Source organism: Xenorhabdus sp. SGI246, from assembly GCF_040838225.1.
In the GTDB taxonomy this organism is placed as follows: Bacteria; Pseudomonadota; Gammaproteobacteria; order Enterobacterales; family Enterobacteriaceae; genus Xenorhabdus; species Xenorhabdus indica.
On record NZ_JBFPEZ010000056.1, the window covers coordinates 1 to 57671 of the forward strand.

The 57671-nt window shown below is 41.1% G+C and carries 45 protein-coding genes, 3 pseudogenes and 1 other annotated feature (1 of these 49 running past the window's edge); of the genes and pseudogenes, 22 read left to right on the forward strand and 26 right to left on the reverse strand.

The features are described from left to right. Positions 1-296, forward strand: a pseudogene (locus ABLA85_RS13545) (sodium-independent anion transporter); the annotation flags it as partial. Positions 297-352: 56 nt separating this feature from the next. On the opposite strand, the gene ABLA85_RS13550 reads toward ABLA85_RS13545, so the two are convergent. Beyond that, entirely contained in the window at positions 353-1093 is a 741-nt protein-coding gene (locus ABLA85_RS13550) for a YciC family protein (protein ID WP_367964878.1), read from the reverse strand. 376 nt (positions 1094-1469) lie between these two features. Between ABLA85_RS13550 and ompW the strand changes: the two genes are divergently transcribed. Then, a complete protein-coding gene (gene ompW / locus ABLA85_RS13555) occupies positions 1470-2111 on the forward strand; it encodes an outer membrane protein OmpW (RefSeq protein WP_340620470.1) in 642 nt (213 codons plus the stop codon). 161 nt (positions 2112-2272) lie between these two features. On the opposite strand, the gene ABLA85_RS13560 is transcribed toward ompW, so the two are convergent. From ABLA85_RS13560 to ABLA85_RS13590, 7 genes are all read right to left on the reverse strand, one after another. Next, complete coding sequence (locus ABLA85_RS13560) at positions 2273-2587, reverse strand: BON domain-containing protein (RefSeq protein ID WP_367964880.1); 315 nt, start codon at positions 2585-2587, stop codon at positions 2273-2275. 227 nt (positions 2588-2814) lie between these two features. Next, positions 2815-3621 carry a tryptophan synthase subunit alpha gene (gene trpA / locus ABLA85_RS13565; RefSeq protein ID WP_367964882.1) on the reverse strand — a complete coding sequence of 269 codons (807 nt, stop codon included), beginning with the start codon at positions 3619-3621 and terminating at the stop codon, positions 2815-2817. Then, positions 3621-4814 (reverse strand): tryptophan synthase subunit beta, encoded by a 1194-nt coding sequence (gene trpB / locus ABLA85_RS13570; RefSeq protein ID WP_367964981.1) that lies wholly within the window; start codon positions 4812-4814, stop codon positions 3621-3623. The genes trpA and trpB overlap by 1 nt, the downstream gene beginning before the upstream one ends. 77 nt (positions 4815-4891) lie before the next feature. Continuing rightward, the gene (gene trpCF / locus ABLA85_RS13575) at positions 4892-6259 is read right to left on the reverse strand and encodes a bifunctional indole-3-glycerol-phosphate synthase TrpC/phosphoribosylanthranilate isomerase TrpF (RefSeq protein WP_367964884.1); all 1368 of its coding nucleotides are present in this window, start codon (positions 6257-6259) and stop codon (positions 4892-4894) included. 2 nt (positions 6260-6261) lie between these two features. Next, on the reverse strand, positions 6262-7260 hold the full coding sequence (gene trpD, locus ABLA85_RS13580) for an anthranilate phosphoribosyltransferase (protein ID WP_367964886.1): 999 nt from the start codon (positions 7258-7260) through the stop codon (positions 6262-6264). Positions 7261-7283: 23 nt separating this feature from the next. Continuing rightward, positions 7284-7880, reverse strand: coding sequence for a gamma-glutamyl-gamma-aminobutyrate hydrolase family protein (locus tag ABLA85_RS13585; protein ID WP_367964888.1), 597 nt, complete (start codon positions 7878-7880; stop codon positions 7284-7286). Next, positions 7880-9439 (reverse strand): anthranilate synthase component 1, encoded by a 1560-nt coding sequence (locus ABLA85_RS13590; protein WP_367964889.1) that lies wholly within the window; start codon positions 9437-9439, stop codon positions 7880-7882. Before ABLA85_RS13590 ends, ABLA85_RS13585 begins: the two co-directional genes overlap by 1 nt. A gap of 40 nt (positions 9440-9479) precedes the next feature. Further along, positions 9480-9580 (reverse strand) — a sequence feature (Trp leader region). A gap of 366 nt (positions 9581-9946) precedes the next feature. On the opposite strand from ABLA85_RS13590, the gene ABLA85_RS13595 reads away from it, so the two are divergent. From ABLA85_RS13595 to rluB, 5 genes are all read left to right on the forward strand, one after another. Then, positions 9947-12358, forward strand: a complete 2412-nt coding sequence (locus tag ABLA85_RS13595; protein WP_367964891.1) for a hypothetical protein — start codon at positions 9947-9949, stop codon at positions 12356-12358. Positions 12359-12386: 28 nt separating this feature from the next. Beyond that, positions 12387-17459 carry a trypsin-like serine protease gene (locus ABLA85_RS13600; RefSeq protein ID WP_367964892.1) on the forward strand — a complete coding sequence of 1691 codons (5073 nt, stop codon included), beginning with the start codon at positions 12387-12389 and terminating at the stop codon, positions 17457-17459. A gap of 295 nt (positions 17460-17754) precedes the next feature. Beyond that, positions 17755-18627 carry a PHP domain-containing protein gene (locus ABLA85_RS13605; RefSeq protein ID WP_367964894.1) on the forward strand — a complete coding sequence of 291 codons (873 nt, stop codon included), beginning with the start codon at positions 17755-17757 and terminating at the stop codon, positions 18625-18627. Positions 18628-18677: 50 nt separating this feature from the next. Beyond that, positions 18678-19298, forward strand: a complete 621-nt coding sequence (locus ABLA85_RS13610; protein WP_367964896.1) for an L-threonylcarbamoyladenylate synthase — start codon at positions 18678-18680, stop codon at positions 19296-19298. A 68-nt stretch (positions 19299-19366) separates the two neighbouring features. Then, positions 19367-20290, forward strand: a complete 924-nt coding sequence (rluB, locus tag ABLA85_RS13615; RefSeq protein ID WP_367964898.1) for a 23S rRNA pseudouridine(2605) synthase RluB — start codon at positions 19367-19369, stop codon at positions 20288-20290. A 182-nt stretch (positions 20291-20472) separates the two neighbouring features. On the opposite strand, the gene cobO is transcribed toward rluB, so the two are convergent. Beyond that, positions 20473-21069, reverse strand: a complete 597-nt coding sequence (gene cobO / locus ABLA85_RS13620; protein ID WP_367964899.1) for a cob(I)yrinic acid a,c-diamide adenosyltransferase — start codon at positions 21067-21069, stop codon at positions 20473-20475. Next, the gene (locus ABLA85_RS13625) at positions 21069-21833 is read right to left on the reverse strand and encodes a YciK family oxidoreductase (protein ID WP_367964983.1); all 765 of its coding nucleotides are present in this window, start codon (positions 21831-21833) and stop codon (positions 21069-21071) included. Before ABLA85_RS13625 ends, cobO begins: the two co-directional genes overlap by 1 nt. A gap of 296 nt (positions 21834-22129) precedes the next feature. On the opposite strand from ABLA85_RS13625, the gene sohB reads away from it, so the two are divergent. The 3 genes from sohB to cysB all read left to right on the forward strand — a co-directional run bounded on the left by sohB (position 22130) and on the right by cysB (position 27570). Continuing rightward, positions 22130-23176, forward strand: coding sequence for a protease SohB (gene sohB / locus ABLA85_RS13630; protein ID WP_367964901.1), 1047 nt, complete (start codon positions 22130-22132; stop codon positions 23174-23176). Positions 23177-23656: 480 nt separating this feature from the next. Continuing rightward, the gene (topA, locus tag ABLA85_RS13635) at positions 23657-26254 is read left to right on the forward strand and encodes a type I DNA topoisomerase (RefSeq protein WP_367964903.1); all 2598 of its coding nucleotides are present in this window, start codon (positions 23657-23659) and stop codon (positions 26252-26254) included. A 341-nt stretch (positions 26255-26595) separates the two neighbouring features. Further along, positions 26596-27570, forward strand: coding sequence for an HTH-type transcriptional regulator CysB (cysB, locus tag ABLA85_RS13640; RefSeq protein ID WP_367964905.1), 975 nt, complete (start codon positions 26596-26598; stop codon positions 27568-27570). 983 nt (positions 27571-28553) lie between these two features. Here cysB and ABLA85_RS13645 read toward each other — a convergent pair. Both ABLA85_RS13645 and ABLA85_RS13650 read right to left on the reverse strand, forming a co-directional pair. Beyond that, on the reverse strand, positions 28554-29171 hold the full coding sequence (locus ABLA85_RS13645) for an FMN-binding negative transcriptional regulator (RefSeq protein WP_367964907.1): 618 nt from the start codon (positions 29169-29171) through the stop codon (positions 28554-28556). A gap of 94 nt (positions 29172-29265) precedes the next feature. Next, the gene (locus ABLA85_RS13650; protein WP_367964909.1) at positions 29266-30081 is read right to left on the reverse strand and encodes a hypothetical protein; all 816 of its coding nucleotides are present in this window, start codon (positions 30079-30081) and stop codon (positions 29266-29268) included. A 236-nt stretch (positions 30082-30317) separates the two neighbouring features. Here ABLA85_RS13650 and acnA point away from each other — a divergent pair, with 236 nt between their 5' ends. Further along, on the forward strand, positions 30318-33023 hold the full coding sequence (gene acnA / locus ABLA85_RS13655) for an aconitate hydratase AcnA (protein ID WP_367964911.1): 2706 nt from the start codon (positions 30318-30320) through the stop codon (positions 33021-33023). Positions 33024-33163: 140 nt separating this feature from the next. On the opposite strand, the gene ribA is transcribed toward acnA, so the two are convergent. Continuing rightward, the gene (gene ribA / locus ABLA85_RS13660) at positions 33164-33760 is read right to left on the reverse strand and encodes a GTP cyclohydrolase II (protein WP_367964913.1); all 597 of its coding nucleotides are present in this window, start codon (positions 33758-33760) and stop codon (positions 33164-33166) included. 567 nt (positions 33761-34327) lie between these two features. Between ribA and ABLA85_RS13665 the strand changes: the two genes are divergently transcribed. The 8 genes and pseudogenes from ABLA85_RS13665 (at position 34328) to ABLA85_RS13700 (ending at position 41921) form a co-directional block, all read left to right on the forward strand. Next, entirely contained in the window at positions 34328-34657 is a 330-nt protein-coding gene (locus tag ABLA85_RS13665) for a LapA family protein (RefSeq protein WP_367964915.1), read from the forward strand. A gap of 6 nt (positions 34658-34663) precedes the next feature. After that, positions 34664-35833 carry a lipopolysaccharide assembly protein LapB gene (gene lapB, locus ABLA85_RS13670; RefSeq protein WP_367964916.1) on the forward strand — a complete coding sequence of 390 codons (1170 nt, stop codon included), beginning with the start codon at positions 34664-34666 and terminating at the stop codon, positions 35831-35833. A 98-nt stretch (positions 35834-35931) separates the two neighbouring features. Next, positions 35932-36672: an orotidine-5'-phosphate decarboxylase gene (gene pyrF / locus ABLA85_RS13675; protein WP_367964918.1), complete on the forward strand. Its 741-nt coding sequence runs from the start codon at positions 35932-35934 to the stop codon at positions 36670-36672. Further along, positions 36665-36988 carry a stress response translation initiation inhibitor YciH gene (yciH, locus tag ABLA85_RS13680; protein ID WP_367964920.1) on the forward strand — a complete coding sequence of 108 codons (324 nt, stop codon included), beginning with the start codon at positions 36665-36667 and terminating at the stop codon, positions 36986-36988. Before pyrF ends, yciH begins: the two co-directional genes overlap by 8 nt. 191 nt (positions 36989-37179) lie before the next feature. Further along, positions 37180-37308, forward strand: a pseudogene (locus tag ABLA85_RS13685) (IS1 family transposase); the annotation flags it as partial. Between the two features lie 17 nt (positions 37309-37325). Further along, the gene (locus tag ABLA85_RS13690; protein ID WP_367964985.1) at positions 37326-37703 is read left to right on the forward strand and encodes an aminotransferase class III-fold pyridoxal phosphate-dependent enzyme; all 378 of its coding nucleotides are present in this window, start codon (positions 37326-37328) and stop codon (positions 37701-37703) included. A 325-nt stretch (positions 37704-38028) separates the two neighbouring features. Next, positions 38029-40842: a pullulanase-type alpha-1,6-glucosidase gene (gene pulA, locus ABLA85_RS13695; protein ID WP_367964922.1), complete on the forward strand. Its 2814-nt coding sequence runs from the start codon at positions 38029-38031 to the stop codon at positions 40840-40842. A 314-nt stretch (positions 40843-41156) separates the two neighbouring features. Next, positions 41157-41921, forward strand: a complete 765-nt coding sequence (locus ABLA85_RS13700) for an aminoglycoside adenylyltransferase family protein (protein ID WP_367964924.1) — start codon at positions 41157-41159, stop codon at positions 41919-41921. 51 nt (positions 41922-41972) lie between these two features. Here the strand turns inward: ABLA85_RS13700 and bla are convergent, their stop codons facing one another. The 3 genes and pseudogenes from bla to ABLA85_RS13715 form a co-directional block, all read right to left on the reverse strand. After that, positions 41973-42881: a class A beta-lactamase gene (bla, locus tag ABLA85_RS13705; protein ID WP_367964926.1), complete on the reverse strand. Its 909-nt coding sequence runs from the start codon at positions 42879-42881 to the stop codon at positions 41973-41975. 124 nt (positions 42882-43005) lie between these two features. Next, a complete protein-coding gene (locus ABLA85_RS13710) occupies positions 43006-44946 on the reverse strand; it encodes an exoribonuclease II (RefSeq protein ID WP_367964928.1) in 1941 nt (646 codons plus the stop codon). Between the two features lie 220 nt (positions 44947-45166). Further along, positions 45167-45280, reverse strand: a pseudogene (locus ABLA85_RS13715) (arginase family protein); the annotation flags it as partial. Positions 45281-46237: 957 nt separating this feature from the next. Here ABLA85_RS13715 and ABLA85_RS13720 point away from each other — a divergent pair. Then, on the forward strand, positions 46238-46387 hold the full coding sequence (locus ABLA85_RS13720; RefSeq protein ID WP_367964930.1) for a hypothetical protein: 150 nt from the start codon (positions 46238-46240) through the stop codon (positions 46385-46387). Positions 46388-46556: 169 nt separating this feature from the next. On the opposite strand, the gene nth is transcribed toward ABLA85_RS13720, so the two are convergent. From nth to ABLA85_RS13760, 8 genes are all read right to left on the reverse strand, one after another. Then, positions 46557-47189, reverse strand: coding sequence for an endonuclease III (gene nth, locus ABLA85_RS13725; protein WP_187649250.1), 633 nt, complete (start codon positions 47187-47189; stop codon positions 46557-46559). 14 nt (positions 47190-47203) lie between these two features. After that, positions 47204-47911 carry an electron transport complex subunit E gene (locus ABLA85_RS13730; RefSeq protein WP_367964932.1) on the reverse strand — a complete coding sequence of 236 codons (708 nt, stop codon included), beginning with the start codon at positions 47909-47911 and terminating at the stop codon, positions 47204-47206. Next, the gene (rsxG, locus tag ABLA85_RS13735; protein WP_367964934.1) at positions 47912-48538 is read right to left on the reverse strand and encodes an electron transport complex subunit RsxG; all 627 of its coding nucleotides are present in this window, start codon (positions 48536-48538) and stop codon (positions 47912-47914) included. Positions 48539-48548: 10 nt separating this feature from the next. Then, positions 48549-49628: an electron transport complex subunit RsxD gene (rsxD, locus tag ABLA85_RS13740; protein WP_367964936.1), complete on the reverse strand. Its 1080-nt coding sequence runs from the start codon at positions 49626-49628 to the stop codon at positions 48549-48551. A 12-nt stretch (positions 49629-49640) separates the two neighbouring features. Continuing rightward, positions 49641-51653 carry an electron transport complex subunit RsxC gene (gene rsxC, locus ABLA85_RS13745; RefSeq protein WP_367964938.1) on the reverse strand — a complete coding sequence of 671 codons (2013 nt, stop codon included), beginning with the start codon at positions 51651-51653 and terminating at the stop codon, positions 49641-49643. Beyond that, entirely contained in the window at positions 51646-52269 is a 624-nt protein-coding gene (rsxB, locus tag ABLA85_RS13750) for an electron transport complex subunit RsxB (RefSeq protein WP_367964940.1), read from the reverse strand. Before rsxB ends, rsxC begins: the two co-directional genes overlap by 8 nt. After that, complete coding sequence (rsxA, locus tag ABLA85_RS13755) at positions 52269-52850, reverse strand: electron transport complex subunit RsxA (protein WP_047680103.1); 582 nt, start codon at positions 52848-52850, stop codon at positions 52269-52271. The genes rsxB and rsxA overlap by 1 nt, the downstream gene beginning before the upstream one ends. Before the next feature lie 128 nt (positions 52851-52978). Further along, positions 52979-53419: a DUF2569 domain-containing protein gene (locus tag ABLA85_RS13760; protein WP_367964942.1), complete on the reverse strand. Its 441-nt coding sequence runs from the start codon at positions 53417-53419 to the stop codon at positions 52979-52981. 141 nt (positions 53420-53560) lie between these two features. On the opposite strand from ABLA85_RS13760, the gene ABLA85_RS13765 reads away from it, so the two are divergent. Both ABLA85_RS13765 and ABLA85_RS13770 read left to right on the forward strand, forming a co-directional pair. Then, positions 53561-54601 carry an oxidoreductase gene (locus tag ABLA85_RS13765; protein ID WP_367964944.1) on the forward strand — a complete coding sequence of 347 codons (1041 nt, stop codon included), beginning with the start codon at positions 53561-53563 and terminating at the stop codon, positions 54599-54601. Between the two features lie 39 nt (positions 54602-54640). Then, complete coding sequence (locus ABLA85_RS13770) at positions 54641-55660, forward strand: bile acid:sodium symporter family protein (protein ID WP_367964946.1); 1020 nt, start codon at positions 54641-54643, stop codon at positions 55658-55660. Between the two features lie 26 nt (positions 55661-55686). Here the strand turns inward: ABLA85_RS13770 and add are convergent, their stop codons facing one another. Together add and ABLA85_RS13780 are read right to left on the reverse strand one after the other, a co-directional pair. Beyond that, positions 55687-56688 (reverse strand): adenosine deaminase, encoded by a 1002-nt coding sequence (add, locus tag ABLA85_RS13775; protein ID WP_367964948.1) that lies wholly within the window; start codon positions 56686-56688, stop codon positions 55687-55689. 175 nt (positions 56689-56863) lie between these two features. Then, positions 56864-57671: the 3' portion of a YdgA family protein gene (locus ABLA85_RS13780; protein WP_367964949.1), read on the reverse strand. The gene runs 716 nt beyond the window's last position; only the last 808 of its 1524 coding nucleotides appear in the window; its start codon lies beyond the right edge, outside the window; the stop codon is at positions 56864-56866.

Here is a 57671-nt window from a genome sequence, read left to right on the forward strand (position 1 = left end):
TCATGACGACACTATCTAGCACTCCAAAACGTCCTGCATGGTTGGTTGTGGATGCAACGGTCAGTTTTACCTATGATGATGTCAGTGTATTTGCTGCGTTGGATGAACTCATTACGGAGCTAAAACGAAAAAGGATAACGTTAATCCTTGCTGGCCGCAGAACTGAGTTGAAGAACTGGATCAAACAAAACAAACTCAAGCGTAGTGATGAGGATTTAATTGTGGTTCCTGATCTCTATTTTGCTATTCGTTTGATTCAGAGTAAGAAACAAGTTGAAGAGAGAGAGCCTCGCTGAGTAGGGCGAGGCAATGGGTTTCTTATATGTAACCTTATATGTAACTAATTTGTAATTCACTGATTTTGTGGTTTGGTCAGCATATACAAACGGAATAGATAAATCAGCAACATAGAAGACAGCAGATTATTCAGTGATGATAGTGCGATATCAGGCAGTTTAGACAAACCCAGTATTAAAATCAGTTTTATTGCAAGCCATAATAATATAGCAGGAATTAACAGGCGAAAATTATTGAACGCTAATCTCCAGCTTTCTTGCATAGAAGCAAAGACCCCTTTACCTTTATCAAGCAGAAAAATCGGGGCAAATGCAAATGTGATTGAAAACAGAATCCCTGGGATGAACATCAAGGTATAACCTATCTGAATCAATAGGGTACAGATAAACATCAGCAATAGCATCTTAGGTAATTGAATAAGCGATAGTTTACTGACCTGTAATGCATTGGTTTGATACCCATTTGAAATAGCACTGATAAGTATCAATACACTGACAGTGAGTAAAGTATCGCCAAATATGTTGGAAAATAAGATCCCGAATGCTGTATGCAAGAACATTAACTGCTCTTCCGGGGTTAATTGCTCTACGAAGTTTTTAATGCCCGCATTGCCTGAGTCTTTGAAAGCATCTTGTATCTCAACCAGTAATTTGAGTTGTTCACCATCAGGCATGAGAACATGCTCCAGCAATGTTGTCACCAACGCCGCCAAAACAGAGAGTATGACAATATTCAACAGTTGATGCTTAAAGAAATTGAGGCTGTCACGATACAGGGTATTTGCCGTGATGGGCATGAAAATGGCTCCTATCCGATGAAACAATGATGATACCCAATTGTACCTTGTTCGGCAGATTATTGGATACCTAAAAGTAAAGTTAGTCACTATTGCACAATATTTGTTCCCAAAAACGTCTTTTGGTTAATTTTTGTTCTCACGGTGATTGCGTTAATTCTGTGTTAACCGAACAGGATCTAATTGATATATATTAGTTGTCAATATAATACTAATATTCTTAATTATAGGTTGTAATCAAAAATTAATAGAGAAATATAAATTTTTCTTCATCATAAATATATATTCAGGTAACTTTGATTTGGATCAATTAAAAATATCCCATAGGTGAAATAATAAATTTGTAGATACTAAAACCACATAAATGGGATTGATAATGAAAAAGATTTCTGCGCTTGTCTTGGCTGCTGCAACGCTGGCTCCATCATTGACTTTTGCCCATGAAGCCGGTGATTTCCTATTCCGTGCAGGTACAGCAACGGTAAGGCCAAATGCTGGCTCTGATAATGTCTTAGGTTTAGGTTCGTTTGACGTAAATAATAACACGCAGTTAGGTTTAACCTTTGGTTATATGGTCACTGATAACATTGGTGTTGAATTATTGGCTGCTACGCCATTTCAGCATAATGTTAACCTGCCAAAAGTCGGTGAGATTGCGACGGTTAAACATTTACCACCAACATTAATGGCACAATACTATTTTGGTGATAAAGAAAATGATTTACGTCCTTATATTGGTATAGGTGTAAACTATACAACATTCTTTGATGAAAAATTTAATAATAATGCAACTGTTAAAGCAGCGAATTTAAATAGCCTGGATCTGAAAGATTCCTGGGGGGTTGCAGGTCAGGTAGGTTTAGATTATCAACTGGATAAAAACTGGATGTTGAATACTTCACTTTGGTGGATGAATATTGAAACTGATGTGAAATTTAAAGCAGGAGATAAGGATTATAAATATAAAACCCGTCTTGACCCTTGGGTGTTTATGTTTGGTGTTGGTTATAAATTCTGATGATTTGATGATGCGAGTGTAATTAACCTGTGTGTTTGATAACCCAATAGATTTTAAGGTGCAGCTTTGTTATCTGCAACTTGAAAAATAAAGGGTATAAGAGAGAACCAATGGGGCACAGCATATGCTTGCCCCATTTTTACGATATTTTTCAAATTTATTCACCGGAGTTTTATAGAGTTAATAACGGTTTTAACTCCCTTAATCCCTCTTGCAATTTGAATTGCTTGTTTGACTTCTTCGGGAGAACGTGCAAATCCACTTAATTGAACACGCCCTTTATAGGTTTCTACACCAATGTCATTGGCTCTCAAATTTTTAGCCTCAAACAGTGCCGTTTTTATTTTGGTAGTGATTACTGTATCATCAATGTAGTTCCCAGTGCTTTCTGTTGTTGCGGTTGGAGCACATGCAGATATCGTAACGGTTATGACGGCCGCAATAAAAAATGCAGAAATGCTCTTCAACTTTTTCATAGTAAGTCTCCTTTGATGTCAAAAAATAATGCTGTCAAACATAAACATTATTTTTCTATTACTTCGATTTTTCATTTCATTTGGTTACATGGTTTTATTACAGGGTAATAATGTGATGACAATAATTAAGAAGTATTGTTGAAGACAGAAGAACTTACAAATAACAGAGATTCTTTTTCAGACAGCAATTTTCCCCCATAAACTGAGCTATGGGAGAAAGAGAGAGATTATCTCTGGGTTGCTGATTTCATGGTGCGGACAAATATCGTGAGTTTTTCCAGCATAATTTGAGGTTGATGTAAATTTTTCTCAATGATATTTACCACAGCAGAACCTGAAATAGCACCGGCAGCCCCACTATTGATGACAGATATGACTTGCTCTGGTTCAGAAATTCCGAACCCTTGTAGGGCAGGTGCTGCATGGTATTCTTTTAGTTTATTAATCAAATGCGTCAATGGCTGTTCCATCCGATTTTGAGTTCCTGTAATACCAGCTCTTGATAGCAGATAAGTGTAACCGCGCCCGAATGAAGCAATTTCACGTAACAAATTATCATTTGCATTGGGTGGACAAATGAAAATCGGCGCAATGTCATATTTTATGGCCGCTGAATGAAAAGGGTGTGATTCAGATAATGGCACATCAGCAACCAGAACCGAATCAACCCCTGCTTTTTTACAGCGGTTATAAAATTCATCTATTCCATTATGAAATATTAGATTTGCGTACATCAGCAGACCGATTGGAATATCAGGGTGTTTTGTCCGAATTTGTGTCAATAACTCAAAACATAATGTCGGTGTGACTTTGGCAGATAATGCACGCAAATTAGCATCCTGAATCGTCGGGCCATCTGCAAGAGGGTCGGAAAATGGAATGCCGATTTCTAAGGCATCGGCTCCACCAGAAATGAGAGCATCGATAATGTCTAAAGATAATTCAGGATTAGGATCGCCCAGAGTGACAAAGGGAACGAAAGCGCCTTGATTTTGTTTTTCTAATTTTTTAAATAACAATTCGTAACGTTCCATCAGATTTCTCCTCTTGATTTCAAAATATTGTGAACGGTAAAGATATCTTTGTCGCCACGACCGGATAAGTTGACGATCAATAATTGTTCTTTATTCGGTTCCTGATGGATCATTTTCAAGGCGTAGGCAAGTGCATGTGAAGATTCTAAGGCCGGAATAATCCCTTCATTAAGTGATAGTGCTTTAAACGCATCCAGTGCTTCATTATCAGTGATGGAAACATAATCGGCCCGTCCAGTGCTGTTAAGATAGGCATGTTGAGGGCCAACGGAAGGAAAATCCAATCCGGCCGAGATGGAATATGACTCTTCTATTTGCCCATCTTCTGCCTGCATGATTGGCGATTTCATGCCAAAGTAAATTCCCAACTTACCGTGTATTAATGGTGCACCATGCTCCCCAGTTTCAATACCATGCCCGGCGGGTTCAACACCAATCAGGCGAACGTGGGTTTCTGGAATGAATTCCGCAAATAATCCAATAGCATTTGAACCACCACCAATACAGGCAATAACGGCATCAGGCAAGCGTCCTTCTTTTTCCAAAATCTGGGTCTTGGCTTCTTCACCAATCATGCGCTGAAATTCACGTACCATTGTGGGGTAAGGGTGTGGGCCAGCAGCGGTTCCGAGCAAATAATGTGCTTTATCATAGCTGCCAGACCAATCACGCATAGCTTCGTTACAGGCATCTTTTAGTGTTGCGGAGCCACTGTGGACAGGAATGACTTCAGCTCCCATAAGGCGCATACGGAATACATTGGGAGATTGGCGCTCAATATCTTTTGCTCCCATGTAGATGCGGCATTTCAAACCTAAAAGCGCGCATGCTAGGGCTGTCGCTACACCATGCTGACCCGCACCCGTTTCAGCAATAATTTCCTCTTTTCCCATCCGTTTTGCCAATAATGCTTGTCCTAAAACCTGATTGGTTTTGTGTGCTCCTCCGTGGAGTAAATCTTCTCGCTTCAGATATAAACGGGTTTTTGTGCCTTTGGTTAAATTTTGGCAGAGTGTTAAAGCAGTTGGACGGCCTGCATAGTTTTTCAATAAACCATGAAATGCTTGTTGAAATTCAGGATCATTCTTTGCTTCGATAAATGCCTCTTCTAATTGATCAAGGGCAGGGATTAGGATCTGAGGAACAAATTGCCCTCCAAAATCACCAAAATACGGATTTAACTTAGCCATTATTTTTATTTCTCACTTTCTGTTTAAAATTTAACTATCTGAATATTCGTCTTTTGAATGCTAGTTTTCTGAAAATATGATTAATAACAGCGTAATTGTTGGAATACTTGTTTTATTTTCTGGCTGCTTTTGATCCTTGGTCTGATTTCAACCCCGGAATTAAAATCCAGTCCATAACAACCCAGAGCTGCGGCTTGTCTACAGTTCTCCGCATTTAAACCACCTGCCAATACACTGTTATGCTGAAAATTTTTGGCGATTAATTGCCAATCAAAGGCTTTGCCTGTACCTCCAGGGCCATTATCCAATAATAGATGATCAATATTGGAATAAGGTATATCGAAAAGCGTTTTTGCCTGTGACATATCAATCGCTTTCCAGATCTCACAATGTTCTGGCAGGACAGAACGGAGCGCATCAATGTAGGTTTGATCCTCATGACCATGCAATTGAACGGCTGTGAGTGAAAGATTGCGGGCAGTATGATTGACGAATTCAATTGACTGATTCTGAAATACACCAACATATAACAAAGGGACTTCATTAATGATTTGTTGTGCTTGTTGCAGGCTGATTTTACGTGGTGATTTTTCAGCAAAAATCAAACCACCATAAACGGCACCAGCCTGTAATGCTGCTTTAGCATCTTGTGAGCGGGTTAAGCCGCAGACTTTATTGTCACCCAGAATCAGTCTCCGTAGTGCGAGGTGCAAATCAGATTGAGCCATCAAAGCACTACCAATCAGGAATCCACAGGCAAATTGGCTTAATTCTCGTACCTGCTGGTGGCAGTGAATGCCGGATTCACTAATAACAATGGTATTTTCTGGCAAATCGATGGCCAGCCTGCGGGTACGATCTAAATCTATAGACAAATCACGCAGATCCCGATTATTAATACCAATCACTTTTGCACCCAGTGCTATTGCCCGACGGCGTTCCTCTTCGTTGCTGATTTCTGTTAATACCCCCATATTAAGGCTATGTGCCAGATCGGACAGTTGACGGTAGGTATCATCATCAAGAACAGAAAGCATCAACAAAATGGCATCGGCCTGATAATAGCGGGCAAGGTAAACCTGATAAGGATCAATAATGAAATCTTTACACAGAATGGGTTGATGTACAGCCGCACTGACTACGCGAAGAAAATCATAACTGCCCTGAAAATATTTTTCATCAGTCAGTACAGAAATCGCTGCTGCGTAGGGTTGGTAATTTTTGGCAATATGTACTGGATCGAAATCTGTTCGTAACAAGCCTTTTGAAGGAGAGGCCTTTTTACATTCCAGAATAAAAACCGTCTGGTTATGAGTCAGTGCCTGATAAAACGAACGGTGGCTTGGTACAACGGAATCCATGAAACTTTCCAGTGGTTGTTTTTCCTTGCGAGTGATGAGATATAGCGCCTTATCTGCAACAATCTTCTGTAATATATTACTTTTCATGATTAAGTCCTTGCTGCTAATGCGATCACTTTTTCATAGGCTTGACCGCTATAAATCGTATCTAATGCCAGTTGAGTATTTTGCCGTAAGTCTTCGTTTCCATGTATTTTCATTAAGAGTGCGACATTGGCGGCCACCGTATCGGCATGCGCTTTTTTCCCCCGTCCTTGCAGTAATAAGCGCAACATATGGCAATTTTCTTGCGGTGTTCCGCCATTCAGCGATGATATCGGATGATTGGGTAGTCCAAAATCTTTCGCTGTTAACTGATATTGAGTAATCTCACCGTGATTAAGTTCAGCAACTTGTGTGGGCGCGTGCAAAGCAACTTCATCCATGCCTCCGCTATGTACCACCACAGCACGTTGATAACCCAATACTTGTAATGTACGCACGATAGGATCTACCAATTCTGGGCTGTAAACACCAATTAAGGTGAGAGGCGGTCGGGCAGGGTTGATCAGTGGACCAAGCACATTGAATAAAGTACGGGTTTTCAATTGCTGGCGAACTGCTACTGCATGATGAAATCCACTGTGGTATTGCGGCGCAAACAGAAAACAAATATTAATTTCATCCAAGGACTGGCGGGATTTTTCAGCGCTGGCATCCAGTGCTATACCGAATTCAGCCAGTAAGTCAGATGAACCTGAACGACTGGAAATGCTGCGGTTACCATGTTTTGCGACTTTAAGGCCGCAGGCTGCGGCAACAAAAGCACTGGCAGTTGAAATATTGATACTGTTTGTGCCATCTCCACCTGTACCGACAATATCACAAAAGGAATAGTCAGGGCGTGGAAACGGAGAAGCATGGGCTAATAGTGCCTGTGCCGCGCCTGCAATTTCTTGCGGCTGTTCGCCACGCAGTTTCATGCTGATTAAAACAGCAGCTAATTGAGGCTCACTTAATTCACCACAAATAATAGCAGTGAAGAGTTTTTCGCTTTCTTGTTGGGTCAGGGGTTGGGCGCTGAACAGTTTTTCGAAAATTAATTGCATTTTCTTCTATCCTCTTCTTTTTATTATCTGCCAAATTTCTTTGGATGCAGCACCCATACCAGAGTTTGTTCAAGCAACTTGGATCCTTGCGCTGTCAGGATTGATTCAGGGTGGAACTGGAATCCACAGACTCTGTCGTCATTATGACGTACAGCCATGACTGTCTCGCCACAAGAAGCCGAAACAGTCAGTGTTGCCGGAATGTTAACGCCGGCAAGAGAATGATAACGGGCAACGGGGAGAGGATTAGGCAGATTGGAAAACATGGCTTGTCCATCATGTGTCACCAATGTTGATCTACCATGCAGAATTTCTTTGGCTGCCGAAATATCGCCGCCGTATGTTTCGATAATCGCCTGATGCCCAAGACATATACCAATCACTGGGATTTGCCCAATGATCTGCTTGAGTAATTGTGGCATGCACCCGGCCTCTGACGGTTTTCCTGGGCCGGGGGATAACATCAGCAAGGGTGAGTCCATCTTTCTAAGTTGCGCTATTATTGTCTCTGTAGAAACGGTATTACGGTAGATAACAACTTGATGACCACTGGTACGGAGTTGATCCACGAGATTGTAGGTAAAGGAATCTACATTATCGAGCAGAAGAATATTTGCCATTAGAATGCTACCTCCGTATTGTGAGCCTGAGCTATAGCACGGATGACAGCTCTGGATTTATTGAGAGTTTCGGTGACTTCTGCTGCGGGAATGGAATCCAAAACCACGCCGCCACCTACCTGAACAGTGGCTTTACCGTCTTCTACATAGGCAGAGCGAATAACAATGCACGTATCAAAATCGCCTTTGCCAGTGAAGTACCCCACTGCGCCGCCATAACTGCCCCGGCGTTCACCTTCATATTGAGCAATAAGTTGCATCGCCCGAACTTTTGGTGCACCTGTCAGCGTTCCCATATTCATACAAGCTTGATAAGCATGAAAGACATCCAGGTCATGGCGAATTGTACCGACAACACGGGAAACAAGGTGCATAACAAACGAATAGCGATCGACTTTAGTTAAATCAGCGACATAGCGACTGCCCGGCTCGCAAATACGGGCTAAATCATTGCGGGCCAAATCAACCAGCATGACATGCTCAGACATCTCTTTTGTATCGGTACGCATTTCTAACTCAATTCGGCTATCGAAATCGGCATCTAACTCGCCATTAGCATTGCGCCCACGAGGACGAGTTCCTGCTATTGGATAAATTTCAACCTGCCGGCTATTGGCATTATATTTCAGAGCACTTTCAGGTGATGCACCAAACAGGCAAAAATCCTGATCTTGCATAAAGAACATATAAGGACTGGGATTTTGATTTTTTAAGGTACGGTAAGCACTTAATGGGGAAGGGCAGGGTAATGTAAAACGCCGGGAAGGCACTACCTGAAATACCTCACCCTGACGAATAAATTGTTGTAATTGCTGAACGATATTTGCGTACTGCTCATCACTCCGGTTACAGGAAATCGCCATATCAGGTAATGTTATGGGGACCAATGGCTGACGAGGTTGAGCAATGATATCAGCCAGTGCCGATAAGCGTTTTTCAAGGCGTTGTTTTTCTGTATCTGATGCACCGAATAGTGAAGTTTGTAACAAAGTATGCTGGCTTTGATGGTCGATCACCATTAAGGTTTCTGCCAGATAAAAACAAAAATCAGGGCAGTGTTGAGAAGTTTTGACTTTAGGGAGTGGTTCAAATCCAGCGACTAAATCATAGGCAAATAATCCACCTGCGAAAATGGCTTCAGGGGTTCCTGAAAGAGAAGATAAAGTGGTTAGAACGCGTAATGCGTCAAAAACAGAATCTGCTTTTAACCGGCTGTCTTCGTCTAAGTTTTTCTCAATGATAGGAAATTTTGCCTGAAAGGAATGTGTATCAATGCTGATTTGGGCTTTCTCTGACAGTAAGTCAGCGAGAACAGGCAGCAAATTCTGGCCATTTTCAGTAAGCGCTGTAAAATTGACCTGTTGCTCACTGGCGGTAATACGTATCGCGCTATCAATGATCAACATACTTTTAAGATCTTTTTTACTGTTTACTTCAGCAGATTCTAGCAATAACGTTGCTGATCGGTTGTTGCAAAGTTGATTGAAAAGCAGTGTCGGATCAGCCTGATAGACTGTTTCTATTTGATTTATCGAAATATTGAAGTCCTTACCTATCATACCCACCCCCTTTTGTGATCTTTATCTACAGAAAATTGGTATAAAAAAACCCGCTTTTCAGAGCGGGTTATTGGCACTTTGGTTCTCTACTTATGTGCGTCATTCAACCGCCCTGAACGGGAAATTGAGCCACCAACGCATCTCCTGAGTAGTTTTCATCAGTACATTCATTTTAAGTGCCTTGTTAAGTAGAGTATTAATAAAATGTATTCAAATCAATCTTTCGTACTAGTAAACTGATTCGTGATTCACTTGTCAATAGTTTTTTGTGTTTGTAGAAAATGTAAAAGTAATGGAGATTAGTCAAAAAATATAAAAACAAGATTATATTCTTTTTTTTAAAAGTTAATGATATTTTATTTCAATTTAATGCAACTATATTCATTACCATTGTTTCTTTTTTTATGGAAATAATTCAGTCATAAATTTGATTTAATAGATCGGTATGATTTAAAGAATTATTTTAATTTTCATAATAATACCACTTTTTAATTGAGGGTTATAATTATGAGTGTAATAAAAACAAGCCCATGTATCTTTTTGTTTTTTATTATATCTATTGTTTCTAACAACTCTTTTGCAATTGATCTGAAAAGTGACAATATCATTTTTAATGAAGCAGGTTATAAATTTGATAAAAATAGAAGTGCTTTATATGCTGATTATAATTTAACTTTTGAGAATAAAAGTAAATATGATGATTTACAAATCAAAGTTACAGATTATCAATGTATGTATAAGATTGGGTATGAAAGTATTAGTTTAAAATCAGGAGATAAATATTATGAAAGTCTCAGAGATAATAATGGATTTTTTAATGGATGCTCAGGAGTAGATAAATTTGTAACCTGGGAAGCCACTTCTTATAAGAACGGAGAGGAATATAAATCATGTTATTTTAGGATGAGAACTTTTTTCTCTCTTATTGGGTGGCAAACCACAGTTGAAACAAATGATACTGCCTTTATCAGCCTATTACCCCCTCTTGGAGGGAGTTGCAATCTTGAAATAACTGCAACATGTGATGGTTCAATCTGCTTAGATACAAGTGTTGATAGTAATACAAGTTATAATCCCAGTAATATTGTTATCACTATCAAAGATGATAACACTTGGGAACCTCCAAGAATTATTTCGCCCTTCTCTAATTCAACAGTTGAAAATAATTATATTACAATTTCAGGTAAAGGCCGTAATCAGGATGGAACTCTTCCTTATATTAACACAAGTTTCAATTTCTATTTTTATGAAGTTCAACCTACAGGAGTTGGTGATAATTGGAAAGGGCAACTCTGGATGCCGTGTGGTATTACCGGTACAGTTAGACTTGAGGGTATCGATAATTCGGGAGTCACATTTAATGGTCCGCCATGTGGAGAAACTATTACCTCAATGCAGGATGGGCAAACTATTTCTGCTGGAAAATACAGTTTATCGGGCCGGGTGAATAGCGATACGGCTGATGACGCAAAGCGTATACAGGTTCAAATCACGGGTTATAACAGTGATGGGACGATTTATACACCAGCAAAGAGTTATACTCCTGATGTTGATACCGGTACAGGTAAATGGAAACTGGACGGTTTAGAGGCATTTTGCTCTATTCAATATAAAGCATCTGTATTCAGTTATTCATCAGAATCGCAGTCCACTCATCAATCTTTCTTACCAGAAATACCAGGAAAAGAAGAAGTGAGCTATTCTGTACAAAATTGCCCTCCAGAAATAACCAGCCCTAAGCCTAATTCAACCGTAGAAAATAATTATATTACAATTTCAGGTAAAGGCCGTAATCAGGATGGAACTCTTCCTAATATTAACACAAGTTTCAATTTCTATTTTTATGAAGTTCAACCTACAGGAGTTGGTGATAATTGGGAAGGGCAACTCTGGATGCCGTGTGGTATTACCGGTACAGTTAGCCTTGAGGGTATCGATAATTCGGGCGTCACATTTAATGGTCCGCTATGTGGCGAAACCATTACCTCAATGCAGGATGGGCAAACTATATCTGCCGGAAAATACAGTTTATCGGGCCGGGTGAATAGCGATACGGCTGATGACGCAAAGCGTATACAGGTTCAAATCACGGGTTATAACAGTGATGGGACAATTTATACACCAGCAAAGAGTTATACTCCTGATGTTGATACCGGTACAGGTAAATGGAGACTGGACGGTTTAGAAGCTGTTTGTTTTATTTCTTATAAAGCATTTGTATTCGATCATTCATCAGAATTGCAATCCATTCATCAATCTTTTTTACCCGGTGTGCAGGGTAAAAAAGAGGTGAGCTATTCTGCGCAAAATTGCCCTGTAAAGATAACTAATCCTAAAAATGATGAGCTAATTTCTTCAACGACTCAAGATACACAAAATATCCTGATTGAAGGTCAAGCAGCTAATGGAAGCACGGTCAATATATCATATAAACATAATTATTTTGAATCTCCATCATATTCTGTAAGTCCTGATAATAATAATTGGCGCTATGAAGTTCAGGGAGTGCCCATAGGTTTTATAATGGTAAGAGCAGTTGGTAGAAATATCTCAGGCGAACCTATTCCAAATAACAAAGATGAAGTGATGATACTAAGTTCTAAAGTTTTTTCTGTAAAAATCAGAAATGATAGTGTTTTCACTGAGTTTTATGGGACCTCTATGCCAACTATTGACGATGATAAAGGAAATTTGATGTCCGGTGTCGATATCTATTTTAATATATTGGGGGATCCAGAAGAAATTTTATCCGATGAAAAGGGCAATTGGACATATGAGTATAAGCATTATGCTAAGCGAGGAGAGTATCTTTTTACTTTCCAAGAAAGTAGCGATAACTATTTTTATAAAAGTAGAGGCAATAAAACATTTAAATGCATAGGCAGTGATCGCGGAATGAATTGCATTAATAAAAATTAGTTGTGGAATGATATTTAAGGAGTTTGAAATGATTGTTATTAGAGCAGTGTTGATATTACTCATTTTATTCCATTGTAGTCATTCATTTTCTGATAGTTCAATTAAATCGTTACCTTTGAAGGCTATTGCAGGGGGAGAAGAAAGCTGTAAGGATATTAACAGTGACAAATGCAAATCGTGGGTTGTCAGTATTTATTATGTTGATCAAAAAAACGAAGAAAAGATGTTATGTACCGGTTCGTTGATTGCACCAAACTATGTTCTAACCGCTGCACATTGTGAAGAAGTAGAAGCTAAAAATTATTATGTGATTAGTTCATATGATAAAAATAAAAAAGTCACTGCATCTACCTATAATTTTATAAAGATGGAAATTCCAGGGGTATTTGGACAGGACCCGCATGATGTAGCGATTTTAAAGCTGGATAAACCGTTAGAGTTGGATGGAAAATATGGTCGTATTCGTCGTTTCTTCAATTATGATGAAGCTTATGAAAAATTAGATAGCAGTTATTACCAAGCCTCTATTTATGGGTATGGTTATAGAGGAATTGATGAAACAACAGGCGAGCCGAAAAAGAATAGCGACAATGCTCAGTATTATGCTGATGTTAAAATTATTTCTCCAGCTCGTGATTATTTTAATAACCAAGGGCTAGTTATAGAAAAAAATAAAAAGGCAGGTTTAAAACCAGGTGTTATACAGCATGGAGATTCTGGTGGTCCGATTATTTGGAACGATACAATTGTTGGGGTATCATCCTTTGGATTTGAGGTGCCTAGTGTAAAACAAAAAACTGATGATAAGCGTGATTATCCTTTTTTTGTCGTTTCAGATGTTACTGGCAAGTATAATAAAATCGGTTTTATCGATAAATTTTTTCCTGGCAAGTGGTTTTCTCAGACAATGAAGCAGATCTGGATTGATACCCCAGATTGGAATGCTCATTTAAGAAAGCGGGATGGAGATATTCTTGTTAAGGGATGGGGAAGACCAAAAAGTGCAATAGAATTAATTTATTCTATCAATGATGGAGAAAAAAAATCTTTTAAATGTAAAGATATTGTTGATAATAGTGGAGAGTGGAAATGTAACATCCCGAATAATGATTTTTTCACTGAGGAAATGAATAAAGAAGAAGAACATAATGTCATTATTACAGCTCAGGAATCATCAGATAATTTATCAAAAAGTGTATCGTGGAGAGAAGATAGCGTACAAGCAAAAATACCTTCTATTGCAAAAGAGTTTGGTATTGTTTACCCAGCAGATAAATCAACTGTATTTACGAAGGATTTTACCATACGTGGTTATGCTGATCCTGGGTCAACAGTTGAACTTGTATTGCAATCTACTGTAAGCGATGATGATTACTATACACAAGACGAACTATGTAAGGGAATAACTGGTAGCAAAATAATAGAAACAACAGATTATGGATTTTGGTCATGTACTATAAATCACTCAGTTATTGAAGAAATAGAAGATCCTAGTGATGAAACAGAATGGAATTATAAAATAACAGCGATTCAAAAAACTGATAATTTAAATATTTATGATCAAGTTAATATACTGTTTCAACCTGAAGAGAGTAACAGTCCAAATATTAAACCAATTAAAGATAACTTATACAGCAAATATAGTAAAATGTTACCTTTTGATCTGGGGCTAGATAATAAAGCCAGTTTTTTTTGTTTTTTTAATCAGTCATATTTATATTGTAATGATGTTAATGATAAGATGAGTAGAGTTTATATTCCTAATAAGAAAATAGATGGATTAAATGCCGGGTTACGGCAATTCAATATTTTTGCAATACAGAAAATTGAACATGTTGACCCGCTTGATCCAATCTTATGGAATAAATTTAATGAATTAGGAGGGTATTTAAGTCCGACGTTTAAGGATAAACATGATATTAATAATCCGAGAGAGATAAATTTCAAAGATCAACAAGATCAGAAATTTTTTGGCTATGGCGGTGATAGACAAAAATATATTTGGCCAAATGGTGATATAATTTTACCATCAGAATATTCCATAAAAATTAAAGATGAGGGTAAAAATACTTTTTCTCCGATAAAATTAGGTGAACATCGGTTCTTTTCTTCTATTCCAATCTATTCTGGGCAAAACAATCATCCTGTTTGGGAAATTTCTCTTCCTTATTATTCATTAAAAGATGGACTTTACTATGTTGAAGTAGCGGATAAATATCATCCATTGGGATTGGAAAAATTTAAAAAATATTGGGGTGGTTCACCTCCTGAAAGAAGTTATTTCCGAATAACAACTCCTGAAATTAAGATTACTAATCCCTCTACAGGTGAGACAAGCACAGTGGGTATTTCAAGTTTTCTATCAGGGAGTTCTAATGTTCCCGGAGATGAAGTTGATGTTAAAAGGCGCAGAATAGATCCTTTTACACCAAAATTGGAGGGAAGCAATCAAGGAATTATTAAAGAGACCTCTATCTGCACAGGTGCTGTGGTTAGTGACAATGGTAACTGGCAGTGTGATAAGCCAATTCTTTTTACTAAGGGGACTTATGAACTCACTGCTGAATTAATCAAAGAAGGCAAAGTGGTTGCCACAGATGTTACACGTCTTACCGTTAAAGATAAAAATGATGACGACGACAATCCTGAAGAGAAACTTGAAATCGATAATCCCAAGGATAATTCAACTGTTGATCCGGATAATCCTATCCGTATTTCTGGTAAGTACGGTGGTTCTGGAGGTAGTGGAGGCGGCGGATTTGGCGGTTTCTTAAGTAGTTTGACAGGCGCCGTTTTTGGTGGCGTTGAATCTTTGGTTGGTTCTGCCCTCAGCAGTGGTCTTGGCTTCTTTTGGGAGTTTACGATCATGCCTGAAGCTATTTCAGGCGGAGATACTTATACCTTGGGGATACAGGAAACTAAAAATGGGGCACACGTCGGAGATCCTGTCACTTTGCATTTTACTATCCCTATACGTATCACATCTCCTGCCAAGGGAGCGCAATATCGTCTGCACGACGGGATTACCATTGAAGGTCAGGGAACGCCTGGTCAGCTTGTTCTTGTCGCTGCGGTGAAAGAGTTTCTGCCACAAGGAAAGATGACATTACCGATGTCTAATGAGGGAATAATTTGTTTTGTCACGGTTGATTCAACCGGGAAATGGGCCTGTCCTCATCAACCTGCATTGACGGCGATTAATGAAGGAGTATTTTCTCTTTATGCAGCTCAGTATGAAAAAACAAGTTCGACGGAGTTTGGGGGGACTTATGAAAGAACTTCGCAAGTGACGCGCAAGTACGAAGTCACCAAAACAAAAATACAGATTACTCACCCTGCTCATGGAGCAAAGATAACGACGCTGCCTTTTACTATTGCAGGTACGGCCGAAAAAGGGGCCAAGGTATACATCAAGGGGTTTGGAGGTACTAAAGATTGTGATACCGAAGTTGACGCATCGGGTAAATGGTCTTGTGGACCTTATCAGCCGGAAGAAGGGAAATATTCTGTTGTAGCAGAGCAGTTTATTGATAATACATTGAACTCAAGTTCGTCTGTTTCTTTTGAAGTACAAACCAAAACCATTAAGCCGGTGGTTATCACACAACCACACAACGGCGGAGTGTATCAGCATCTCGAAAACATTCTGCCTAAAGGCACCGGAGAGCCGGGAACAGTCGTGTGTTTGGACAAGAAAGCGTTGTCACAGATCTGTCAGAATGGCGTTACAGTGGATGATAAAGGGCATTGGGAGTGGATTGATGGTTTGGATACCTCCGTCAGAGGGGAGCAAAAACTGGTTGCTACAGCCTTTTTGGACAAGGTAAGGCAATCCACAGCGAAAGTGACATTTGAGATAGTTCCTGCTCCCGGAGAAATCAAGCTGACAGTGAAATCCCCTAAGGAAGCTGAAATTATAAAAACACCTGCATATACCTTTAGTGGCACGATGCCGGGTAATGCAAAAACCGTTACGGTAAAAGCATTCGGCGGGCATGATGATTGCTCTGCGAAGCTCAATAGGGAAGATTACACCTGGACATGCGGGCCTTATAGTTCTGTGCCGGGGAATTACGATGTGACAATCGTGGATGATGCAGGCTCTCAGATTAACAGAAGTTTTAAAGTGCGTTATGGGGCTAATTTACAAATGCGCGTGCTTAAGCCTGCGGAAGGGGAACAAATTGCGACTCCAACGTATACCATCAATGGTAAGGGACAGGCGGGGGCCCGTATCACAGTTTCTCTTGCCGGTAAGCAAATCTGCGAAGTTGATGTAGATGAAAATCAGGATTGGGGTTGTCCTGACGAAATCGAATCCAAACCGGGAAATTATAGGATCTTGGCGCAGCAATGGGTAGATAATGAACCTTCAGGAAAGCCAGTAACCCGCAATTTTGAAGTGATTTACATATCGGATATTACTATTAATCCTATAGCTAAGCCGATCTGTACAGCTTCAAGTGCAAGTAAAATTGCAAAATCATCAGAGGAATTTACTCCCATGATGAAAAGTAATGAGAATATTTCTATTCCTATTACGGGAACAGCAACAAAAGGTGCTTATATTTCTTTGAAAGCTACTTCTGCAAATGGAGATTCTCAGAACTGTGGCCCTGTACAGGTTTCAAAAACGGATGGTAAATGGCGTTGTAGTCTACATAATGTACAGCCGGGAATATATCAGGTAGACGCCACACAATCCATTACGGTTAATGGCCAGCTTCATAAGAGAATGAAAGAAGATAATGTCGATGCGTCTGTTTTGAGTATTTCAGCGCCGCCAGAAGGGAGTATTAAAGTTTCATATCATCCTCCAATTGATGTGAAAATAGCGGGAGATGCGCTACCGAAAATGAGCGTTTCATATGATGTTCAGAATGATGGGGATTTTTTTTGCCATAGAATGCTTTTACCTAAAGACCCCTTTCCACCCAGAGATACTAAAAAAGGCAGTATAGTGGCTGATGATCAGGGATACTGGAGTTTTGACGCAAAACTTAGTCAATTTGGAAAACAAAATATAACGGTTTCTGCACAATTTTGTGGGCAATTCATTCAGGTTGAAAGAAAGTTTTGTTATCGTCCATATATGAGATGAATATTTCATCTTTTGATTTGGGTTTATAAGAAATAAAAACAACCAATAGTCATATAGTTCCAACCCTATCTTCTAGATTATGATTGTCATTTGGTACTTGAATCATAGATAGATAGGGTTTCAATTTTTTTTTCCAATCAATTTTTTCCAATCAATAATGAAATCTATTCAGGAATTAACCTCTTTAATTCCACCTACTGTGTTATCATTCTTGCTTCGTGCTTGATATCACGTGATAGATAGTTTTCTTGTAGATAGTTTTCTTGTTTCCCACCCAACAAAACAGGTAAAAACAATGGCTGAAGCCGCCAGTGAAATGATAAAACGCTATGATCTGCATAGCCATACGACTGCTTCAGATGGCGTTTTATCACCTGAACAGCTCGTGGACAGAGCGATTTCCATGGGCATTGATGTATTGGCAATCACTGATCATGATACGACGGAAGGTATTTCATCTGCCTTAAACTACATCCAGCAAAATAATTTGTCATTGATGTTAATATCCGGCGTTGAAATTTCGACGTTATGGCAAAATCTGGAAATTCATATCGTTGGCTTACACATTGATATCAATTCTGTTTCCTTAAGAAAATTTCTGGCTAATCAGGTTGATTTAAGGAAACAGCGTGGCATTGAAATCGGGCGTCGGTTAGCTAAAGCGGGTATTCCTGATGCGTGGGAAGGCGCATCCCGGTTAGCTAATGGCGGGCAGGTTACTCGCGGGCATTTTGCCCGTTATCTGATTGAGGCAGGCGTTGAGCCGACGATCCAGAAAGTTTTCAAAAAATATCTGGCAAAGGGAAAAATCGGTTATGTTCCGCCCCAATGGTGTTCAATCGAGCAGGCTATTGAAATCATTCACCAGGCAGGGGGGCAGGCTGTCATTGCTCATCCCGGCAGATATGGTTTGTCAATGAAATGGCTAAAACGTTTAATCGCCTGGTTTCAACAACATGGCGGTGATGCAATGGAAGTTGCGCAATGTCAGCAAGCCCCTAATGAAAGGCAACAACTTGGTCAACTGGCGAGAGAATATGGGCTGAAAGTATCACTAGGATCGGATTTTCACCAACCTTGTTCATGGATAGAACTCGGTCGTAATTTGTGGTTACCCGGTGATGTTGTACCGATATGGCACGACTGGTCACGGCTTGGGGCTGCATAGAACTTAAAGCTGCTAGAACTTAAGGCTGTATAGAAGTAGAGGTTATCATTATGAGCCAGTTTTTTTATATCCACCCTGATAATCCACAAGCCCGTCTTATTGAGCAAAGTGTAGAGGTGCTGAAAAAGGGGGGCGTTGTTATTTATCCTACTGATTCAGGCTATGCCATTGGTTGCTGCCTTGAAAATAAGGATGCCATGACCCGTATATGCCGTATCCGTCAATTGGATGGACGGCACAACTTTACACTGATGTGTCGTGATCTGTCAGAGATCTCAACGTATGCCCATGTGGACAATCAGGCGTTCCGGTTAATCAAGAATAATACTCCCGGTAATTACACCTTTATTTTACAGGCAACAAAAGAAGTCCCTCGTCGTTTAATGAACGAGAAACGTAAAACTATTGGTTTGCGCGTCCCGTCCAATCCTATTGCTCTGGCGTTACTGGAAGCAATGCGTGAGCCTTTGATGTCATGCAGCCTGATTTTGCCGGGCAATGATTTTGCCGAATCTGATCCGGAAGAGATAAAAGATACTTTGAGTAAACAAGTTGATTTAATCATTCACGGTGGCTATCTTGGGCAGCAACCGACAACGGTAGTGGATTTAACCGGGGATTCACCGGTGGTTCTTCGTGAAGGCGAAGGTGATGTGACGCCTTTTTTATAAGATGAAGTTCCCACTTTTTTATTTTTTTATCATACGACGCCTGTGAAGGCGACAGCAGAGGTTGCTCAATGAGCGATAAAACAGAGAAGTTACAAAAAATTCTTGCGCGTGCTGGTCACGGTTCACGCCGTGAAATTGAAGGATATATTCAACAGGGGCGCATTAGTGTTGATGGTAAGATCGCAACGTTGGGTGATCGAGTCGAAGTTAAACCTTCCACTAAAATCCGCTTTGACGGGCGGATCTTAAATATCAAAGAGCCGCAAAAAACAGTTTGTCGTGTCTTGGCTTATTATAAGCCAGAAGGTGAATTGTGCACCCGACATGATCCTGAAGGGCGTCCGACTGTGTTTGACCGCTTGCCGAAAATGCAGGATGCTCGCTGGATTGCTGTAGGACGTCTGGATATCAATACTTGTGGCCTGTTGTTGTTTACGACAGATGGTGAACTGGCAAACCGCCTGATGCATCCGAGCCGTGAAGTTGAACGTGAATATGCTGTTCGCGTTTTTGGTGAAGTGGACGACGCTAAATTGCGTCAGTTGAAACAAGGCGTACAACTGGAAGATGGCCCTGCTTCATTCAAAACTATCTCGTTTAAAGGTGGAGAAGGGATTAACCAATGGTACAACGTCACATTAACAGAAGGACGTAACCGTGAAGTCAGGCGTTTGTGGGAAGCCGTTGGCGTGCAGGTCAGCCGTCTGATCCGTGTCCGTTATGGTGATATTAACTTGCCGAAAGGTTTACCTCGTGGTGGTTGGGCTGAATTAGGGCTGGAGCAGACTAACTATTTACGTGAGTTAGTTGGCCTAAATGAAGAAACCGTGTCTAAGGTTGCGGTTGAACGTGAACAACGTCGTATCAAAGCCAATCAGATCCGTCGTGCAGTAAGGCGGCATGCTCAGGTGGCTTCCCGCCCAGCCGGAAAACGCCCAGCAAGCAGTTCTCGCCAAAATACGGGAAGAAAAACGACGCTTAAAGGCCGTTAATTTTCTCAGGCCGCTATTTCAGTAGAATAAAGCAGTGAGTTAACTCTACATTTGGTAAACATTTTTTCGCTGAACTTTATTTAATTTACTGGACAATATTTATTGAACATTGAGTAACTGATCTTTGAAATAGCGGCTTTCATTAGTTTGTTTTTTTAATCAATGCATTACTAATCAATACATTACCAATCAATGCCTTTTTGTGCTTTAATACCGTTCTCAAATGCATGTTTGATTGGTCGCATCTCTGTAACTGTATCCGCAAATTCACGCAGCTCACGATGACAACCTCGTCCGGTAATAATGACGGACTGATTGGCAGGGCGCTGTTTAAGGGCTGTGAGAACATCGGTAAGTTCCAGATAACCGTAGTTGACCATATATGTCAGTTCATCAAGCACAACAAGCTGGATTGCAGGATCGGATAACAGCGTCAAGGCATGTTGCCACACAGACTGGCAAGCCGCGATGTCAGCTTCACGATTTTGTGTTTCCCATGTAAACCCGGTTCCCATAACATGGAATTCAACATCGTGCTGTGTCAATAGATTCTTTTCTCCATTTTCCCATGTTCCTTTGATGAATTGGATCACACCAGCACGTTGCCCATGACCAATGGCACGGGTAACAGTGCCAAATGCAGCAGTTGTTTTCCCTTTGCCATTTCCGGTGAAGATCATGACAATGCCTCGTTCTTGCTGCGCTGCTTCAATGCGGGCATCAACTTTCTCTTTCAGACGTTGTTGTCTCTTTTGATACTGGCTGTTATCTCTTGTCATTATTCGGCTGGCCCTGCCTTACGGCCTGGTTGAGCATCAAAACTAATACCTGAATCATGCAAACTGTCCTCTCCCATCAGGTAAAGATATGCTGGCATAATATCGGCGGGTGTCTTTAACTTTGCCACATTCTCATCAGGAAATGCACTGGCACGCATAGCGGTTCGCGTTCCACCTGGATTAATGCAGTTGACTCGCAGAGGTGTATCCTGATATTCCTCTGCCAGAACCTGCATTAAACCTTCTGTAGCAAATTTGGAAACAGAATAAGCGCCCCAGCCACTTCTTCCTTCACGCCCCACACTGGAACTGGTAAATACCAAAGAACCATTGGGGGATTTCAGTAACAATGGGATCAAAACCTGAGTCAGCATGAAAGTGGCATTCACATTCACTTGCATAACATCATGCCAAAGTTGAACGGGTTGGTCTGTGATGGGAGCAACAACACCTAACAAACCAGCGTTATGTAACACGCCATCCAGACGAGGATAATGTAGTGCCAGTTCATCAGCAAAAGTCTGGTACTCTTCAGCAGTCACAGTTAAAAGATCCATTGTATAAACGGCAGCAGGTAAACCGCCCTCATATTCGATCTGCTGTTTAACTGCTTCTAGTTTTGCTGTGGTGCGCCCAAGCAAAATAACCTGTGCGCCATAGCGGGCATAAGTTAATGCCGCTTCACGACCGATACCATCACCAGCACCAGTAACTAAAATGATTTTTTGTTGCAGCAGGTCATTATTGGGTTGGTAATCTAACATCTGACTAATTTCCATAAACTGTTTTAAATCTGAAAGTGACATAAATAATTTATCATCAGAACAAAACTTAATGCTCTCGTCAAATTGACAAAAGAATGTATGCCTTTTATCTGTATGTGCTTTTATGAGCGATACTAATGAATGGTTTTGATGGAATAATTTTGATAGAACGGAATAGCTTTGATGAAAAATGGCTTTGATGACATCGAGAAAAGTAAACTGTTAGAGCGCTGTCTCAGGTTTTTAGTTAAAATGAAGTGTATTGTTCATCATAAATAATGAAGAAAGGTGGATCTGTGGAGTATTTTTCTCTATACGGACTGTTCTTGGCCAAAGTAGTGACTATAGTCTTGGCAGTCGTCATTTTGGCAGTATTTTGTATTGGAGTCAGTGTGCGTAAGACGATGCAAAAAGGAGAATTACGGCTGACTAATCTGGGTGAGTCATATAAGGAAAAGCAGCGTCAGATGCAGCAGGCTCGAATGAGTGAAGCAGAACAAAAAATCTGGCAGAAGGAGTTGAAAAAACAGCAGAAAGATGAGGCTAAACAGAAAAAGGCCGCTGCTAAAGCTGGTCAGAAAGGTTCACTGAAATCTAGCCTTTATGTTATTGATTTCAAAGGTAGTATGGATGCGCATGAGGTGGATTCTCTGCGTGAAGAGATTAGTGCTATCCTGGCTGTGGCTGACAGCAAAGATGAAGTTCTACTGCGTTTAGAAAGCCCTGGAGGAATGGTGCATGGTTATGGGCTTGCCGCATCTCAGTTAGCTCGTCTGAAACAAAAAGGTATACGTCTGACGATCGCTGTGGATAAGGTCGCAGCAAGTGGTGGTTATATGATGGCTTGTGTGGCTGATCGCATTATTGCCGCACCTTTTGCTATCATCGGTTCAATTGGCGTAGTGGCACAATTGCCAAATATCCATCGATTGCTCAAGAAAAATGATATTGACATCGAACTTCATACTGCCGGGGAGTACAAGCGTACTCTGACTCTATTAGGTGAAAATACAGAGCAAGGACGGCAGAAGTTTCAAGAAGATCTGAATGAAACTCATAAGTTATTTAAATCATTTATTCATCAACATCGTCCTGCTCTGGATGTAGAAAAAGTGGCAACAGGTGAATATTGGTATGGTACACAGGCAAAAGAGCATCATCTGATTGATGAAATCGGTGTCAGTGATGATTTTCTGATTGCACAAATTGAACACTATGAAGTTATTGGTGTCAATTACTCTCGCCGTAAACGTGTAGTGGAGCGTTTCATGGGGAGTGCAATGGAAAATGTTGATAAATTGTTTATGCGCTGGTGGCAAAAAGGCCAAAAACCGCTACTTTGACGGTGAATTGACAGTAAAAAACTAGAACGGTAAAAACGCGCAGTAAGCGCCAGCAGATATGGCGGATAATATGATGGCTTATGCTTCTATTATCCGCATTATTTTTTATAAAGTCAGTGCAAGACTTTTTTGTACCATACTTACTTAGCCGGGTTTGTTTCAGTTTGCATCTATTGTGCTTCTCAAAAAATAAGTTGTTGCGCATCGTTTTTTATCAGGTAGAGTGTGGGCTTTTCGTCGTGCAGATGGAAGATTTTGTTTACAACGGTGAAACCATACCATTGTATGATATGCGTTTGTGTATAAAATACCTCATATATTTCAAGGGGTTTGGCGGTAAAATTAAAGCCAAAGATAAAAATTAGTTGATATATTGCGAATCTATCGCAATATAAAAAGAGATCTATTTTATATACCGCAACGCAATATAACTCCGTGATTTTCGCCATCTGAAAAGAAGATAATTAGGTAAAGGTAACTATGGGTAAAGCTCTTGTTATAGTGGAGTCCCCGGCAAAAGCCAAAACAATCAATAAATATCTGGGGAATGACTACGTTGTGAAATCCAGTGTAGGCCATATCCGTGATTTGCCGACCAGTGGTGCGGCAACTCAAAAGAGTTCGAACTCATCTACCGATAAGAATAAAAAGAAAACCAAAAAAGATGAGAAAACAGCACTGATTAGCCGAATGGGAGTCGATCCCTATCATGGTTGGGTAGCGAATTATCAAATTTTGCCCGGCAAAGAGAAAGTGGTGGCAGAGCTGAAAACGCTGGCTGAAAAAGCAGCGCATATCTATCTTGCAACGGACCTTGACCGCGAAGGAGAAGCTATTGCATGGCACTTGCGGGAAGTGATCGGTGGGGATGATACGCGTTTCAGCCGCGTTGTATTTAATGAGATTACAAAGAATGCGATCACGCAGGCTTTTGATAAACCGGGTGAGTTGAACCTTGATCGTGTTAATGCCCAACAAGCCCGTCGTTTCATGGATCGTGTAGTTGGTTACATGGTTTCACCGCTACTATGGAAAAAAGTTGCCAGAGGATTGTCTGCCGGGCGGGTTCAATCCGTAGCGGTCCGGCTTGTTGTTGAACGGGAACGTGAAATCAAAGCCTTTGTTCCTGAGGAATACTGGCAGATATATGCGGATTTAATGGCTAAAGGAGACGTTGAGCTCCATATGGAAGTTACCCATAAAGAGGGGAAACCATTCAAGCCAGTTAATGCGGAGCAGGCACAAGCTGCGGTGTCTCTGCTTGAAAAAGCCAGATATAAAGTCATTGACCGCGAAGACCGTCCAACCTCAAGTAAGCCGAGTGCGCCATTTATTACTTCTACCTTGCAGCAGGCTGCCAGCACCAGACTTGGTTTTGGTGTTAAGAAAACCATGACAATGGCGCAAAAATTATATGAAGCAGGCCATATTACTTATATGCGTACTGACTCAACTAATCTAAGTCAGGATGCTTTGGGTATGGTTCGCGGTTACATTCGTGATAACTTCGGTGACAAATATCTGCCTAAAGAGGCTAACGTCTATAGTAGCAAAGAGAATTCGCAAGAAGCGCATGAAGCTATCCGGCCTTCCAATGTTGATGTCATCGCTGAAGAACTGAAAGACATGGAAGCTGATGCCCAGAAATTGTATCAGCTTATCTGGCGTCAGTTTATTGCCTGTCAGATGACACCTGCGAAATACGATTCGACTACGCTGACCGTTCAGGCCGATGATTTCGAATTGCGGGCTAAAGGCCGCACTTTGCGTTTTGATGGCTGGACAAAAGTTATGCCAGCTTTACGTAAAGGGGACGATGATCGTACTTTACCTGTTGTGGAAGCAGGCACTGATCTTGTTTTACAAAAGTTACTGCCAAGTCAGCACTTCACTAAACCACCTGCGCGTTTCAGTGAGGCTTCTCTGGTCAAAGAGTTAGAAAAACGTGGTATTGGCCGCCCATCAACTTATGCATCAATTATTTCCACTATCCAGGATCGTGGTTATGTGCGGGTTGAAAACCGCCGCTTCTATGCGGAAAAAATGGGTGAAATTGTCAATGATCGTTTGGAAGAGAATTTCAACGAATTGATGAGCTATGATTTTACAGCAAGAATGGAAGATCAGCTTGACCACGTTGCGAACGATCAAGCTGACTGGAAAGGGGTGCTGGATGAGTTTTTCATCAATTTCAGTCTGCAATTGGACGTTGCCAGCAAAGACCCAGAAGAAGGTGGGATGCGTCCGAATCCAATGGTTATCACCTCTATTGAGTGTCCGACCTGTAGTCGCCCAATGGGTATCCGCACGGCCACTACAGGCGTATTTCTTGGCTGTTCAGGTTATGCACTGTCTCCAAAAGAGCGTTGCAAACAAACCATTAACTTGATCCCGGAAAATGAGATACTGAACATTCTTGAAGGGGATGATGCGGAAACTAATGCGCTGCGTGCCCGTCGTCGTTGTAGCAAATGTGGGACGGCGATGGATAGCTATCTTATTGATATTCAGCGTAAATTACATGTTTGTGGTAATAACCCCGCGTGTGATGGTTATGAAGTAGAAAACGGAGAATTCCGTATTAAAGGTTATGATGGGCCTATTGTCGAATGTGATAAATGTGGCTCAGAAATGCACCTGAAAATGGGTCGTTTCGGTAAATATATGGGATGTACAAACGAAGAGTGTAAAAATACCCGTAAGATCCTTCGTAACGGGGAAGTTGCACCACCGAAAGAAGATCCCGTTTATTTACCTGAATTGCCATGTGAAAAATCTGATGCCTATTTTGTCCTGCGTGACGGTGCTGCTGGTGTATTTTTAGCTGCCAGTACATTCCCGAAATCACGTGAAACACGTGCACCTTTAGTTGAAGAGCTTGTGCGGTTTAAAGAGCGTCTACCGGAGAAACTGCGTTATCTGGCGGAAGCGCCTATGGCAGATCCTGAAGGCAATAAGACTATTGTACGTTTTAGCCGTAAGACGAAACAACAATATGTTTCCTCAGAGAAGAATGGTAAAGCGACCGGATGGTCAGCATTTTTTGTTGATGGCGCCTGGGTAGTTAAAGAGAAATAATGATTCTGATGCTGGATTTTTAGTCAGTGCATTGAAATATAATCAGAGAGATATTTCTTTTTTCATTTAAAGTATAAATTTTATTTCTGAAAAGCCAGTTTTTGCTACTGGCTTTTTTTGTTTTTATATAAAATAAAAGCATAATATTTCAGCAATGTGCGCTTAATAATCGTTATTGACCCTAATTATTTGTTATATATATATACAGCAAGTGTTATAGTAGTTATATGCCTATAAGAATATATTCTATATGGTTATAAGTGAATAACTATTAGCAATATAGAGCTGATTTAAACTACAAAAACATTCGTACATAATGACTACTTAGGGACAGTGCTGATATGAAATTACAGCAATTACGTTACATTGTAGAAGTGGTTAACCACAACCTGAATGTATCTTCTACGGCGGAAGGATTGTATACCTCTCAACCAGGGATCAGCAAACAGGTAAGGATGCTTGAAGATGAGCTAGGTATCCAAATATTTGCGCGTAGTGGAAAACATCTGACACACGTTACGCCGGCTGGTGAAGAGATTGTCCGTATTTCCCGTGAAGTCCTGTCAAAAATTGACTCGATTCGCTCCGTCGCCAGTGAGCATACCTATCCGGATCGTGGTTCTCTGTATATTGCCACCACACATACACAAGCAAGGTATGCTTTACCTCCCATTATTAAAGGTTTTATTAAACGTTATCCTAATGTGTCTCTTCATATGCATCAGGGTTCTCCAACCCAAATTGCAGAAGAAGTTTGTAAAGGCAATAGTGATTTTGCAATAGCAACGGAAGCGCTTCACCTTTATAGTGATCTCATCATGCTGCCTTGTTATCACTGGAATCGTTCTGTGGTAGTCACCAAAGATCATCCATTGGCAGAAAGGCAAAATGTAACCATTGAGGAGCTGGCAGAGTATCCGATTGTGACATACACCTTTGGTTTTACGGGGCGTTCCGAGTTGGATGTCGCTTTTGACCGTGCTGGCATTAAACCTAAAATCGTATTTACTGCGACAGATGCTGATGTTATTAAGACATATGTTCGTTTAGGATTGGGAGTCGGAGTTATTGCCAGTATGGCAGTAGAACCCATTCAGGACAGTGACTTGGTACGAATTGATATGCGTGATAAGTTTAGCTATAGCACAACTAAAATTGGTTTTCGTCGCAGCAGCTTCTTACGTAGTTACATGTATGACTTTATTTGGCGTTTTGCTCCACATTTAACCCGTGATGTTGTGGATAGGGCCATTGCATTGCGGTCTAATGAAGAAATTGAAGCAATGTTTAAGGATATTGAATTACCGATTGTATAAAAAAGAACCAATAAGAACCGAGGAAAATAGCAAGAGTTATTTTCCTCGGTTTTTGTCATTTGTGAATAGTGTTTTTATCTTCTGGGCCCTCTGCGGTGTTTAGCTCCTCTGGAACTTCTGTTTCCTGCTTGTGAAGGTGCTGATGGAGCTTGTCCAAAGCCTAGTGAATCATAGCTAGGAGGAGCATCATAGCCAGGGGGGGCTCCATAGGAAGGTGTTGAGGAATAGGTGGGTGGTGCTTCATAAGGAGGAGGATTATGTCCGGGTGCTGTACTAAATGGAGACTGTAAACCTCTTCTGTGGAGATTTCTGGTTCTTGGCTGTGTGAGTGGTTGTTGTAAGTTCGATGGCCCTGGAATATTCCCACTTGTATATTGTTCATAATATTCTTGTGATGGAGTAGGCGCGGATGAGGAAGAGGATTGTGAGAAAAGAAAAATGTCACATGAAGATTTAAACTTTTCTAATGCTTCATGTTTATCAGAGCAATATGATAGATGAGGTACAATAGAAAACATGTATGTACTTAGATTTATATTATAGGTATGACCACTCCACAATATATACCTTCCAGGAATATCTTGTGTGAACCCCATACTTGCCAATAGGCTATGTATAATGTCATCTGATATTTGTGGTTCATTTGGGATACGTAATCGACTGAAATCATTATATATTATGTGTAATGATCTTATTCCATCGGAGCTTCTTGTATATTCCTTAATAAGTCGGTTCTTATGTAACTGCTCGAAATACTTGGTCAAATAAATCATATATCTCTCCATAAAAACGCAAAACAATTACTATGATAAATAGTTATCCAACTATTATCACCAAAAAACAAGCAAATTATGCTAATGTATACTTGTTGTTTAGTTTCATCTGACCTGTTTTTCTCATTCTGAAATATTATTATGGAGAGATATTTTTTTAATAGGTAATAATAAGTTAATCAATTTATTCAAAATAATACAAAAAGTGGTTTATGACTCTCCTGTGCCGATACGACGTAATTTCATATAATTAGCGAGTTTTTTGTTATCTCCTGTTTTACTCGCCTGTAAGGCAGTAAAAACACCTTTTTGATCGCCTTGATTTTTATGCTGTCCTAATTTCTCTTTAGCGTGTATTTCATTAATGATAATTTTGAATCCGATAATAGCCTGTTGCTGTTTACTAAGGTACTCTTCTGGCATTAATTCGGTATTTTTCATCAACCCAGGCTCATATTTGTTGACTAATTCTTCTAAAGCCAATTGGGTTTCTTCATAGTTTAAAAATTTTGTGACACCGTAACAATGAACTGCCGTGTAGTTCCAGGTTGGAACGGCATGAATAGATTCATACCACGTGGGAGATATATAAGCGTGTGGGCCAGTAAAAACAACTAAAACATTCTGATTTTCCAGCTCTTTCCAATGCGGGTTAGCTTTGGCAATATGACCATATAAAACACCATTTTCTCCTTCATGAGGATTAAATACAAATGGAAGATGTGTTCCAGTTAAAGAGGGAGAAACTAATAACCCAAAACTATAAGTAGAAATAAATTTAGTAATATCTTCTTGGTTTTTCATTTTCATTTTGTGAGGTATATACATGCTTGTGACTCCGATATAGATTTGTTCAAGCGGCTTAAGAATAACTCTGACAAATTGGTATAGTAATCGTGTGGCTTATGTATTCAAACTACATTTAAAATTCCCCATTAAAAAAGTTATCTGATCTTTCTATTGATGATTGTTTATTTTTAAGGATAAATCGCTCAAAGGCTGTTTTGATTTCAGGATCTTCTAATGCTTGATAATCAAATAATGATACGCAGGAAGAATAGATAAATTCAACATTAATGGTTTCATTAGAAGCACAATTTGATGTGATTTCTGAATTATTTCTATCAAAATCCAGTTTATAGAGTTTCATTTTGGGAATATACATCACTTGATCTTCACTCCCAACAGCTTCAATAACACTTGCTAATGTGAGAGTGGAATAATGGTCGCTATTTTTTTTCAATCCAAGCCTGATGGCATCTCCTTGTTTTTGCAGGAATTGAGAAAAGCTTTTCATACTTGGGGACTGTGTATTCACAACAATATCCATAATGAGTTGTAGTAAATTTGTTGCAATAGAAAAACCTTTCATAACATGTTGGTATGTCTGTTCTTCAATATTTCGGATACTCACTAATGGTAGTTTACCCATAACATCACCCCAAAATTGCACATCTGTTCTGTATTGCCGTCCACGAGTATTGGAGTATTTGATGATATAATCAGTAGCAATGGAAGAAAGTGCTATCTGGATTTTCTTTATTTCATCCAGTTTCTTCATAACAGCAGATTTATCATTGAGTTGTGAAGTAATGACAAACTGAACAAGGCCATCAGTATCACTGAATCGGTGATCAGACAAGGTGAAATGGTCTTCAATATCATAAAAGAAAAATTGCTCGGCCTGTTTGATCTGATCTAAATATTCTTCACGTTTTGTGATAATTTCTTTATCCATAATTCACCTCTAATCATTAATAAACAGTAATTATTTGTAGAAAATATTCCGGGCACTAAATATCGGTTCCGCTCATCAATAAAACACATCCATTTTGTGGCTGTCATCACTAAAATTTATCAATAAATGAGGATTTACAGAGTGTTAGTAAAATGTGTAATAGCTAAATAACAATTATTCACGAATATGTTATGTTTAATGGTGTAACTGATCATAAATATAAGAATGGAGGAGTTATGTCGTTTAAGTTGAAAACGGACTGTGCCTCAACACTTTCCATTAATAGTAAATCCATTAACAGTAAATCCCTTGGCAGTAAAACCTACCATTATTACAGTCTGTCTTTGTTATCTGAGCAATTAGGTGAAATATCCCGTCTTCCGAAATCTCTGAAAGTCCTGCTTGAAAACCTCCTGCGTAACATTGATGGTGATTCTGTTGTTGAAGATGATCTGAAAGCGCTGGTGGCATGGCAACAAAGTGGTCATGCAGAGCGGGAGATTGCCTATCGTCCGGCTCGTGTATTGATGCAGGATTTTACCGGAGTACCTGCTGTAGTCGATCTTGCAGCTATGAGAGAAGCTGTTTTACGGCTTGGCGGAAATGTTGAACAAGTGAATCCATTATCTCCCGTTGATCTGGTGATTGACCATTCCGTTATGGTGGATAAATTTGGCACTGAACAGGCATTTACAGAGAATGTTAAAATCGAAATGGAACGTAACTATGAACGCTATTTATTTTTGCGTTGGGGGCAAAAAGCGTTCAATCGATTCCGCGTTGTGCCACCCGGTACGGGGATCTGTCATCAGGTTAATCTTGAGTATTTGGGTAAGGCAGTTTGGTATGAAAATCATAACGGAAAAGATTTTGTCTATCCCGATACATTGGTTGGCACAGATTCTCATACTACGATGATTAACGGGCTTGGTGTGCTCGGTTGGGGTGTTGGCGGAATTGAAGCCGAAGCGGCGATGTTAGGTCAGCCTATTTCCATGTTGATACCTGATGTGGTTGGTTTCAGACTAACAGGTAAGTTACGTGAAGGGATCACTGCAACAGATCTGGTTCTGACTGTAACACAAATGTTACGTAAGCATGGTGTGGTCGGTAAGTTTGTAGAATTTTATGGTGATGGTCTGGCTGATTTACCATTGGCAGACAGAGCAACTATCGCCAACATGTCGCCGGAATATGGTGCGACTTGTGGTTTCTTCCCTGTTGATGAAATTACATTAAATTACATGCGATTAACCGGACGCAGTGAAGATGAAATTGCACTGGTTGAAGCCTATTGCAAACAGCAGGGGTTATGGCGCAATGCAGGTGATGAACCTGTCTTCACCAGTAGTCTGGAGTTAGATATGTCTACGGTGGAAGCAAGCCTGGCCGGGCCAAAACGACCTCAGGATAGGGTTGCATTGAGCGAGGTTCCAAAGGCCTTCCAATCCGCTATGGATCTGGATCTCCAGAAAAAACAAGGGGAGCAAGCAACTGTACCTGTGACTTTTGATGACCATACTTTTTCATTACAAGAAGGTGCTGTTGTTATTGCGGCCATCACATCTTGTACAAACACCTCGAATCCCAGTGTCTTGATGACCGCAGGTTTACTTGCCAAGAAAGCGGTAGAAAAAGGTTTACAACGGCAACCGTGGGTTAAAACTTCATTGGCACCGGGATCAAAAGTTGTAACAGAGTATCTGAAACTGGCAGGGTTTATGCCTTATCTTGAAAGGCTCGGTTTTAATCTCGTGGGATATGGTTGTACCACCTGTATTGGTAACTCTGGGCCATTGCCAGATCCGATTGAGGCGGCGATTAAAAAGACTGATCTGACCGTTGGTGCGGTACTTTCCGGTAACCGGAACTTTGAAGGTCGCATTCATCCTTTGGTCAAAACCAACTGGCTGGCTTCTCCACCACTTGTCGTTGCTTATGCTCTTTCCGGTAGCATGAAGAAGGATCTGACCAGAGAACCAATAGGGCAAGACCGACAAGGCCATGATGTTTATCTGAAAGATATTTGGCCGAATAGCAGAGAAGTGGCTGAGGCAGTCGAAAAAGTTAGAACAGAGCTGTTCCATAAAGAATATAATGCTGTTTTTGACGGTGATGAAGATTGGCAGGCATTAGAGGTTGAAAGTTCAGCTACTTATTCCTGGCAGCAAGATTCAACTTATATTCGTCTTCCGCCTTTCTTCAATAATATGACACCAGAACCTGAGCCGATGACGGATATCCATCAGGCTAATATTCTGGCAATTCTGGGGGATTCGGTAACCACGGATCATATTTCTCCCGCAGGAAATATCAAAGCTGACAGTCCGGCAGGAAGATATTTACAGGAACATGGCGTTGCTCCGAAAGATTTCAATTCTTACGGTTCAAGGCGTGGAAATCATGAAGTTATGATGCGTGGAACTTTTGCTAATATTCGTATCCGCAATGAAATGGTGCCCGGTATTGAAGGGGGATATACACGTCATATTCCATCACAAACTCAGATGGCCATTTATGATGCCGCCATGCGCTATCAGGAAGAGAAGAAACCGCTGGCTGTTATTGCTGGTAAAGAGTATGGCTCTGGCTCCAGCCGTGACTGGGCGGCAAAAGGAACCAGGTTATTAGGAGTAAGGGTAGTTATTGCAGAATCTTTTGAACGCATCCACCGTTCTAACCTGATTGGTATGGGGGTATTGCCATTAGAGTTTCCGCAGGGTGTCAGTCGTAAAACCCTTAATCTGACGGGAGATGAGCATATTAATATCACTGGATTAAGTGACATCAAACCCGGTCAGGTTATTGTGGTAAAAATCACTTATACCCGTGGTGAGGAAATACGGATCAATACTCGTTGTCGTATTGATACCAACACTGAACTGGCATATTTCTATAATGATGGCATATTGCACTATGTGATCCGTAATATGTTGAAATAGAAAAACTAAATAGCGAAAGCAATATCCAGTAATATATCCAGCAATAAAAGCCACTGAGCTCAAATCTACAGAAATAAAAACTGCGCCCACACCGGCGCAGTTTTTATTTTCACAGTTTTTATTTCCTTACAGAAAGGATATTAACTGGATTTGGACAATAAATGTCCCATTAAACGAGCTTTTGTATCCAAGTAGTAAGCGTTATTGGGGTTACGCCCGACAATCAGTGGCACTCGTTCGACAATGTTAATGCCTGCTCCTAGCATAATCTCAATTTTTTGTGGATTGTTTGTCAGAAGACGAATAGCATGAACATCCAGTAACTTATACATGTCTGAACACAGAGTGAAATCCCGCTCATCAGCGGCAAAACCTAACTGATGGTTAGCTTCGACAGTATCAACGCCTTGATCTTGTAATGCATAGGCGCGAATTTTATTCAGCAGGCCAATATTACGACCTTCCTGACGGTGATACAGCAGAACACCCCGACCTTCCTTGCTGATTTGTGATAGAGCAGCCTCTAACTGAAAACCACAGTCGCATCTTAAGCTAAATAAAGCATCTCCTGTCAGGCATTCTGAATGGATGCGGGATAAAACGGGGGCATCGCCTGAAATGTCACCATACACGAGAGCAACATGGTCACGGCCTGTTTCTATCTCTTCAAATCCAATCATCATAAATTCGCCCCAGAGAGTGGGCAACTTAGCTTCAGCTACTCGTTTTAGCTGCATTTTTGTATTCATATGTTGATTTAGCTCGTTATATACCTGTTGTTTTTCAAGCCACAGCTTGTTGACGGCGTTTATTCACCTAGTCACACAGTCATCTATCATATAGCTATCTATGTTCCTGGAGATCTGTTCCTTTACCGTCATGCTGCATCTTGAATTCCATAGGGTATAAATATTGTGATACTTAGAACAATACCAGTTTGGAAATCAGCTAAAACTGCGCAAAATTTTCTCTGATTACAGCGCATGTACGCGCTCGGATTATAACAGAAATTATGTTTTTGTCCGTAAAGAAAGATGGTGGCAGAAAACACATGAGAGAAATTAATTACAGTAATTTAGCATGCTAAACTATAAACGTATTTTGGGAGAAAGGTTAGATATTGTCATTCCAATATAATGATGGAATTGCAAGGGCGCTAAGTAGAATATTGTCACAAAAAAGGAGAAATATTGCTTTGGTGCAATAAAGTGCTTCCTTTGCGTAGACGAGAAATGCTAATTTAGCAAGCCATTATGTCTGTTATTTGGCATATTAATCAGCAACAATCGATAACAGGAAACAATGTGAAATATTTTCTGATCTTATTACTGGCACTGGTTGTTTTTGTTATCTCAGTCACACTGGGAGCGAATAATAATCAAGTAGTAACATTTAATTATCTGATTGCCAAAGGCGATTATTCGATATCTACGCTGCTGGCGGTATTGTTTGCTATCGGTTTTGCTCTTGGATGGGGAGTTTGTGGGGGATTTTATCTGCGTACCAGTATGTCACTAAGACGCGCCAAACGTAAAATTAAGCGTCTGGAGACTCAGTTGGAACAACCAGTTGAGCTATCTGCCAAAGAACAAGCCGCTAAAACTGCCTCTCCAGTAGTTTTAAACAAGGAATAATTCTCTATGTTAGAGCTGTTGTTTCTGTTGCTTCCTATTGCTGCAGCTTATGGTTGGTATATGGGACGCAGAAGTGCTCAACAAGATAAGCAGCGATCTGCAAACCGCTTGTCGCGTGAATATGTTGATGGTGTTAATTTTTTACTTTCCAATCAGCAAGACAAGGCGGTTGATCTATTTCTTGATATGCTAAAAGAAGATAGTTCAGCGTTTGAAGCACATTTAACGCTAGGAAATCTGTTTCGTTCTCGTGGTGAAGTTGAAAGAGCCATCCGAATTCACCAATCCCTTATGGAAAGCGCCTCCCTGACATTTGAACAACGCTTGCTTGCGATTCAGCAGCTTGGAAGAGACTATACAGTGGCCGGGTTGTATGACCGTGCAGAAAATATGTTTGTTCAGTTAGTCAATGAAAAAGATTTTCGTGAAAATGCGTTTAACTCCTTACTAACTATTTATCAATCAACCAGCGACTGGAGCAAAGCTATTGATATCGCTGAAAAATTGGTCAAGTTGGGTAAGCAGCAGTTTCGGGAAGAGATTGCCCATTTTTATTGTGAATTGGCTCTGCAAGGTATGGGAGAAGAGGATTTCAGTAAGGCCATTGGGTACTTGAACAAAGCAGCTCAGGCAGATAAGCATTGTGCCCGTGTTTCTATTATGCTTGGCCGTATTTATATGGCACAAAAAGAGTATCTCAAAGCGATTGAGGTACTTAAACGTATTCTTGAACAGGATAAACAGTTAGTCAGCGAATCTCTGCCGATGTTGCAGGAGTGTTATCAAAATCTTGCTCAACCAGAAGAGTGGGAAACTTTTGTTCGGCGCTGTGTAGAAGAAGATTGCGGTGCAATTGCAGAACTTCATTTGGCTGATATTGTTGAGGAAAAAGAGGGGCGTGATATCGCCCAACATTACATTAACCGTCAATTGGAAAAGCACCCGACAATGCGTCTATTTTATCGCCTGATGGATTACCATTTGGCAGACGCAGAAGATGGCCGGGCTAAAGAAAGTTTGATCCTTCTGCGTAATATGGTGGGTGAGCAGATCCGCACTAAACCAGATTATCGATGCTCTAAATGTGGCTTTACTTCTCGCTCACTTTATTGGCATTGCCCTTCATGTCGTTCGTGGGACACCATCAAACCCATCCGTGGTTTAGATGGTCAATGACAGTGTCACGATTATTAGTGGCACTTTTCGACATGTTTTTTCATTTATGAAGTTTTCATTCACGAAATAAAGTTTATTAGTTAATTAAAGGCCGAAGAATGACATCTCATACAGCTCAATCTTTAGATAAACAGATTGAATCCCCTGTTGTTGTTGCATTGGATTATGATAAGCAGGATGCCGCACTGGCATTTGTCGATAAGATTGATCCACAGTATTGTCGTCTGAAAGTGGGTAAGGAGATGTTTACATTAAATGGCCCACAATTTATTCAGGTATTACATCAACGTGGTTTTGACGTGTTTTTGGATCTCAAGTTTCATGATATTCCTAACACAACAGCAAGAGCTGTGGCTGCGGCGGCAGAATTGGGGGTTTGGATGGTCAATGTTCACGCCAGTGGCGGGGAGAGAATGATGACCGCAGCCAAAGAAGCTTTATTGCCTTATGGTAAAGATGCCCCGTTGTTAATTGCCGTAACTGTTTTAACCAGCATGGAACAATCTGACCTGTTGGGAACAGGTATTGATGTCACACCAGCACAACATGCTGAACGTCTGGCAAAATTGACCAAACAATGTGGTTTAGATGGTGTTGTTTGTTCAGCCCATGAAGCTCAGCAATTGAAAGCGGTATGTGGTCAGGAATTCAAACTGATTACACCGGGTATTCGCCCTGAAGGTTCAGATGCTGGAGACCAACGCCGTATTATGACGCCACCACAAGCTGTTCAGGCAGGTGTGGATTACATGGTAATCGGTCGTCCGATTACTCGTGCTGAAAATCCTGCACTGGCATTACAGGAAATTAATCAGTCTATTGGGATTGTTCATGGATAATAATTCTCGCCTGGTGTATTCGACAGATTTTGGTCGTATTCAAGAAGAAAAAGTGATACCTGCTCGTCCTAAAGGTGATGGTATCGTGCGTATTCAACGTCAAACCAGTGGGCGTAAAGGGAAAGGGGTTTGTGTGATCACAGGTATTGATGCTGATGACCAAACGCTTACCAAGCTGGCAGCAGAATTGAAGAAAAAATGTGGTTGTGGTGGCTCCGTTAAGGATGGTGAAATTGAAATCCAGGGTGATAAGCGTGATTTGCTGAAACAATTGCTGGAAGCGAAAGGCATGAAAGTGAAATTGGCGGGTGGCTGATTTAGTTTTTTATCCTTATCTCATACGCATTTCGTAAATCCTCACAAGCTATGCAGTAAATTAATTGTATAGCTTGTAATAGTGGCCTATTGACTCAATCAAAATTCGGTCATGCTCCCAATGATTAGATATTGGGATAAACTCCCTGCTTTTTATTGTGGGTGAGATATGGCTAAAGTGGATGTGGTTTGTCGTTACTGTCTCGACGTATTCGCATCAAAAGGTTGAATCGAAAAACGATAGGCTATTCCAAATCCGAAGAAATACACGACAAAGTGATAGAAACATTTATTGAGCGTAAATACTATATTTTATCATAGATATAACTATTAAATTCATAACCGTAAAAGCTATTCAAATAATTAAGCAAGAAAACGTACTGGATAATGTAAAAGAGATGTCTTCAATAATTATTGAGAAATTGAATGCATTGAAAATTAAATTTCCATTCCTTGGTGAAATTCGTGGGAAAGGCCTTAAGTTAGGGGTGGAAATATTAGATCCTAAACTCGAAGACGCTGATGAAAAAGGTGCTAAGGAATTGCAGAAACTGGCATTGCAACGTGGACTTATTACTGAGCCTGGTGGCTGTAATGATACTGTTCTTCGCTTATTACCTCCATTAAATATTGATATTAAAACTGTAAACGAAGCATTTCAAATCCTTGAAGAGGTCTTTGTTTTTTACAATAACATGACTCACAAAAAAGGATAATGTTAATCCGGTGTCTGTTACGTGGTATGATAAAAAAGATATTTAGACACCGGGATAATATTACATGACTCACGCACCCCAATTATATCGTTATCTATGCTCTTGGGGATTATTCCCTGGCTGTCGCGCTGCATCTGGAAACCCAATAGGGTATATATGATTAAAGTTATCTTTTAAGTAAAAAGGTTTAACTGTGAAATCTAATTTCTGGAGGAAGATTTACCTTGTTGTATTGAATAGCCTATTAATTTTATTACTTACAAGCTGTGTACAAAGTAGTTTCATGCAAAATAAGTGTTATTTGTTCAAAAATCAGGAGAAACTGATGGCACATCGTGTGAAGCAAATATCAGGTAGTGAACAAATTTATCGTTGTCGTACTAACACCTCTCATTCTATGCCAGAAATTTCTCAGGCTTCTGCACATTGGATTGACAGGCAGACGTTATTATGGTCAGGAGGTGAAAGTAAATCTGTTGTTCGCCTATATCACAACCAAAGTAATAAGGTAGAGGCCAATGACCAGGGCTATTTTATTGATAATTATTTGACACTCACCCCAACAGTTTTAAGTCAGGAAACAGCAAAAAAATTCCCACATTTGGCAAAGTGGCCGGCTTTCCGCTTGCCTGAAAATGTGGATACTGATCGACTCCTGACCGGAGATTTGGTGGTTTTGTCGGCCGATGAGCAAGGTTTATTTATATCAGCAACTCAAGTACAAACGGCGGGGGTACTGGACGATCGTTTCGCCGATGCGGCTGATAAATTGGAATATGGGGCCAGGATCAATGATAAAGGTGTGATTTTTAGGTTGTGGGCACCTACAGCACAAAAGGTCAGTTTGATTATCTATGATCACAATAAACAGGTTATCGCTAATCACGTCATGCAACGTGATACAGCCAGTGGTTCCTGGTCATGGCAAGGTGACAAGAAATTGATTGGTGCTTATTATCGTTATGCCTTACAGGTCTATCACCCGCAATCTCGTAATGTAGAACGCTATGAAGTTACCGATCCCTATTCTTATAGTTTGTCTACTAATTCGGAATATAGTCAGGTCGTCAACTTGAGTGATGAAGCATTAAAGCCTCACAACTGGGATAACCTGTTGGCACCACATCCACAAAATACGCCAGCCGATATTGCGCGTATGACCATTTATGAAGCGCATATCCGTGATCTTTCCGCTTCAGACAGTACGGTGCCCGTGGACTGGCGTGGTAAGTATCTGGCACTGACTGACAATAACAGCGATATGTTCAAGCATCTTAAGGCATTGAGTCAGGCGGGAATGACTCATATAGAATTGTTACCTGTGTTTGATATTGCTTCCATCAATGAATTTAGCCATCAGGTGGCTGATCTTGATCAGCCTTTTAGCCGTCTGTGTCAAATTAACCCCATAGTGAAGAACAGTCGTTTTGCAGCATTTTGCCATAGTTCATTAACTGTGCGAGAGGTTTTGCAGCAGTTGCGGCGTGATGACAATATCAATAATCCGCAAGTGCAAGAATTGAATACGATGGTGGCAAAAACGGATTCTTATAACTGGGGTTACGATCCTTTTCACTATTCAGTACCAGAAGGCTCTTATGCTACTGAGCCGGAAGGTTCTGTTCGTATAAAAGAGTTTCGTGCCATGGTACAGGCCATCAAGCAGCAATTGGGAATGAACGTAATCATGGATGTTGCTTACAACCATACCAATGCAGCAGGCCCGACAGCCAGAACATCGGTGTTGGATAAGATTGTACCTTGGTATTATCACCGTTTGGATGAAATAACAGGCAAGGTTGAAAATAATACCTGTTGTTCTGATACTGCGCCGGAGCATCGCATGTTTGCCAAATTGATCGAAGATTCACTGGTGACATGGGTTAAAGATTATAAGATAGATGCATTTCGTTTCGATTTAATGGGTTATCATCCTAAAGCACAAATTATATCAGCGTTAGAAAAAGTACGGGCGATTAATCCATCGATCTACTTTTTCGGTGAAGGGTGGAATTCTGGGCAGGATGATCGATTCGAAACAGCTTCTCAAATCAATCTTAAAGGAACGGGCATTGGTACTTTCTCTGACAGGTTGCGTGATGCGGTGCGTGGCGGTGGGCCATTTGATGTTGCCGACAATATTCGCAGTAATCAGGGGGTCGGTAATGGTGCTGAAATATTGCCTAATGAAATTTCTAGGTTAGGTGCCGATAACGTTCGTCATTTATGGGATCTGGTTCGGCTTGGCATGGCTGGTAATCTGGCTGATTTTGTCATGATCGATAAAGACGGGGCAGTGAAAACAGGTAGCGAAATTGATTATAAGGGCGCTATTGCGAGTTATGCTTCAGCTCCGTTTGAAGTACTGAATTATGTATCTAAACACGATAATCAAACATTGTGGGACATTATTAGCTATAAAGCTGCCTATGAAGCGGGTTTGATGACACGGGTTCGCATGCAGGCGATCTCCCTTGCTACGGTATTCCTTGGGCAAGGTCTGGCTTTTGATCAACATGGGTCAGAATTGTTGCGTTCAAAATCCTTTACCCGTGATTCTTATAACGCTGGCGATTGGTTTAACCGTGTTAGTTATGATTATAAGGATAATAATTATGATGTGGGGCTGCCAGCACAGAGTGATGATGGTAAGAATTACCCACTGATTAATCGTGTGAAAAATCAGGTGAAAAAACCAGGCCAAAATGAATTATTAAAGATGATGGCGTTTTATCAGGAGTTATTGCGGTTACGTCAGTTTTCACCATTGATGGCTCTTGGTAATGGCGCTGCTGTCAGACAACGTGTCGATTTTATTAATGTTGGTCCTCATCAGCAAATGGGTTTAATGGTCATGACGATTGATGATGGCAATATAACTCCACGTGATCTTGACTGGCGGTTTGATGGCTTGGTTGTCGTTATTAACGCTGCATCTTGGTCTGTGACTGTTAAAGATCTTAATGTAAAGGGATTGAAATTAAATGATATTCAACGTGAATTGGGCAAGACATCTTTGGCCGCAGGGATACGGATCACTGAGGATGGCGAAGTAACAATGCCCGCATGGTCGGCGGCCATACTGGTTTTACCACAAGAAGGAATGCGTGGAACAGGTTTACCTGTCCGTAAGAAATAACAAAATCGGGCAAGCTGTTTGAGTCTCTTGAGCGAATATTTTACCTGATGCTGTAAGACCCCGTTATTCACTGTGGGAAGAATGTTAATAACTGGTCAGACATGAACCGATAACCGACTCCTGTTTCTGTCAGTCAATGTTTAGGGCAGGCAGGGTCGGTTTGCAGCTTCAATTAAGCTTTGTTTGATGTACTACATGCGAAAGACTGCCAATCTTTCCCTTCACGAACAACGTCAAATAGGGTTGACGAAGCCGCATGAGGAGATAAAATTCTTAAAACATCATCCTGGCTATGTTCAAAAATGAGCTGTTTAGTGCCTATTCCTTCCGAAGCAGATAAAGCGTTGTTGATCATTCAAAAGCAATTAGCGGAATCGCTGGTAGCTGTCTATCTTCATGGTTCGGCTGTGGCTAGCGGTCTTCGTCCTCGCAGCGATGTAGATTTGCTCGTAGTCATTGACCGGCCGATGACGTTTGTGGTTCGGGAATGTCTTGCTGCCGATTTAATGATGATATCGGGCCGATATCCTTCTGATCCTGATGGACGTCGCCCTGTTGAATTGATTGTTTTTTTGCGCTCCGATCTTGCTGTATCGCTTTATCCAGCCCGATGCGAATTCATTTACGGTGAATGGCTACGTCACGAATATGAGGTGGGCGAAATTCCCAAGTCTGTTTGTGATCCAGAATTGACCTTGGTGTTAGCTCAATCACGACAGGAAGCGATACCTTTGGTCGGCCCGGACGCGAGCAGTCTTTTGCCCGTTATTCCGGGTTTGGACATACGTCGAGCTATTAAAGATGTCCTGCCGGGTTTAATTGAAACGCTACAGGAAGATGAACGCAATGTTCTGCTAACGCTGGCACGTATGTGGCGAACATTAGTTACTGGCGAGTTTGTCTCTAAGGATGTTGCTGCCGATTGGGCGGCTGCTCGCCTCCCTGCCATACAGGCCGCAGTGTTAGCCGATGCGCGGGAGACCTATTTGAGAGGAGGTGAAGAAGATTGGCGAAATCGCCAGCAAGAATTGCAGCTTACGGTAAGCTCACTGCACGATTGTGTGCTAACGAATCTATGACACACCACAGGTAATTTAGCGAGTAAATTACCTGTGTAGGATTGTGGAGCTTTATTTAGTCTGAGTCAGTATATGGGTTGCTTTTGCCAGTACATCACGACGGGCTTTAGCGTTTTTATCGCCAGGTTGAGTGAAATAAGTGACCAATATTAATGGTGCCCTGTTTTCCGTCGGCCAGATCACGGCAATATCATTGGTTGAACCGTAGTCACAGAGACCTGTTTTATCTCCCACAACCCAATCTTTTGGTACTCCGGCACGAATACTGGCATCACCAGTCGTGTTTCCTTTCAGCCATTCTGCCAGTTGCACACGTTGATTGGTTGCTAACACATTACCTAAAGTCAACTTGTATAAACTTTCCGCCATAGCTTGAGGTGTGGATGTATCACGTTCATCACCCGGTTTGACTAAGTTCAATTCAGGTTCTTTGCGGTCTAACCGGAATTTATTGTCGCCGATAGTACGGGCAAATTTTGTCAAACCACGTGGGCCATCTAATTGTTCAAGTAGCAAGTTCATAGCTGTATTATCACTATATTGCAAAGTTGCTGCGCTCAACTCAGCTAATGTCATACCGTTTTCAATATGTTTTTCAGTAACCGGACTATATTCAACAACATCGGACTGTTTGTAATTGATACGCTGGTTCAGTAAGTTTTCATCTTCTTCGCTTTTTTTCAAAAGCGCAGAGGCTGCCATAAATTTACTGGTACTGCACAAGGGAAAACGTTCGTTTGCCCGGTAACCAATGGTTGAATTGTCTGCTGTGTTGATTAAGAACACACCAAGACGCCCATTAGCACTTTTTTCTAAGGCGATAAGTTGATGAATAATCTGTTCTTGTTGAGCCGTATGAGTCTGAGTAGTGGACGCCTGGGAAGGCGAAGTCATTAAGGCACTGAATAAAGGTAAAATCGCTGCGGTAATGCGCGTGAATTTTAGTGTAAGAATTTTCATATAAAAATCTGAATAATTGTTTAATATTTGTTGTAAAAATGCCGCTTATAATAGCGATAGTGTGTTTATTGTTCTGGAAGTCCCGTTTTATTGAGCATTTCTCTGCTAAGTTTTACTAGCAAGTTTAACTAACAGGACGTGCCACAATATTACGGGTTTCCATTCTGACTTCTTCAAGACGCACATTGATAATGTCATTCAGACGATAAACTGTTTCGCCTTTAATTAATACGGAACCTGTTTCTTGGCTGCATTGAAGTTCATCACGAACAGCATGCAGGAATGGGCCTGGGACAAAAGCAATTGCACCATTGTCAACCAGGCGAACACGCAATCCACCACGAGTGATATCAATAATTTCAGCGGAAAAAGTTTGATCCGTACCAGCGTGAGGGGCAAGAAAACGGGCATAGAGCCAATCGCCTACATCACGTTCAGCCATACGGTTTGCCCGTCGGCGCTCGGATAATTGCAGGCAAATTTCTTCGGCTGGCTTTTCTGCTTCTGTTTGTTGAATAATCGCTTTCAGCAAACGATGGTTGATAATATCGCTGTACTTACGGATAGGAGATGTCCAGGTTGCGTAAGCATCAAAACCGAGTCCAAAATGGGGGCCGGGTTCTGTTTTGATTTCTGCAAAAGTCTGGAAACGGCGAATACGGCTATCAAGGAATTGCGTTGGCTGTTTATCCAGTTCGCGACGCAATTCGCAAAACCCTTCTAATCCCAACAGAGTTTCATGGCAGGTTTCAATATTGTATTCCTTGAGTACTTCAACAACGTGCTCAATTTGTGCTGGTTCAAATCCAGTATGAACGTTATAAATACCGAAACCTAATTTATCGCGCAGGATTTTTGCCGCACACAAGTTAGCCGCGATCATTGCTTCTTCAACAATGCGATTGGCGGAGCGACGCTGCTCGATAACAATATCAGCCACATTCCCCCCTTCATCAAGAATAAACCGATAATCTGGTCTTTCCTTGAACACAAGGGCGTGCTGTTGGCGCCAGTTGTTACGGCGCTCGCACATCTCTTTCAACAGTGTGATTTGCTCAGCAACAGCATCAGAACTCGGTTTCCAACCTTCCTGACCTTCCAACCAGTCAGAAACTTCGTCATAAACTAATTTGAACTTCGATTCGACCCAGGCTGTGAAAAATTGAAGCTCATCACCTAGTTGCCCATCTTCCAGAATGGAAACCTGACAAACCAGAGCAGGGCGTCGGGCATTTGGACGCAGCGAACACAAATCATCAGAAAGTTCGCGGGGCAGCATAGGAATATTAAAACCCGGCAGATAGTTGGTGAAACTACGCTGGTAAGCAATCTTATCCAGTTCACTGTCAGCTTTAATATAAGCAGTTGGATCAGCAATGGCGATGGAGAGTTTCAAACTTCCGTCATTATTTCTGACGATGTGCAATGCATCGTCCATATCTTGAGTTGTTGCACTGTCAATGGTCACAAAATCAAGAGAGGTCAGATCAATACGTTCAAAAGAATCATCATCCAATTGGCAATCCGTCATAGCGGGTGCTTCACGTTCCAGATTATGACGTGTCAGGGTAACCCACCAGGGAGCGAAGTGGTCATCACCTCGGGTGATATAGCCTGTTACCTCTGCATGGAATCCACGATCGCCTTTCAATGGATGACGCTTCATTTCAGCGACAGCCCAATCACCATTTTCGAAATTATGGGTCACTGTATTGGCCGGCCGGCAAGGGATAGCGTCTTTTAACAATGGGTGATCAGGAACAATCCACAGGCGGTTATCGTTTTCTTTTTTCTGGACCCTTCCTACAAAACGGGTCAGGAAGGGTTCAATTAGCGTTTCTGGTTCAGCGATCTCTTTTTCTTTGTCGGTGTGAATAGCGGCTGTGATGCGGTCACCGTGCATCACTTTTTTCATATGAGGTGGTGGAATAAAGTAACTTTTTTGACCATCGACTTCCAGAAAGCCGAAGCCTTTTTCAGTTCCTTTGACTAAACCTTCTACACGCAAGGTTTGAGCGTGAAGTTGCTGTTTTAGCTGAGCAAGCAGCGGATTGTTTTGAAACATAATAATCAGGAGAGTTATGGAGTTATTATTGGTAATTTTGGGTAACAGTTTTACGCGAATCAAGGTTATGGAGCAAGTAACATCTTATCAAAACACGAAAAACTGTCAGTAAAGACTAATAATTGTACTGTTTATGTTTGGCTGGCCGCAGAGGTTTTTCTGATTGCGGCATGCCACATTTTCCGCACTGATTTATTGCAATCAGAGATCAATAAGTAAAATCAGTATCACCACTCCCCATCAGGGCACCGAGAACATGGGGATGATCGTTTTTATACTGAACCGGAGTTTGTACATCAGGGTGTGAATCAATCCACAATATCCCCAGTTTATCTGGCATTAGCTCAGAACTTAAATCTGATAATTCAGTAACCTGATAATATTCTGATGAAATGACGACAAGTGGTAATTAAAGTGAAATTTTATCAAGATTATTTTTCTCCATTTATACTATATAAATCCATTTAACTTGGAAAAGCTGATTTTAAATAAATTACACCCATAAAATTCGACTGTTTTTGTTACCCTTATCATCAAAAATAATATCTTATATCTGCACAAAAATGCCCGTTTATTTTAAATATTCAATTATATTTTGGTGGGGAGTTTCTTGAAAATTTCCCCTGATTTTTTTGTCACAGGAAGCTATTATTATTGCTGCTGTGTTCATCATTTTTTTACATCTCGCTTCGAGAAAAAGCGAATAAATTTTTTCCGGTAACGAAATTTGCATCTTTACGTTAAGTGGGTATATATTATTGCACGATTGAGTGTAATAATATTTTTAGTGATTGTATATATTTTAATGCCCAAGATTGTAAGCTAATTAAATAATTCGATTTATTATAAGTGAAATAATTTTAAATGCGTATCTTGAATTAGGAAAATAAAATGGCTTTAACGGTTATAAAATAAATTAGGGCTTAAGTATTTTTAATCTGCGATTCTATTGCTATTTACGAGGATAGTAAATGGAGTTAATAAAAATAGAATGTCCTATTCCAATTTATCCGGCTAATTATTTTTTATTGTTAACAAAATTATTATTTCATAAAGTTAACATTATCACTATTCATCGGGCTATTGTATTTAAAGCCTGACAAAAAGTACTGCCTAAATATTTTGATCCATGTTTTATGCATGAGTTGTATTTCTCTCCAGTCAAATGAAAAAAGTAAGAAAAATATATTTTTGATGATCCTACAGACTGAATATTTTCAAACAACTAACAAATTCGTTGAGATGAGGTAATAAATGAAAGATAATATTGCTACAATGGGAAATAGTCTTAATGGTGAACAAAATCATTGGACCACATCAGTTTGATCAACCGACTATAGAACGACACATTGACTGTTTGCTCACTGTACTGCAAGCCATGGTGAATAACACTCAACAACGGATTGGGGAAATGGATATTCTGACATCAGAAAAGAAATAGTATCAGAAGTAATGGTATTGAAAGTGATAGTATTAATTTAACCTGACGATAAAAATCCGGTATTGATTATTTATACCGGATTTTTTAGATGCTTCTTTAATGTTGTTGTTTTTCTATAAATTAGGGTTAACTCCCGCCAGATTAGGCGGGAGTTGATAGGAGAGATGTATTACTCTGTTTTATCCGCATATTCGCACAGATCTTCAATAATACAAGATCCACAGCGTGGTTTACGGGCAATACAGGTATAACGACCGTGTAAAATTAACCAATGGTGGCAATCTACTTTGAATTCATCAGGTACAACTTGCAATAGCTTCTTTTCGACTTCATCAACATTTTTTCCCGGAGCAAATTGAGTCCGATTGCTGACACGGAAAATATGGGTATCAACAGCTATCGTCGGCCAGCCAAAGGCAGTGTTCAAAACAACATTGGCTGTTTTACGACCGACGCCCGGTAATGCTTCAAGCGCTGCGCGATCTTCCGGTACTTCGCCTTGATGCTTTTCCAGCAAGAGCCGGCAGGTTTTAATCACGTTCTCGGCTTTAGTGTTATATAACCCGATAGTCTTTATATACTCTTTTAAGCCATCGACGCCCAAATTAAGGATGGCTTGTGGCGTATTGGCAACCGGATAAAGTCTTGCCGTTGCCTTATTGACGCTGACGTCTGTTGCTTGTGCTGACAGTAATACCGAAATCAGCAGTTCAAATGGTGAATTGAAAACCAATTCAGTCGTTGGATTAGGGTTGTTATCCCGTAAGCGGGTTAAAATTTCGACCCGTTTTTGTTTATTCATACCTGATTACGCCTTTATCCTCTTGTGATATGGCTGCCGCAGCCTTTTTCTATGTTGTCATAGCGACGTGTTTTAGCATCTGTACGGCTTTTAATTCGCTCATCAATGATATACTTCCCGGCCAGCATCAAACCTAATCCAATAAATGCACCTGGTGGTAAGATGGCTAGCAGGAATGGGGAATCCATATGCACAATTTCAATACGTAATGATTTAGCCCAACTCCCTAATAATAGATCGGCACCGTCGAAAAGTGTGCCATTACCCAAAATTTCACGCATGGCGCCAAGCACGAAGAGGGCAAATGTTGCACCAAGACCCATTGCAATACCATCAAGCGCTGAGTGATAGATTGAGTTTTTTGACGCGTAGGCTTCCGCACGTCCGATAACAATACAGTTAGTCACTATTAGCGGGATAAAAATCCCCAATGATTCATATAATCCGAATGCAAAGGCATTGATTAACATCTGAACGGCACTGACAACAGATGCAATGATCATCACATAAATAGGAATACGGATTTCGTGAGGAACCCAACGGCGTAAAGCTGATACGGCGATGTTGGTGCTCAACAGAACCAGTGTTGTTGCCAATCCCAGTCCCAGTGCATTAGTGGCAGTAGAAGAGACTGCTAAAAGGGGACAAAGCCCCAAAAGCTGTACTAATGCGGAGTTGTTTTTCCATAACCCCTGAAGAAATAGGTTTTTGGTTTCACTCATTTATTTTGTTCCACATGTGGATAATGAAGAAAGTTGTGTCGGCATGGTTTCCATATAGAGAGCTGTCCGTTTCACTGCATTGACAACAGCACGAGGAGTGATGGTTGCTCCCGTAAACTGGTCAAATTCCCCGCCATCTTTTTTAACTGCCCAATGAGGATCATTATTGGAAGTGATTTTCTTGCCAGAAAAAGCAGAGATCCAATCGGATATGCGGGTATCAATTTTATCCCCTAACCCTGGAGTTTCATGATGCTCGGTAACACGCACACCGAGCACCTTACCAGAAAAATCTGCGCCGACCAGTAGTTGGATAGCTCCTGAATAGCCATCGGGTGCGGTGCTTTCTATTGCAGCAGCAACCGGAGTTCCATTTTTACGTGCCAGATAGAGGCGATGGGGTTGTTGATTACCTAAAGCATCTGTTGTTACCAAATAACATTCATTTAGCATGTTGTTATCATACAGAGCAGGAGGAACAACCTGATCTAATAATACCTTATGCTGTGACGCTGCTTGTTCTGCAATCCGGTCTTTTGTCAATGAATAAACAATTGCCGTTAACCCGGTGGTACAAGCAGCAAAAATTGCTAAGGTAATACCATGACGTCGCATAGTTTCTAACATGATAACTCCCTTATTTATGGCCGTAAGCACGAGGTTGTGTGTAATTATCGATAAGTGGTACGCAGATATTTGCCAATAAAACAGCGAAAGCCACGGCATCCGGATAGCCACCATAGACACGAATAATCCAAATCAGCAAACCAATTATGGCTCCGTAAATCAGGCGACCTTTCGGTGTCGTTGATGCGCTGACAGGATCTGTCGCAATAAAAAATGCACCTAACATGGTTGCGCCGGAAAAGATTTGCAATAAAGGAGGTGAATAACGGCTCGGATCGATAAGCCAACTGAGCACAGCACAACTTCCCAGTACAAGGATAAATGCGGTCGGGATTTGCCAGCCAATCACTTTGCGATTCAGCATGATTAATCCACCAATCAAGTAAGCTATATTGACCCACTGCCAGCCAATTCCTGCCAGAGTACCTTGCAGTATCGGTTGCTGTAACACTTCATTAATGTCGTGGGTCAGTCTGCCGGTTTTGAAGCTATCCAGTGGCGTAGCCTGGCTTAATCCATCAATTCCTTGTTGAAGTTGTATCAGAGTCGAACCATCAGGTGTGTGTCCTGTAAAGATCACCATCAGGCAATCCCAAGGAGTTAAAGTCACGGCTTGTAAGGAGGCTGGTGGCATCCAGCTTGTCATTTGTACAGGAAATGAGATAAGTAAGACAACATAACCGACCATAGCCGGATTAAATGGATTTTGTCCAAGTCCGCCATAAAGATGTTTAGCAATAATGATGGCAAAGAAAGTACCGAGTATGATAAGCCACCATGGCGCCAATGGTGGCAGACTAATACCGAGTAGTAATCCGGTCACTAATGCCGAATTATCTTTAAGGTAGGGAATGACCAGTTGTTTTTTTAGTGCAATAGCTACAGATTCAGCCATCAATGCGGTAATGATGGCTAACAGGATTTGGATCAGAGTTCCATAGCCAAAGAAACAGGTTTGCACTGCGATACCCGGTATTGCAGCTAAAGCCACCCATAACATAATCTGGCTGGTATTTTTCTTACTGTGTGTAAAAGGCGAACTGGCGACTTTTAACAGGTTATTGTCAGTTTTGACTGGCCTAAATTTCATCGATAAATGTCACTATTCTGTTAGAGTTTCTTGTTTTTCCTGGGCGGCTTTCTTTGCTTTTGCACGGGCAATGGCGGCTGCGACAGCGGCTTTGCGGGGATCGACCTCTTCGGTAACCACGGTTTGAGCTTCTTGCTGTGGAGCAGGTTCAGGCTGAGTTTGAGCGGCTTTCTTCGCTTTTGCACGGGCAATAGCGGCTGCGACAGCGGCTTTGCGAGGATCTTGTTTTTCATCCACACTATTTTGTTGTGAAATTTCTTGTGACGTTGTCACTTCCTGGTTTTGTTGTGTGGCCTTTTTCGCTTTTGCTCTGGCGATAGCTGCGGCAAGAGCAGCTTTACGAGGATCATCACTTTCAGCGGATGTTATTGTTGCTGTAGTTTGAGTATTCGATACCTGTTTTTCTGCCTGACGAGCACGTAATTGCTCTTTTCTGGCTTTGCGTGCTGCAATGGCTGCTGCATTATCAGGTAATTGTCCGGCCTGTACGGTGATTGTCTCTCCAGCGTTGGACTGTTTCTCTTTCACGCGGGCGAGAGCCGCCTGTACAGCACTTTTATCCTGATTATCTATTTGAACCGCAACTTTTTTATGGCGCTCTTCGCGAGCCAGTTTTTCACGTTCCATACGTGCTTGTTTAGCTTCAAACCGGAGCTTAGCTTCAGATGATCGACGAACTTCAGCATCGATAGTGCGTATTTCGGCTTTTTCCTGCCGATAGTACTGAACAAGAGGAATATTGCTAGGGCATACATAAGCACAAGCACCACACTCAATGCAGTCAAATAAGTTGTGGCTCTTGGCTTTTTCATGTTCTTGACCACGGCTGAACCAGTAAAGTTGCTGAGGTAATAACCCGGCCGGACAGGCTTCAACACATAACCCACAACGGATACAGGCTTCTTCAACTGCTTTCGGCTCCATTTCATGGGTAGAAGGAGCAAGTATGCAGTTGCTGATCTTGACGATAGGCACATTCAGATCAGGTAAGGTAAAGCCCATTAATGGCCCACCCATAATGACCATTTGCTCTGGCTGAGGTTTAAATTTGGCTTGTTGTAACAGAAATTGAACAGGTGTACCTAAACGCGCCCAGAAATTGCCGGGTGAGTTGATGGCTTCTCCTGTCAGAGTGACAACGCGTTCGATTAAAGGTTCTCCGTCAATAATGGCGCGTTTGATAGCCATCACTGTACCGACATTTTGCATAAGAATACCAATACCGGAAGAACGTCCGCCAGAAGGAACTTCCTTGCCCGTTAGGATCTTGGTGAGCTGCTTTGCACCGCCAGATGGGTATTTTGTTGGAATAACACGCACAACAATTGATTTATCGTTTTTCAGAACACTTTTCAGGGCATCAATTGCTTCAGGTTTGTTATCCTCAATCCCGATCAAAACCTGTTTCGGATTGAGCAAATGTATCAAAATGCGTATGCCTTCTATAATTTCACTGGCATGTTCCTGCATCAAGCGATCATCAGCTGTGATATAAGGCTCACATTCCGCTGCGTTGATGATCAAGGTATTGATATGACTTCCACCTCCTTTTAATTTTGCGGCTGTTGGAAATCCTGCACCACCAAGACCAGCAATCCCGGCTTCATGAATGCGTTGCAGCAAAATACCAGCATCAAGGGATGTGTAATCCGCGGTTTGGATGCGTTCACACCATTGATCTTCTCCATCTGGACGCAGGCGGACACAGAGCTCTTTCAACCCAGAAGGATGGGCTGTAACACAGGTTTCAATCGCGGTGACAGTACCAGAAGTGGATGCATGAACGGGTACAGTTCTACCAACCCCTATTGTCAGCGGTTGGCCTTTAAGTACTTTGTCCCCGGCTTTAACCAGCAATTCTCCCTCCGGGCCGATGTGTTGTTGTAAGGGAATAATCAATTCTTCTGGTAACGGAGCATAGCGTAATGGTGTACGGCTAGATTGCAGCTTCATCTCTGGTGGATGAATACCGCCATCAAAATCCCATATTTTGTTTTTGTTAAGCAAATTGAATAGATTAAACATTGGCTTTAACCTCAACAGGCTTAGCAGAAGATATAAACATGGGTTCTGGCTCAACTGGAATATTTTTAACCGGAATGGAGTTTAAATCCCATTTCCAGTTTGATGTTGTGGTTGCAACGGGGATCATCGTAATGCAGTCGGTCGGGCAAGGTGCAACACATAAGTCACAGCCCGTGCAGAGATCTTCAACTACAGTGTGCATTGCGCGATTTGCGCCGATAATGGCATCAACAGGACATGCCTGAATGCACTTTGTACAACCTATACAGTTTTCTTCATCAATAAAGGCAACTTTCCTGACCGGGTTTTGTATGCTTTCATCGCCATCCAATGGTTGTGGGTTAATCCCCAGTAATTCTGACATCTTGAGCATCACTTGCTCGCCGCCTGGGGCACATTTGTTAATCATCTCTCCATTGTTGGCAACAGCTTCTGCATATGGGCGACAACCCGGATAGCCACATTGCCCGCATTGGCTCTGTGGCAGCAGATTATCGACTTTTTCAACAATCGGATCTTCTTCCACTTTAAAACGGCGAGCGGCAAAACCCAGAATTAACCCAAAGATTAATCCGAGTACGCTTAATACGCTGATAGCAATCCATAAAGATATCATTAGAATTTCACCAAACCACTAAAGCCCATAAATGCAAGGGACATTAACCCGGCAGTAATAAGCCCTATCGATGAACCGCGAAAAGGGGCAGGAATATTGGCAACCGCCAAACGTTCACGAATTGCGGCAAATAACACCATGACAAGGGAAAATCCAGCGGCGGCCCCGAAACCGTATATGGCAGATTGTAAAAAATTATGTGACTGGTTGACGTTCAGTAAAGCCACACCGAGCACAGCACAGTTTGTTGTTATCAATGGCAGAAAAATGCCTAATAAGCGATAGAGTGCAGGGCTGGTTTTGCGAACTGCCAATTCGGTGAATTGGACGACAACGGCAATCACAAGAATAAAACTTAAGGTACGTAAATAAACCAGATCCAGCGGAACAAGAATGAAAGTATTTACCAGCCATGAACTGATAGAAGCGAGAGTCAGGACAAAAGTAGTTGCCATCCCCATGCCAATGGCTGTTTCGAGTTTCTTGGATACTCCCATAAATGGACATAAGCCTAAAAACTTCACCAGAACGAAGTTATTGACCAAGACCGTGCCAATAAATAAAAGAAGGTATTCAGTCATTGCTATACCTGAAAATAAGAGATTTGATGAAAACAATATACTGTTTATAGTCGTGAAAATGACAGAAACTCCCCCCGCCTTGCGGTGAGGCAAGTGGGGGCAATGATAACAATCAATTTTAGGGGATGTTATCGATCTTGTGTGAAAGTCATTTTAACCCGATAAGAGCGCTTGATATAAGGAACAAAAACAGCAGCGGCTAATAGGGGCCAAAGTAGGGAACGAATAGCTATTTCGTCAGGAATAGGAGACAAAGCAAATGTTTTAATGGCAATAAGAACAGAAAATGTCAACCAGATAATAAAAATACGCGGGAACCGTTTTGAACGAATAAAAAGCAATTTTAGTACCCAAAACGTAAAACACCACATAATAGCCGTGGTTAATACGGAGATATACCACAGAACGGTGAAATTACCTCCTGCCTGGTGAATTACAGTGCCTTGCTGGAAAAAAGTTATGGCATATAACACTAACATTGAGCTGGCGGCAATAAGTGTCATGATTAAATAAGCGGCAGGAGCCAATAACCAACCGTTTATACGGTAATAATCATTGGATTGATACATAAAAAATATTCTCTCCATTGATAGGTATTCAGATACCAAAAGATAGTAACACAGGAATTAAGATTATTTGCTAATGAATAAGAGCTGGTGGTATTTTCTGATGCCTTGTTATAACAGTTTTACAAATGTTGAGAGGCAGTTATGAATAATTCTCTGAAAGTTGGCTTAGTTGGATATGGTTATGCCAGTAAGACATTTCATGCACCATTGATTGCAGAGACGCCAAATGTTGAATTAGTTGCTGTTTCCAGTAGTGATATAGAAAAAGTTAAAAAAGATTGGCCAACCATTAATGTTGTCTCTTCACCAGAAACGTTATTCACTGATCCAGATATTGACCTCATTGTTATCCCGACTCCTAACGATACTCACTACCCATTAGCACAAAAAGCATTGTCTGCTGGTAAACATGTTGTGGTTGATAAACCTTTTACGGTTACAGTGGGAGAGGCAGAAGCACTTAAGAAGCAGGCAGAAGAGGCTAACTTATTGTTATCTGTTTTCCATAATCGACGTTGGGATGCAGGTTTTTTGACCGTTCAATCGCTGATTAAAAAAAATGTATTGGGAGAATTAAAGTATTATGAATCCCGTTTTGATCGCTATCGTCCGGCTGTTCGTCAACGCTGGAGAGAAGCCGCAGGAGCGGGGAGTGGGATCTGGTATGACTTGGGCCCTCATTTATTGGATCAGGCCGTCCAGCTTTTTGGTAAACCTCAAGCTATTACAACAGACCTCGGTATGATGCGCCCAAATGCTGAAACACCAGATTATTTTCATGCACAACTCAAGTACCCAGAGTTAAAAGTGATATTACATGCATCAATGCTTGTCGCCGCGGAATCTCCCATTTATACCCTGCATGGAATGGCGGGCAGTTACGTGAAATATGGTTTAGATACGCAGGAAGAGTATTTAAAAGCAGGCGAAAAACCATCACAAGAAGATTGGGGACATGATGCGCGCGATGGTTACGTGACGTTGTCACAAAATAATGACTTGATTACGCAAGCCATTCCTAATTTGTCGGGTAACTATAGTGCTTATTATGTCGCTATCCGTGATGCTATCTTGACGGGAAAACCTAACCCTGTGACCGCAGATGAAGCTATCTTGATTATGAAATTGATTGAGGCCGGTGAAAAATCAGCGAAAGAGCAACGTACTGTGGTTATTGATTAACTTTAATTGATTAACCTTAAAGTAAGAGGAATAGCATTGATGAGCTGGTGGCAAAAGTTAAAAATCGATCCTTTTCTGTTAACACTGATTACCGTAGTAATCATTGCCTCATTCTTTCCCTGTGAAGGAGAGGTAAAAACGTGGTTTCAACATTTGACTACAGCAGCCATTGCACTGTTGTTTTTTATGCATGGAGCCAAACTTTCACGTGATGCGATTGTGGCAGGAATAGGGCATTGGCGTCTACATTTAGTTATTTTTCTTAGTACTTTTGTTTTATTCCCTATATTAGGTATGGGATTATATTTCATTGTACCAGAGTGGATATCGCCAACGGTCTATATGGGATTTCTGTATCTTTGTGCTTTACCAGCCACTGTGCAATCAGCGATTGCTTTTACTTCTGTTGCCAGAGGGAATGTAGCCGCCGCGATATGCAGTGCTTCAGCGTCCAGTCTGTTGGGAGTCTTTCTTTCTCCATTGCTTGTTGGTTTTCTAATCCAGCTTCATGGCGGTGCCGGTGACAGTAGTGGTAGCAGTACTGGTAATAGTGCGGTTCATCCTGACACATGGAAAGCGATAAAAGATATTATCCTGCAATTAATGGTGCCTTTTATTGTTGGTCATTTGTCACGCCCATTGATTGCTAATTGGGTAGAACGGCATAAAAAGTTGGTCAATATGACGGATCGTTCATCTATTTTGCTGGTGGTATACGTTGCATTCAGCGAAGCAGTTGTAGAAGGCATTTGGCATAAAATTGATGCTTACTCACTGGTTATGATTGGTATTGCCTGTTGTGTTTTGCTGGCAGTGGTATTAACCATTAATGTATATAGTGCACGCTTATTCGGATTTAGCAAAGAAGATGAAATTACCATCGTTTTTTGTGGTTCTAAGAAAAGCCTCGCCAATGGCGTGCCGATGGCGAATGTTTTATTTCCGGCTGCAATGGTTGGTATTATGCTGTTGCCGTTAATGATTTTTCATCAAATTCAATTGATGGTTTGTGCGGTACTTGCAAATCGATATGCTGCCCGCTCAAAAAAGGCAGAGTAATTTTCTGCCTTTAAAAGTAACAGTTGTTAGCGGTTTGCAACTTTGGCTCTTAGTGTTTGTTTCTCTGTTTCACTTAGGAATGCTGTTTCCAACCCATTGCTCTGTGCCTGTCGGATCTGTTCTGGAGACAATCCAGCGGCGGGCGCAGCAACATTGTATTCATTGCGAATTTCAATTCCTTCAACGGCCGGATCATCGGTATTGATTGAAGCCAGAATGCCATGCTCAAGGAATTTTTTCAGCGGGTGAGCGGATAAGGAGCTGACGGTACTGGTTTGCAGATTTGATGTCAGGCAGGATTCAATACCAATGCAGTTTTCCGCCAGATAATCCATTAGCGCAGGATCGGTGATAGCCTTAACACCATGGCCGATCCGGGTTGCTCCCAACTCACGTATCGCGTGCCAGATGCTTTCTGCGCCTGCGGCTTCTCCTGCGTGTACACTGATGTTCCAACCCGCATCACGTGCCTGCATAAAATGTTGTTCAAACAGGTGTCCGGGGAAACCAAGTTCATCACCGGCTAAATCCATCGCAGTGATATGTTGTTTATGGGCAAGTAAGCTTGCTAATTCTTGAGAGCAAGCTCTTTCTCCGAATGTTCTGCTCAGAATACCAATCAGGCGAATTTGGATATCGTGTTGTTTGCTGGCGGAGTGGATACCGTCAATGACAGCTTCTACGACACCTTCAACCGGAAGCTGGTGTTTCATTGCCATGTAATAAGGTGAAAAGCGGAGTTCAGCATAATCCAGTCCGGCATTGACTGTATCTTCTACATTTTCTACCGCAACCCGGCGGCAGGCATCCAAATCAGCCAGTACAGCAACACCCCAATCAAGTTTTTGCAGAAAGCTAATAAGATTTGGCTCATTTTCAATGATCTGGACATGGGGACGCAGAGTTTCCAGTTCATAAGCAGGGAGAATGATATTATGTTGACGGCCAAGATCCAGAATGGTTTCAGGGCGAATGTTACCATCAAGATGACGGTGTAAGTCAGTGAGTGGAAGCCGTGTATCAATCATTTTTTTATCCTTCTTATCAGAAAAATATACAAAAAAGCCAGTCAATGCATTGACTGGCAGTGAAAGCACTATTTATCGATTTTTTACGATGTTTTTGCTGTGTCGGTCTTTTTAACCTTCAGCGTGTACTTTCTTGTAGAAAACCCTAATCGGATTCTGTTTGCTGTGACGACTATTACTCAGCAGCAGGAAGTTCAGCCTCACTATCATGCTGATTTGATTCACTAGTATCATCATAGGAGTCGATGAGGTGATTATCAAGCAGGAATTGATGTAAGCTGGATTCTTTGCCATTTAATTTCACTTTGCCATCGGCGTAGTGGAGGTTGAGGTTAATTGCATCATCGGTGTTAGTCACAACGTTAAGTGCAGCACCTTGAGCAGCTATAAATTGAACCTGCATGTTAGCGGTTTTTTCAGCTTTGTTTTTATCTTCACCTAAGTATTCGCCTGATTTGGTGATTTGTTCAATCAGCATGGGCTTAGACAATTTGACATTAAGTGACAATTCCTGAAGCAGGGTACGGAGCTGTTCTTCTATTCCCATTTGAGCGATTTTATTCAGATCTTCAGGTACGTTTTGCAGTGCAATTTTAAAATCTAATGTGCTTTCACCTTTACTGTTTTTCCAGCTAAATGGAGCGATACTGAAGTGTGGATTGCTTTTCAACAGGATTGGCAAATGGCTGAAAAGATTAGCGGCCATATCTTGAGGTGATTGTTCTAAGTCTTTGGCAGAAAACGATTTTGCTATAATATCATTGTAAGTTTGCAAAAATTTATGAACGGCTTGACCATCCAAATTATCTGCGTTAAACACTAGTTTACCTGAACCGAAATCTAAATTGCCCATTTTGAATCCATCGATTTCATAAGCAACGCCAGTATTCACGTTTTCCTTGTTTTCACTCGTTTTGGTCGAGATTTTTAAATTCGTGAGAAGGAAGTCATCCTTATCATTGGAACTTTTCGAGGCTATTTCG

Coding starts and splice junctions, on each gene's coding strand:
- ABLA85_RS13550 (WP_367964878.1), bottom strand. CDS start 1,093: ATGCCCATCACGGCAAATACCCTGTATCGTGACAGCCTCAATTTCTTT.
- ompW (WP_340620470.1), top strand. CDS start 1,470: ATGAAAAAGATTTCTGCGCTTGTCTTGGCTGCTGCAACGCTGGCTCCA.
- ABLA85_RS13560 (WP_367964880.1), bottom strand. CDS start 2,587: ATGAAAAAGTTGAAGAGCATTTCTGCATTTTTTATTGCGGCCGTCATA.
- trpA (WP_367964882.1), bottom strand. CDS start 3,621: ATGGAACGTTACGAATTGTTATTTAAAAAATTAGAAAAACAAAATCAA.
- trpCF (WP_367964884.1), bottom strand. CDS start 6,259: ATGAAAAGTAATATATTACAGAAGATTGTTGCAGATAAGGCGCTATAT.
- trpD (WP_367964886.1), bottom strand. CDS start 7,260: ATGCAATTAATTTTCGAAAAACTGTTCAGCGCCCAACCCCTGACCCAA.
- ABLA85_RS13585 (WP_367964888.1), bottom strand. CDS start 7,880: ATGGCAAATATTCTTCTGCTCGATAATGTAGATTCCTTTACCTACAAT.
- ABLA85_RS13590 (WP_367964889.1), bottom strand. CDS start 9,439: ATGATAGGTAAGGACTTCAATATTTCGATAAATCAAATAGAAACAGTC.
- ABLA85_RS13595 (WP_367964891.1), top strand. CDS start 9,947: ATGAGTGTAATAAAAACAAGCCCATGTATCTTTTTGTTTTTTATTATA.
- ABLA85_RS13600 (WP_367964892.1), top strand. CDS start 12,387: ATGATTGTTATTAGAGCAGTGTTGATATTACTCATTTTATTCCATTGT.
- ABLA85_RS13605 (WP_367964894.1), top strand. CDS start 17,755: ATGGCTGAAGCCGCCAGTGAAATGATAAAACGCTATGATCTGCATAGC.
- ABLA85_RS13610 (WP_367964896.1), top strand. CDS start 18,678: ATGAGCCAGTTTTTTTATATCCACCCTGATAATCCACAAGCCCGTCTT.
- rluB (WP_367964898.1), top strand. CDS start 19,367: ATGAGCGATAAAACAGAGAAGTTACAAAAAATTCTTGCGCGTGCTGGT.
- cobO (WP_367964899.1), bottom strand. CDS start 21,069: ATGACAAGAGATAACAGCCAGTATCAAAAGAGACAACAACGTCTGAAA.
- ABLA85_RS13625 (WP_367964983.1), bottom strand. CDS start 21,833: ATGTTAGATTACCAACCCAATAATGACCTGCTGCAACAAAAAATCATT.
- topA (WP_367964903.1), top strand. CDS start 23,657: ATGGGTAAAGCTCTTGTTATAGTGGAGTCCCCGGCAAAAGCCAAAACA.
- cysB (WP_367964905.1), top strand. CDS start 26,596: ATGAAATTACAGCAATTACGTTACATTGTAGAAGTGGTTAACCACAAC.
- ABLA85_RS13645 (WP_367964907.1), bottom strand. CDS start 29,171: ATGTATATACCTCACAAAATGAAAATGAAAAACCAAGAAGATATTACT.
- ABLA85_RS13650 (WP_367964909.1), bottom strand. CDS start 30,081: ATGGATAAAGAAATTATCACAAAACGTGAAGAATATTTAGATCAGATC.
- acnA (WP_367964911.1), top strand. CDS start 30,318: ATGTCGTTTAAGTTGAAAACGGACTGTGCCTCAACACTTTCCATTAAT.
- ribA (WP_367964913.1), bottom strand. CDS start 33,760: ATGCAGCTAAAACGAGTAGCTGAAGCTAAGTTGCCCACTCTCTGGGGC.
- lapB (WP_367964916.1), top strand. CDS start 34,664: ATGTTAGAGCTGTTGTTTCTGTTGCTTCCTATTGCTGCAGCTTATGGT.
- pyrF (WP_367964918.1), top strand. CDS start 35,932: ATGACATCTCATACAGCTCAATCTTTAGATAAACAGATTGAATCCCCT.
- yciH (WP_367964920.1), top strand. CDS start 36,665: ATGGATAATAATTCTCGCCTGGTGTATTCGACAGATTTTGGTCGTATT.
- pulA (WP_367964922.1), top strand. CDS start 38,029: ATGGCACATCGTGTGAAGCAAATATCAGGTAGTGAACAAATTTATCGT.
- bla (WP_367964926.1), bottom strand. CDS start 42,881: ATGAAAATTCTTACACTAAAATTCACGCGCATTACCGCAGCGATTTTA.
- ABLA85_RS13710 (WP_367964928.1), bottom strand. CDS start 44,946: ATGTTTCAAAACAATCCGCTGCTTGCTCAGCTAAAACAGCAACTTCAC.
- ABLA85_RS13720 (WP_367964930.1), top strand. CDS start 46,238: ATGGTGAACAAAATCATTGGACCACATCAGTTTGATCAACCGACTATA.
- nth (WP_187649250.1), bottom strand. CDS start 47,189: ATGAATAAACAAAAACGGGTCGAAATTTTAACCCGCTTACGGGATAAC.
- ABLA85_RS13730 (WP_367964932.1), bottom strand. CDS start 47,911: ATGAGTGAAACCAAAAACCTATTTCTTCAGGGGTTATGGAAAAACAAC.
- rsxG (WP_367964934.1), bottom strand. CDS start 48,538: ATGTTAGAAACTATGCGACGTCATGGTATTACCTTAGCAATTTTTGCT.
- rsxD (WP_367964936.1), bottom strand. CDS start 49,628: ATGAAATTTAGGCCAGTCAAAACTGACAATAACCTGTTAAAAGTCGCC.
- rsxC (WP_367964938.1), bottom strand. CDS start 51,653: ATGTTTAATCTATTCAATTTGCTTAACAAAAACAAAATATGGGATTTT.
- rsxB (WP_367964940.1), bottom strand. CDS start 52,269: ATGATATCTTTATGGATTGCTATCAGCGTATTAAGCGTACTCGGATTA.
- rsxA (WP_047680103.1), bottom strand. CDS start 52,850: ATGACTGAATACCTTCTTTTATTTATTGGCACGGTCTTGGTCAATAAC.
- ABLA85_RS13760 (WP_367964942.1), bottom strand. CDS start 53,419: ATGTATCAATCCAATGATTATTACCGTATAAACGGTTGGTTATTGGCT.
- ABLA85_RS13765 (WP_367964944.1), top strand. CDS start 53,561: ATGAATAATTCTCTGAAAGTTGGCTTAGTTGGATATGGTTATGCCAGT.
- ABLA85_RS13770 (WP_367964946.1), top strand. CDS start 54,641: ATGAGCTGGTGGCAAAAGTTAAAAATCGATCCTTTTCTGTTAACACTG.
- add (WP_367964948.1), bottom strand. CDS start 56,688: ATGATTGATACACGGCTTCCACTCACTGACTTACACCGTCATCTTGAT.